This is a genomic window from Streptomyces sp. NPDC096136 (genome assembly GCF_044763325.1).
GTDB lineage: Bacteria > Actinomycetota > Actinomycetes > Streptomycetales > Streptomycetaceae > Streptomyces.
On sequence record NZ_JBIWFZ010000023.1, the window covers coordinates 1 to 55,483 of the forward strand.

General features: G+C 75.3%; 47 protein-coding genes (1 of these 47 cut by a window edge). 19 read left to right on the forward strand and 28 right to left on the reverse strand.

Annotated elements, in window-relative coordinates; genetic code table 11:
- Window positions 1-488 precede the first annotated feature (488 nt).
- Window positions 489-938: a PTS glucose transporter subunit IIA gene (locus tag ACIRBY_RS32495; protein WP_403907473.1), complete on the forward strand. Its 450-nt coding sequence runs from the start codon at window positions 489-491 to the stop codon at window positions 936-938.
- A gap of 77 nt (window positions 939-1,015) precedes the next feature.
- Window positions 1,016-2,686, forward strand: coding sequence for a phosphoenolpyruvate--protein phosphotransferase (ptsP, locus tag ACIRBY_RS32500; RefSeq protein ID WP_403907475.1), 1,671 nt, complete (start codon window positions 1,016-1,018; stop codon window positions 2,684-2,686).
- Window positions 2,687-2,769: 83 nt separating this feature from the next.
- Here ptsP and ACIRBY_RS32505 read toward each other — a convergent pair whose 3' ends face one another.
- On the reverse strand, window positions 2,770-3,702 hold the full coding sequence (locus ACIRBY_RS32505; RefSeq protein WP_403907477.1) for a hypothetical protein: 933 nt from the start codon (window positions 3,700-3,702) through the stop codon (window positions 2,770-2,772).
- 70 nt (window positions 3,703-3,772) lie between these two features.
- Window positions 3,773-5,749: an acetoacetate--CoA ligase gene (locus ACIRBY_RS32510; protein ID WP_403907479.1), complete on the reverse strand. Its 1,977-nt coding sequence runs from the start codon at window positions 5,747-5,749 to the stop codon at window positions 3,773-3,775.
- A gap of 210 nt (window positions 5,750-5,959) precedes the next feature.
- On the opposite strand from ACIRBY_RS32510, the gene ACIRBY_RS32515 reads away from it, so the two are divergent.
- Complete coding sequence (locus ACIRBY_RS32515) at window positions 5,960-8,308, forward strand: TIM-barrel domain-containing protein (protein WP_403907481.1); 2,349 nt, start codon at window positions 5,960-5,962, stop codon at window positions 8,306-8,308.
- Between the two features lie 80 nt (window positions 8,309-8,388).
- Here the strand turns inward: ACIRBY_RS32515 and ACIRBY_RS32520 are convergent, their stop codons facing one another.
- Window positions 8,389-8,898, reverse strand: a complete 510-nt coding sequence (locus tag ACIRBY_RS32520; RefSeq protein WP_403907483.1) for an NUDIX domain-containing protein — start codon at window positions 8,896-8,898, stop codon at window positions 8,389-8,391.
- A gap of 125 nt (window positions 8,899-9,023) precedes the next feature.
- Here ACIRBY_RS32520 and ACIRBY_RS32525 point away from each other — a divergent pair, with 125 nt between their 5' ends.
- Window positions 9,024-9,473 carry a Zn-ribbon domain-containing OB-fold protein gene (locus tag ACIRBY_RS32525; protein ID WP_403907485.1) on the forward strand — a complete coding sequence of 150 codons (450 nt, stop codon included), beginning with the start codon at window positions 9,024-9,026 and terminating at the stop codon, window positions 9,471-9,473.
- Window positions 9,470-10,660: a lipid-transfer protein gene (locus ACIRBY_RS32530; RefSeq protein WP_403907487.1), complete on the forward strand. Its 1,191-nt coding sequence runs from the start codon at window positions 9,470-9,472 to the stop codon at window positions 10,658-10,660. Before ACIRBY_RS32525 ends, ACIRBY_RS32530 begins: the two co-directional genes overlap by 4 nt.
- Before the next feature lie 206 nt (window positions 10,661-10,866).
- On the opposite strand, the gene ACIRBY_RS32535 is transcribed toward ACIRBY_RS32530, so the two are convergent.
- The 4 genes from ACIRBY_RS32535 to ACIRBY_RS32550 are packed head-to-tail and all read right to left on the reverse strand — an operon-like array spanning window position 10,867 to window position 15,325.
- Window positions 10,867-11,493, reverse strand: coding sequence for a GTP-binding protein (locus ACIRBY_RS32535; RefSeq protein WP_403907489.1), 627 nt, complete (start codon window positions 11,491-11,493; stop codon window positions 10,867-10,869).
- A complete protein-coding gene (locus ACIRBY_RS32540) occupies window positions 11,474-11,926 on the reverse strand; it encodes a DUF742 domain-containing protein (RefSeq protein WP_366453503.1) in 453 nt (150 codons plus the stop codon). The genes ACIRBY_RS32535 and ACIRBY_RS32540 overlap by 20 nt, the downstream gene beginning before the upstream one ends.
- A 10-nt stretch (window positions 11,927-11,936) precedes the next feature.
- Window positions 11,937-12,374: a roadblock/LC7 domain-containing protein gene (locus tag ACIRBY_RS32545; protein ID WP_042818290.1), complete on the reverse strand. Its 438-nt coding sequence runs from the start codon at window positions 12,372-12,374 to the stop codon at window positions 11,937-11,939.
- Entirely contained in the window at window positions 12,371-15,325 is a 2,955-nt protein-coding gene (locus ACIRBY_RS32550) for a nitrate- and nitrite sensing domain-containing protein (RefSeq protein WP_403907492.1), read from the reverse strand. The genes ACIRBY_RS32545 and ACIRBY_RS32550 overlap by 4 nt, the downstream gene beginning before the upstream one ends.
- 345 nt (window positions 15,326-15,670) lie before the next feature.
- Here ACIRBY_RS32550 and ACIRBY_RS32555 point away from each other — a divergent pair, with 345 nt between their 5' ends.
- Window positions 15,671-16,048 carry a hypothetical protein gene (locus tag ACIRBY_RS32555; RefSeq protein WP_403907494.1) on the forward strand — a complete coding sequence of 126 codons (378 nt, stop codon included), beginning with the start codon at window positions 15,671-15,673 and terminating at the stop codon, window positions 16,046-16,048.
- A gap of 73 nt (window positions 16,049-16,121) precedes the next feature.
- Here the strand turns inward: ACIRBY_RS32555 and ACIRBY_RS32560 are convergent, their stop codons facing one another.
- From ACIRBY_RS32560 to ACIRBY_RS32570, 3 genes are all read right to left on the reverse strand, one after another.
- Complete coding sequence (locus tag ACIRBY_RS32560; protein ID WP_403907496.1) at window positions 16,122-20,864, reverse strand: hypothetical protein; 4,743 nt, start codon at window positions 20,862-20,864, stop codon at window positions 16,122-16,124.
- 100 nt (window positions 20,865-20,964) lie between these two features.
- Window positions 20,965-21,870 (reverse strand): hypothetical protein, encoded by a 906-nt coding sequence (locus ACIRBY_RS32565; RefSeq protein ID WP_366453507.1) that lies wholly within the window; start codon window positions 21,868-21,870, stop codon window positions 20,965-20,967.
- A gap of 343 nt (window positions 21,871-22,213) precedes the next feature.
- Window positions 22,214-23,764, reverse strand: a complete 1,551-nt coding sequence (locus ACIRBY_RS32570; protein ID WP_403907497.1) for a hypothetical protein — start codon at window positions 23,762-23,764, stop codon at window positions 22,214-22,216.
- 86 nt (window positions 23,765-23,850) lie between these two features.
- On the opposite strand from ACIRBY_RS32570, the gene ACIRBY_RS32575 reads away from it, so the two are divergent.
- From ACIRBY_RS32575 to ACIRBY_RS32585, 3 genes are all read left to right on the forward strand, one after another.
- Window positions 23,851-24,639, forward strand: coding sequence for a LamB/YcsF family protein (locus ACIRBY_RS32575; protein ID WP_403907498.1), 789 nt, complete (start codon window positions 23,851-23,853; stop codon window positions 24,637-24,639).
- A complete protein-coding gene (locus ACIRBY_RS32580) occupies window positions 24,636-25,253 on the forward strand; it encodes an allophanate hydrolase subunit 1 (protein WP_403907500.1) in 618 nt (205 codons plus the stop codon). The genes ACIRBY_RS32575 and ACIRBY_RS32580 overlap by 4 nt, the downstream gene beginning before the upstream one ends.
- 281 nt (window positions 25,254-25,534) lie before the next feature.
- Window positions 25,535-26,392 (forward strand): biotin-dependent carboxyltransferase family protein, encoded by an 858-nt coding sequence (locus tag ACIRBY_RS32585; RefSeq protein WP_403907657.1) that lies wholly within the window; start codon window positions 25,535-25,537, stop codon window positions 26,390-26,392.
- Between the two features lie 430 nt (window positions 26,393-26,822).
- On the opposite strand, the gene ACIRBY_RS32590 is transcribed toward ACIRBY_RS32585, so the two are convergent.
- Together ACIRBY_RS32590 and ACIRBY_RS32595 are read right to left on the reverse strand one after the other, a co-directional pair.
- A complete protein-coding gene (locus ACIRBY_RS32590) occupies window positions 26,823-28,220 on the reverse strand; it encodes a HEAT repeat domain-containing protein (RefSeq protein ID WP_403907502.1) in 1,398 nt (465 codons plus the stop codon).
- A gap of 342 nt (window positions 28,221-28,562) precedes the next feature.
- On the reverse strand, window positions 28,563-28,964 hold the full coding sequence (locus ACIRBY_RS32595; protein ID WP_403907504.1) for an ankyrin repeat domain-containing protein: 402 nt from the start codon (window positions 28,962-28,964) through the stop codon (window positions 28,563-28,565).
- Between the two features lie 364 nt (window positions 28,965-29,328).
- On the opposite strand from ACIRBY_RS32595, the gene ACIRBY_RS32600 reads away from it, so the two are divergent.
- Together ACIRBY_RS32600 and ACIRBY_RS32605 are read left to right on the forward strand one after the other, a co-directional pair.
- On the forward strand, window positions 29,329-29,523 hold the full coding sequence (locus ACIRBY_RS32600; RefSeq protein WP_366453514.1) for a hypothetical protein: 195 nt from the start codon (window positions 29,329-29,331) through the stop codon (window positions 29,521-29,523).
- Window positions 29,524-29,556: 33 nt separating this feature from the next.
- Window positions 29,557-31,188, forward strand: coding sequence for an ATP-binding protein (locus ACIRBY_RS32605; RefSeq protein WP_403907506.1), 1,632 nt, complete (start codon window positions 29,557-29,559; stop codon window positions 31,186-31,188).
- 22 nt (window positions 31,189-31,210) lie between these two features.
- Here ACIRBY_RS32605 and ACIRBY_RS32610 read toward each other — a convergent pair whose 3' ends face one another.
- Window positions 31,211-32,710, reverse strand: a complete 1,500-nt coding sequence (locus ACIRBY_RS32610; RefSeq protein ID WP_403907508.1) for a PLP-dependent aminotransferase family protein — start codon at window positions 32,708-32,710, stop codon at window positions 31,211-31,213.
- A gap of 213 nt (window positions 32,711-32,923) precedes the next feature.
- Here ACIRBY_RS32610 and ACIRBY_RS32615 point away from each other — a divergent pair, with 213 nt between their 5' ends.
- The 3 genes from ACIRBY_RS32615 (at window position 32,924) to ACIRBY_RS32625 (ending at window position 35,820) form a co-directional block, all read left to right on the forward strand.
- Window positions 32,924-33,694, forward strand: coding sequence for a glycerophosphodiester phosphodiesterase family protein (locus ACIRBY_RS32615; protein WP_042819955.1), 771 nt, complete (start codon window positions 32,924-32,926; stop codon window positions 33,692-33,694).
- A 67-nt stretch (window positions 33,695-33,761) separates the two neighbouring features.
- Entirely contained in the window at window positions 33,762-35,144 is a 1,383-nt protein-coding gene (locus ACIRBY_RS32620; protein WP_403907510.1) for an MFS transporter, read from the forward strand.
- A 301-nt stretch (window positions 35,145-35,445) separates the two neighbouring features.
- Window positions 35,446-35,820 carry an RNA polymerase-binding protein RbpA gene (locus ACIRBY_RS32625; protein ID WP_007262928.1) on the forward strand — a complete coding sequence of 125 codons (375 nt, stop codon included), beginning with the start codon at window positions 35,446-35,448 and terminating at the stop codon, window positions 35,818-35,820.
- Window positions 35,821-35,975: 155 nt separating this feature from the next.
- On the opposite strand, the gene fxsA is transcribed toward ACIRBY_RS32625, so the two are convergent.
- The 4 genes from fxsA to ACIRBY_RS32645 form a co-directional block, all read right to left on the reverse strand.
- Window positions 35,976-36,572: an FxsA family membrane protein gene (gene fxsA / locus ACIRBY_RS32630; protein ID WP_403907512.1), complete on the reverse strand. Its 597-nt coding sequence runs from the start codon at window positions 36,570-36,572 to the stop codon at window positions 35,976-35,978.
- A 96-nt stretch (window positions 36,573-36,668) separates the two neighbouring features.
- Window positions 36,669-37,439, reverse strand: a complete 771-nt coding sequence (locus ACIRBY_RS32635) for a polyprenol monophosphomannose synthase (protein WP_403907514.1) — start codon at window positions 37,437-37,439, stop codon at window positions 36,669-36,671.
- Window positions 37,440-37,765: 326 nt separating this feature from the next.
- Window positions 37,766-39,376, reverse strand: coding sequence for an amidohydrolase (locus ACIRBY_RS32640; RefSeq protein ID WP_403907516.1), 1,611 nt, complete (start codon window positions 39,374-39,376; stop codon window positions 37,766-37,768).
- A 71-nt stretch (window positions 39,377-39,447) separates the two neighbouring features.
- On the reverse strand, window positions 39,448-39,888 hold the full coding sequence (locus tag ACIRBY_RS32645) for an Lrp/AsnC family transcriptional regulator (RefSeq protein ID WP_030011705.1): 441 nt from the start codon (window positions 39,886-39,888) through the stop codon (window positions 39,448-39,450).
- A 217-nt stretch (window positions 39,889-40,105) separates the two neighbouring features.
- On the opposite strand from ACIRBY_RS32645, the gene ACIRBY_RS32650 reads away from it, so the two are divergent.
- Window positions 40,106-40,555 (forward strand): hypothetical protein, encoded by a 450-nt coding sequence (locus ACIRBY_RS32650; RefSeq protein ID WP_403907518.1) that lies wholly within the window; start codon window positions 40,106-40,108, stop codon window positions 40,553-40,555.
- 6 nt (window positions 40,556-40,561) lie between these two features.
- Here the strand turns inward: ACIRBY_RS32650 and ACIRBY_RS32655 are convergent, their stop codons facing one another.
- Window positions 40,562-41,650, reverse strand: coding sequence for a phosphotransferase family protein (locus tag ACIRBY_RS32655; RefSeq protein WP_403907520.1), 1,089 nt, complete (start codon window positions 41,648-41,650; stop codon window positions 40,562-40,564).
- Window positions 41,651-41,678: 28 nt separating this feature from the next.
- Window positions 41,679-42,812 carry a hypothetical protein gene (locus tag ACIRBY_RS32660; protein ID WP_403907522.1) on the reverse strand — a complete coding sequence of 378 codons (1,134 nt, stop codon included), beginning with the start codon at window positions 42,810-42,812 and terminating at the stop codon, window positions 41,679-41,681.
- Between the two features lie 225 nt (window positions 42,813-43,037).
- On the opposite strand from ACIRBY_RS32660, the gene ACIRBY_RS32665 reads away from it, so the two are divergent.
- Window positions 43,038-43,331, forward strand: a complete 294-nt coding sequence (locus tag ACIRBY_RS32665) for a hypothetical protein (protein WP_403907524.1) — start codon at window positions 43,038-43,040, stop codon at window positions 43,329-43,331.
- A gap of 217 nt (window positions 43,332-43,548) precedes the next feature.
- Here ACIRBY_RS32665 and ACIRBY_RS32670 read toward each other — a convergent pair whose 3' ends face one another.
- Both ACIRBY_RS32670 and ACIRBY_RS32675 read right to left on the reverse strand, forming a co-directional pair.
- Complete coding sequence (locus ACIRBY_RS32670) at window positions 43,549-44,721, reverse strand: acyl-CoA dehydrogenase family protein (RefSeq protein ID WP_403907526.1); 1,173 nt, start codon at window positions 44,719-44,721, stop codon at window positions 43,549-43,551.
- Window positions 44,722-44,877: 156 nt separating this feature from the next.
- The gene (locus ACIRBY_RS32675; protein ID WP_403907528.1) at window positions 44,878-45,570 is read right to left on the reverse strand and encodes a TetR/AcrR family transcriptional regulator; all 693 of its coding nucleotides are present in this window, start codon (window positions 45,568-45,570) and stop codon (window positions 44,878-44,880) included.
- Between the two features lie 310 nt (window positions 45,571-45,880).
- Here ACIRBY_RS32675 and ACIRBY_RS32680 point away from each other — a divergent pair, with 310 nt between their 5' ends.
- Window positions 45,881-46,363: a DUF6114 domain-containing protein gene (locus tag ACIRBY_RS32680; protein WP_403907530.1), complete on the forward strand. Its 483-nt coding sequence runs from the start codon at window positions 45,881-45,883 to the stop codon at window positions 46,361-46,363.
- 50 nt (window positions 46,364-46,413) lie between these two features.
- Here ACIRBY_RS32680 and ACIRBY_RS32685 read toward each other — a convergent pair whose 3' ends face one another.
- From ACIRBY_RS32685 to ACIRBY_RS32695, 3 genes are all read right to left on the reverse strand, one after another.
- A complete protein-coding gene (locus tag ACIRBY_RS32685) occupies window positions 46,414-46,563 on the reverse strand; it encodes an SCO1431 family membrane protein (protein WP_403907532.1) in 150 nt (49 codons plus the stop codon).
- A 121-nt stretch (window positions 46,564-46,684) separates the two neighbouring features.
- Window positions 46,685-47,122 carry an SPW repeat protein gene (locus tag ACIRBY_RS32690; RefSeq protein WP_403907533.1) on the reverse strand — a complete coding sequence of 146 codons (438 nt, stop codon included), beginning with the start codon at window positions 47,120-47,122 and terminating at the stop codon, window positions 46,685-46,687.
- A gap of 97 nt (window positions 47,123-47,219) precedes the next feature.
- The gene (locus ACIRBY_RS32695; RefSeq protein WP_403907534.1) at window positions 47,220-48,674 is read right to left on the reverse strand and encodes a peptidase C39 family protein; all 1,455 of its coding nucleotides are present in this window, start codon (window positions 48,672-48,674) and stop codon (window positions 47,220-47,222) included.
- Between the two features lie 124 nt (window positions 48,675-48,798).
- On the opposite strand from ACIRBY_RS32695, the gene ACIRBY_RS32700 reads away from it, so the two are divergent.
- Window positions 48,799-49,434: a uridine kinase gene (locus ACIRBY_RS32700; RefSeq protein WP_403907535.1), complete on the forward strand. Its 636-nt coding sequence runs from the start codon at window positions 48,799-48,801 to the stop codon at window positions 49,432-49,434.
- Window positions 49,435-49,809: 375 nt separating this feature from the next.
- Complete coding sequence (locus ACIRBY_RS32705) at window positions 49,810-51,786, forward strand: AAA family ATPase (RefSeq protein ID WP_403907537.1); 1,977 nt, start codon at window positions 49,810-49,812, stop codon at window positions 51,784-51,786.
- 13 nt (window positions 51,787-51,799) lie between these two features.
- Here the strand turns inward: ACIRBY_RS32705 and ACIRBY_RS32710 are convergent, their stop codons facing one another.
- The 4 genes from ACIRBY_RS32710 to ACIRBY_RS32725 form a co-directional block, all read right to left on the reverse strand.
- Complete coding sequence (locus ACIRBY_RS32710) at window positions 51,800-52,372, reverse strand: helix-turn-helix domain-containing protein (RefSeq protein WP_403907539.1); 573 nt, start codon at window positions 52,370-52,372, stop codon at window positions 51,800-51,802.
- A 148-nt stretch (window positions 52,373-52,520) separates the two neighbouring features.
- Window positions 52,521-53,585 (reverse strand): hemolysin family protein, encoded by a 1,065-nt coding sequence (locus tag ACIRBY_RS32715; RefSeq protein WP_403907541.1) that lies wholly within the window; start codon window positions 53,583-53,585, stop codon window positions 52,521-52,523.
- Window positions 53,582-54,985 (reverse strand): hemolysin family protein, encoded by a 1,404-nt coding sequence (locus tag ACIRBY_RS32720; RefSeq protein WP_403907543.1) that lies wholly within the window; start codon window positions 54,983-54,985, stop codon window positions 53,582-53,584. The genes ACIRBY_RS32715 and ACIRBY_RS32720 overlap by 4 nt, the downstream gene beginning before the upstream one ends.
- A 200-nt stretch (window positions 54,986-55,185) precedes the next feature.
- Window positions 55,186-55,483, reverse strand: partial view of a PH domain-containing protein gene (locus tag ACIRBY_RS32725; protein WP_403907545.1) — the 3' portion only. It continues 167 nt past the right edge of the window; the window shows 298 of its 465 coding nt (coding positions 168-465); its start codon lies beyond the right edge, outside the window; the stop codon is at window positions 55,186-55,188.

The following is a 55,483-nucleotide window of genomic DNA, read 5'->3' on the forward strand; positions in this document are numbered from 1 at the left end:
TTCCTCCGGGCTTTCGTTCTTTCCTGCGTTTCCGACTCTATCAGACTCTTTCGTGTCCGACTTCCTCGGTGCTTTCCAGGTTCTTCGCTTTCGCGCTTTCCCTTTCCAGCGGCTCCGACCTTACCAGTGCTTTTCCTTCTCTCCGACCACCCTGCGTCGCGCCGGAATGGCGCGCCGAAAAGGAGTGGAGATCGAGATCGTCACTGCTGAGGAGGGGTCCCGTCCATCGACTGTTCGCAAGATGTTCACGCAACACGTCTCGGCGGGAGTCCCGACAGTACAGGCCCTCCGGAGCGCAGGCAAATCGATTCACGCGTATGGTCTAGTCCACCGGTCTAGTCCACTAGTCTCCGTGTCCAAGGGTCAGTCCGGATCGGGAACGACATCGGGCGAACCCGTACAACCTGTGCAATATCCTTCAGACGAGTACGCCGTTCGCGACATGCAGTGACGGCGACACGAAGAAGCCCCACCCCTGGGAGGCCCCCATGACCAGCGTGACGTCCCCACTCGCCGGACGCGCCATCGGACTCGCGGCAGTGCCCGACCCGGTGTTCTCCGGCGCCATGGTGGGACCGGGCACCGCCATCGATCCCGTGCGCGAGCCCTCTGAGGCGGTGTCCCCCGTCGACGGTGTGGTCGTCTCCCTCCACCCGCACGCGTACGTCGTCGTCGACGCCGAGGGCCACGGGGTGCTGACGCACCTCGGGATCGACACCGTCCAGCTCAACGGCGAGGGCTTCGAGCTGCTCGTCAACAAGGGCGACAGCGTGACCCGTGGCCAGGCCGTCATCCGCTGGAACCCGCAGGCCGTCGAGGAAGCCGGCAAGTCGCCGATCTGTCCCGTCGTGGCCCTGGAGGCCACCGCCGACTCCCTCGGTGACGTGAACGAGGACGGGGACGTCAAGGCCGGCGACGTCCTCTTCAGCTGGCAGTGACGCGTCCGCCTGCTCCCGCGGGCGAGTCGGACATCCACCGCGGCGGCTGCGGCCGCCGCTCAATCGGAGACGGTGAAATGGAGACAACGCTGCGAGGCGTCGGCGTGAGCCACGGTGTGGCGATCGGCGAGGTGCGGCACATGGGTACGGCCGTGCTGGAGCCGCCGGCGAAGCAGATCGCCGCGGACGAGGCGGAGCGCGAACAGGGGCGCGCGCGTCAGGCCGTGGAAGCGGTGTCGGCCGACCTGATGGCGCGCGGCCAGCTGGCGGGCGGCGAGGCCCAGCACGTGCTCGAGGCCCAGGCGATGATCGCCACGGACCCCGAGCTGATGTCGGACGTGGACCGGCGGATCGTCGTCGGCAGCACCGCCGAGCGCGCCGTGTACGACGCCTTCGCGTCCTACCGCGACCTGCTCGCGGGGGCCGGCGAGTACATGGCCGGGCGGGTGGCCGACCTGGACGACGTGCGCAACCGGATCGTGGCGCGCCTGCTGGGCGTGCCGATGCCGGGTGTGCCGGACAGCGACGAGCCGTACGTGCTGATCGCGCGGGACCTGGCGCCCGCGGACACGGCGCTGCTGGACCCGGCGCTGGTGCTCGGCTTCGTGACCGAGGAGGGCGGGCCGACCAGCCACAGCGCGATCCTCGCGCGGGCGCTGGGCGTGCCCGCCATCGTGGCGCTGCCGGGTGCCGGGGAGATCGCCGAGGGGACGGTCATCGCCGTGGACGGCAGCACCGGCGACCTGTTCGTCGAGCCGACCGCCGAGAAGCGGGCCGAGCTGGAGGCCGCGGCGGCCGAGCGGAAGGCGGCGCTGGCCGCCTCCTCCGGTCCGGGTGCCACCTCCGACGGGCACAAGGTGCCGCTGCTGGCCAACGTGGGCGGTCCGGCGGACGTGCCGGCCGCGGTGGAGGCCGGGGCCGAGGGCGTGGGCCTGTTCCGCACCGAGTTCCTGTTCCTGGACGACAGCAGGAAGGCTCCGTCCGAGGAGAAGCAGATCGAGTCGTACCGCAAGGTGCTGGAGGCCTTCCCGGAGGGCCGTGTGGTCGTGCGCGTCCTGGACGCGGGCGCCGACAAGCCGCTGGACTTCCTGACGCCGGCGGACGAGCCGAACCCGGCGCTGGGCGTGCGCGGTCTGCGGACGCTGCTGGACCACCCCGAGGTGCTGCGGACGCAGCTCACGGCGCTGGCGAAGGCGGCGGAGGGGCTGCCGGTCTACCTCGAGGTCATGGCCCCGATGGTGGCGGACCGGATCGACGCCAAGGCGTTCGCGGACGCCTGCCGCGAGGCCGGTCTGCGGGCGAAGTTCGGGGCGATGGTGGAGATCCCCTCCGCCGCGCTGCGGGCGCGCTCGATCCTGCAGGAGGTCGAGTTCCTGTCGCTGGGCACGAACGACCTCGCGCAGTACGCCTTCGCCGCCGACCGCCAGGTGGGCGCGGTGTCGCGGCTCCAGGACCCGTGGCAGCCGGCGCTGCTCGACCTGATCGCCCTGTCGGCCGAGGCCGCCAAGGCGGAGGGCAAGAGCTGCGGTGTCTGCGGTGAGGCCGCGTCGGACCCGCTGCTGGCCTGTGTGCTGACGGGTCTGGGTGTCACCTCCCTGTCGATGGGATCCGCTTCGATCCCGTACGTGCGGGCGACACTCGCCAAGTACACCCTCGCGCAGTGCGAGCGCGCGGCGGCGGCCGCGCGGGCCGCGGACAGCGCCGAGGAGGCGCGGGTGGCCGCGCAGGCGGTGCTGTCGGGCGAGTAGCCGGACGCGTGTCGTGACGTCGAGGGGCCTTCGCCGGCGGCGGGGGCCCCTCGGTCGTACCCGGGGACGGATCGGGTCCGGTCTCAGGCGTGGGGGCCGGGGCCGTCGACCTCGTAGCCGGGGCAGTACTCGACGCCCGGTTCCGGGGGCACGGGTTCGCCGGTGTCGGCGTCCGTGCAGTAGGCGTCGAACACGGCGGCGGCGGAGAGGGCCGCCAGGCGCCCGCGGTCCAGGCGCCAGCCGTGCACCCGGTCCGGGGCGCCTGCGGTGGTGCTGCGCAGGACCAGTCCGCCGGTGCCGCCGAGGGCGAGGCCGGCGGCCAGGACGGTCACGAAGTCGAGCTGGTCGCGGCCCTCCGCGCGGAGCGGGCCGCCGGGTTCGGCGGGCGCCTCGGCGTGCAGGGCGGCGATGAGCTGCTCGGTCTCGGTGGGGACGCTGCACACCAGGTGGTGGTGGCCGGGGCCGGCCCCGTCGACGAGCCGGTGCAGGAGGGCGGAGGCCCGTTCGAAGGAGGCCCGGCCGATGTCCTCGCCGCAGTCCGCGCACTCCCCCGCTCCGGCGAGCAGCGCGCCGGCGTACTCCCAGGTGGACTGCCGGACGGCGGCGTCGACGAGGAGGGGCAGGAGTTCCTCGACGGGCTGGCCCGCGTAGGGCAGGGCGGGGCCGCAGGCGAGTTCGGCGGTGAAGCGCTTACGGGTCGGGGCGCTGTCCGGGTCCAGCCCGTGTTCGGCGCAGTAGTCGGCGTATTCCGCGGGGTCGAAGAGCGCGACGGTGGTGTGGATGCCCTGGGCCGCGAGGGAGCGCAGCAGGGCGTCGACGTGGTGGAGGTAGTCGGCGTATTCGTCGTGGTGGTCGAAGGCGAAGCTGCGGTAGTCCCGCATGGCCGCGAAGTCCCGGGCGTCGGCGAGGAGGCCGACGGTGCTGGGGACCTCGCGGCGCAGCTCACGGCGGAGGCGGGAGGTGGTGTTCCTGCCGCGTGGGGTGTCGTGGTGCGAGGTGTCGGGCGTGGTGTTCATGGCTCCCCCTGAGTGGCGCGCCGGACGGCGCGACGGCTTGCTCACTCACGGTAACCATGACCACTGACAGTCACCTCCGGGTGCGGCCGAGCTCCTCGTAGAAGGCGAGCAGGTCCGGGTTGTCGACCGAGCCGGGGTTGACCGCCTTGGCCATCGGGGTGCCCTGGAGGAGGCGCTTGACGGGGACCTCGATGCGCTTGCCCGTGAGGGTGTGCGGGACGGCCGGGACCTCGATGACCTCGTCGGGGACGTGGCGCGGGGAGAGCTGCTCGCGGATGGTCGCGGCGATCTTCTTGCGCAGGGCCTCGTCGAGGACGGCGCCGGGGGCGAGGTGGACGAAGAGCGGCATCCAGTAGCCGCCGTTCGGCTCCTCCAGGCCGATGACCAGGGATTCCTTGATCTCGGGGAGGCGTTCGACGGCCTCGTAGATGTCGGCGGAGCCCATCCGGACGCCCTGCCGGTTGAGGGTGGAGTCGGAGCGGCCGTGGATGACGACGGAGCCGCGGTCGGTGATCGTGATCCAGTCGCCGTGCCGCCAGGCCCCGGGGAACATCTCGAAGTAGCTGTCGCGGTAGCGGCTGCCGTCGGCGTCGTTCCAGAAGTGGATCGGCATGGAGGGCATGGGGGCCGCGACGACGAGCTCGCCGACCTCGCCGGTGAGGGGCTTGCCGGCCGGGTCCCAGGACTGGAGGTCCGTGCCGAGGCAGGCGGCCTGGAGCTCCCCGATGTGGACCGGGAGGGTGGGGACGGCGCCGGCGAAGCAGCTGCACACGTCGGTGCCGCCGCTGACGGAGGCGATCCACAGGTCCTCGGCGACCTCGTCGTGGAGCCAGCGGAAGCCGTCGGGCGGGAGCGGGGAGCCGGTGGTGGCCACGCACTTGACGGCGGAGAGGTCGAAGTCGCGGGACGGGTGCACCTCGGCCTTCTTGCAGGCCATGACGTAGGCGGCGGAGGTCCCGTAGAGGGTGGCGCCGGTGCGCTCGGCGATCCGCCACTGGGCGCCGGTGTCGGGGAAGCCGGGGCTGCCGTCGTAGAGGACGACGGTGGTCGCGGTGAGGAGGCCGGAGACGAGGAAGTTCCACATCATCCAGCCGGTGGAGGTGTACCAGAAGAACCGGTCCTCGGGCCCCAGGTCGCAGTGCAGGCCGAGCTGCTTGAGGTGTTCGAGCAGGATCCCGCCCTGGGACTGGACGATCGCCTTCGGCGCACCGGTGGTGCCCGAGGAGTACAGGATCCACAGCGGGTGGTCGAAGGGGACGGGCTCGAAGACGGGCTCGGTGTCGCCGGAGGTCAGCTCCGCCCAGGCGCGGGTGCCCTCGGGGGCGGGGGTGCCCAGGAGCGGGATGTGGACGACGGCGCGCAGGGAGGGGAGCCCCGCGCGGAGCTCGGCTACGGTGTCGCGGCGGTCGTGCTCCTTGCCGCCGTAGCGGTAGCCGTCGATGGTGAACAGGACGACGGGTTCGACCTGCTCGAAGCGGTCGAGGACGCTGCGGGCCCCGAAGTCCGGGGCGCAGGAGGTCCAGACGCCGCCGACGGCGGCGGTGGCGAGGAGGGCCACGACCGCTTCGGGGATGTTGGGGAGGTAGCCGCTGACGCGGTCTCCGGGCCGTACGCCGAGGGCGCGCAGCTCGGCGGCGAGGGAGCCGACCTGGCGGCGGAGCTCGGACCAGGTGACCGGGGTGGGCTCGTGGGTCTCGTCGACGTGGAGGAGGGCGGCGTCCTGGGCGCGGGCGGGGTCCTCGGCGGCGCGCAGGGCGTGCTCGGCGTAGTTGAGGGTGGAGCCGGTGAACCAGTGGGCGCCGGGCATGGAGCGGTCGGCGAGGACGCTCTGGTAGGGGGTGGTGAACCGTACGTCGAACCATTCGGCGACGGCCTGCCAGAAGACGTCGAGCTCGTCGACGGACCAGCGCTGCAGGGCCGGGTAGCCGCCCTCGGCGGGGGCTCCGAAGCGCTCCGCGGCCCAGGCCTGGAAGGCGGTGACGCGGGCCGCGGCGATCCTGTCGGGGCTCGGGGACCAGAGGGGTTCCGGCTGGGTGGCAGAGGTCATGGGTCGGCTCCCGGTCAAGTCTGTGGCTCGCGCTTCGTGTGCGTACGGTGCCACCGCTGCGTCGGTGTGCGCGCGGCGGCTCACAGGGACGATGCCATGTGATCGACATCCGCACCAGAGCCGTCCGCGGCGGCCGGGGTGTTCCTTTCCCGGGTGAACGGCAGCTGAACGCCGCCCGCTGGGCGGGGGCCCGGTGGCAGGGTGATCGCCATGGACGGTCGTGAGCTGGTGCGTGCGGTGAAAGAGATCGGTACGGCGCGCGGGCGGCGCGCCTGGCGCGCGGCGCTGCGGCACCGGCGGACGGACGCGGAGGTGCTGGCTCCGCGGGGTGCGGAGCGGGCGCGGGTGCCGGGGCTGCTGGAGGGTACGGAGCCGCGGCCGGGCGGGGGCGTGCTGCGGTTCGCGCGCAGTGAGCTGACGGTGCGGGTGGGTGTGGGCGGCGCGGTGTTCTGGGGCTGGGACGGGGCGGCGCCGGAGCCCTCGTACGCGGTGCTGGGCGGGGGGCCGGAGCCGGATCCGCGGGCGGTGCTGGAGCCGGACACCGGGGGCGGCTGGCGGGTGGTGTCGGAGCGGGTGACGGTGGCGGTGTCGCGGCACGGGGCGGTGGAGGTGCGGACCCCCGGCGGGGCGGTGCTCCGGCGGGAGCTGCCCCCGCGCTGGTGGGATCCGGCGCAGGGGGCGGCCGGGGGCGGTTCGCGGTGGTCGCAGCGGGCGGAGGTGCCGGCGGACGCACGGTTCTTCGGGCTGGGCGGGCGGGCGCGGGGGCCGCGGCTGCGGGACGGGGAGTACCGGCTGTGGAACACCGACCCGAAGGGCGGGTTCGGTCCGGGCACCGATCCGCTGTACATCACGATGCCGGTCCAGATGGTGGTCGCGGACGCGGGGACGCACCTGGCGTTCTACGACAACACCTGGGACGGGCGGCTGGTGCTGCGCGAGGGCGAGGAGGGGGCCGGTTCGGGGGCGGACCGGCCCGGGTCGAGCGAGCTGCGCCTGGAGGGCGGGCCGCCGCGGTGCTGGGTGCTGGTGGGTACGCCCGGACGGGTGGCGCAGGGGTGGGCGGGGCTCACGGGGGCGCCCGCGGTGCCGCCGGAGTGGGCGCTGGGGTACCAGCACGCGCGGTGGGGGTTCGGGAGCGCGGCGGAGGTGCGGCGGGTGGTGGCCGGGTACGCGGAGCGGGGGCTCGCGCTGTCCGCCGTGCACCTGGACATCGACCACTACGACGGGCACCGGGTGTTCACGGTGGACCGGGAGGCGTTCCCCGATCTGCCGGGGCTGGCCCGGGAACTGGGCGCGGCCGGGGTGCGGCTGGTGTCGATCGTGGACCCGGCGGTGAAGGCGGGGGACGCGGTGCACGCCTCGGGGCTGGGGGTGGGGGCGCAGGGGGCGTTCGTGCGGGACGCGCGGGGGCGGGAGGTGCGGGGGGAGGTCTGGCCGGGTGAGTGCGCCTATCCGGACTTCACCGATCCGGCGGCGCGGGAGTGGTGGGGCGGGCTGTACGGGGAGCGGCTCGCGCAGGGTTTCTCGGGGTTCTGGCACGACATGAACGAGCCGGTGTCGTTCGCGCCCTGGGGGGACGCGACGCTGCCCCGGTCGGCGCGGCACGTGCTGGAGGGGGCGGGCGGCGACCACCGGGAGGGGCACAACGTGTACGCGCTGGGCATGGCGCGGGCGGGGTGGGAGGGCCTGGTCCGGCTGCGGCCGGCCGAGCGGCCGTTCCTGTTCTCCCGGTCGGGGTGGGCGGGGATGCAGCGGTACGGGGGCACCTGGTCCGGTGACGTGGAGAGCAGCTGGGAGGGGCTGCGGGCGTCGCTGGCGCTGGTGCTGGGGCTCGGGCTGTGCGGGGTGCCGTACTCCGGGCCGGACGTGGGGGGCTTCGGGGGTTCGCCGTCACCGGAGCTGTACCTGCGGTGGCTGGAGCTGGGGGCGTACCTGCCGCTGTTCCGGACGCATTCGGCGATCTGGGCGGGGCGGCGGGAGCCGTGGGAGTTCGGGCCGGAGGTGGAGCGGGGCGCGGTGCGGGTGCTGGCGGAGCGGGAGCGGCTGCGGCCGTACTTCGTGACGCTGGCGCACCTGGCGCGGCGGACGGGGGCGCCGTACGTGCGGCCGCTGTGGTGGGGGGCGCCGGAGGACCGGCGGCTGCGGGACTGCGAGGACGCGTTCCTGCTGGGGGACGCGCTGCTGGTGGCGCCGGTGCTGGACCGCGGGGCGGACCGGCGGGCGGTGCGGCTGCCGCGGGGGCGCTGGTACGACACGGCGACGGGGGCGGCGCACGAGGGGCCGGCGCAGGTGCTGCTGGACGCCCCGCCGGGGCGCACCCCGGTGCTGGCGCGGGCGGGGTCCGTGCTGCCGGTGCGGCGCGCGGACGGGTCGGTGGGCCTGGAGGCGTGGGCGCCGGCCCGGGGGCGGACCGGCGGCGGGGTGGTGATCCGGGATCCGGGGGCGGGGTTCGAGGCGGGCGAGGTGGAGCGGTACACCGTGCGGTGGGCCGGGGAGGCGGTGGTGGTGGAGGACGAGGCGGGCGGGGTGGTGAGCGGGGTGGAGGTACGGGGGGCGTAGGACCCCGCACCTGTCCTGGCCGGCCGCTGCCGGGGCCGGTTCGGTCCCCCCTCCCCCCGTTGCGGTCGGCCGCCGGCGGGTCAGGCGTAGTGGCCGGCGAACCAGGAGGCGGTGGCGCGGGTGTGGAGGGGGAAGGCCAGGTCCGTCGGGGCGTGGAGGACGTGCCAGCCCGTCGTCTCGTCGGTGGGCACCGACGGCGGGAGGGCGGAGGCGGGGCGGGGCGGGAGGAGGCCGAAGACGAGGAGGTGGCCGTGCGGGGAGCTGAGGACGTCGGCGAGGGTCACCTCGGCGGCAGGGGCCTCGATGCCGGTCTCCTCGCGGAGTTCGCGGACCACCGCGTCGCGCCAGTCCTCGCCGAAGTCGATGAATCCGCCGGGCAGGGCGACCCCGCCCCTGGCGGGTTCGATGGTGCGGGTGATGACCACCAGGCCGGTACCGGAGGAGTCCTCGACGGGGAGCAGGGCGACGGCCACCGGGAGCGGGTTGCGGTAGGCGACGGTGCCGCAGGCGGCACAGGCGCGGGGCCAGTCGGTGGAGTCGAACGGAGCTCCGCAGGCGGAGCAGTGCGAGTCCCTCAGGTGTTCCGGCATGCGGAGATCGTAAGCCAAGGGGTCTGGCGGCGGGGGCGGTTGGGCCTCCGGTCGGGACCGGTGACCCGGGGCCTCCGGCGTGGCAGACTGCTGACGGATCGTCAGATACGGTTTCGGGAGGGGTCTTGACACGCACACGTACACCCGTGGTGAGCGGATGGTTCGCCGATACGCCCGGCGGCTTCCGCCTCCTCGGTACGAAGTGCTCCGCCTGTACGGCGGTGTTCTTCCCGCGCGAGGACGCGTACTGCCGCAATCCGCACTGCCCCGGCGGCGGTGCGCTCGCCGAGGTGCCGCTGTCGCCGCGCGGCCGCGTCTGGTCCTACACCGACGGGCGCTACCGCCCGCCCGCCCCGTACGTGTCCGACCCGGACGCGCCCTGGGAGCCGTACACGCTGGTCGCGGTGGAACTGGAGGCCGAGGGGATGGTCGTGCTCGGGCAGGCCGCGCCCGGGGTGACGGTGGCGGACCTGGCGGTCGGCATGGAGGTGGAGGTGGTGGCCGGGGTGCTGGACGAGGACGCCGGGACCGCCCGCGCGACCTGGCGGTTCAGGCCGGTGGAGGGGGCGCGGTGAGCGGGGACGTGGCCGTGCTGGGAGCCGGTATGCACCCGTGGGGCAAGTGGGGCCGCAGCTTCGTCGAGTACGGGCGGGCCGCCGCGCGGGCGGCGCTCGACGACGCCGGGCTGGAGTGGACCGACGTGCGGTCCGTCGTCGGCGCCGACACCGTGCGCGGCGGGTACCCGGGCTATGTCGCCGGGGCCACCTTCGCGCGGGCGCTCGGCTGGCAGGGCGCCCGGGTGACCAGCGTGTACGCGGCCTGCGCCTCCGGGGCCCAGGCCATCGGGTCGGCCCGGGCGCAGATCCTCGCCGGGCTGGCCGACGTGGTGCTGGTGGTGGGTGCGGACGCCGCGCCGAAGGGGTTCTTCGCCCCGGCCGGCGGCGACCGGCCGGACGATCCGGACTGGCTGCGGTTCCGGCTGCTCGGGGCGACCAACCCGGCGTACTTCGCGCTGTACGCCCGCCGCCGGATGGCCCTGTACGGGGACACCGGCGAGGACTTCGCGCAGGTCAAGGTGAAGAACGCGGCGGCCGGGGCGCTCAACCCGAACGCCCGCTACCGCAAGGCCGTGACGGCCGAGGAGGTGGCGGCGTCGGCGGTGGTCGCCGATCCGCTGCGGCTGCTGGACATCTGCGCGACCTCCGACGGGGGCGCGGCACTGGTGCTCTCCAGCATGGACTTCGCACGGGCGCGCGGGGTGGCCGACCCGGTGCGGATCCGGGCGGTGTCGACGGTGACGCCCACGTATCCGCGGACCGTCCTGGACCTGCCGGACATCGCCACCGATTCGACGGTGGCGGTGCCCGCGGCGGCGGGCTCCTTCCGGGCCTCGATCGCCCGGGCGGCGTACGAGGAGGCGGGCCTGGGGCCGGAGGACCTGTCGCTGGCCGAGGTGTACGACCTGTCGACCGCGCTGGAGCTGGAGTGGTACGAGGACATCGGCCTGTGCGGTGAGGGCGAGGGGGCCAAGCTCGTCCGGGAGGGGGCGACCGCGCTCGGCGGACGGGTGCCGGTCAACGCGAGCGGGGGGCTGGCCTCCTTCGGGGAGGCGGTGCCGGCTCAGGCCATCGCCCAGGTGTGCGAGCTGACCTGGCAGCTGCGGGGGACGGCGGGGGCCCGGCAGGTGCCGGGGGCGCGGGTCGGGATCACCGCGAACCAGGGGCTGTTCGGGCACGGGTCGGCCGTCCTGGCGGTGCGCTGAAAGCTGCGGGGGCGCCTCCACCAGCGGGGCGGGCGGGGCGGGTACAAGTGCTGTCGCCGCGGTGCTTGACGCCCCCGGGCGGCGGGTTCACACTCTCCCCACGGTCCCGCGCCGTCGAGCGCGGGGATCCTCGCAGCCCCCCATGAGAGCCGCGGCCCGTACCCCAGTCGGCGGGGGTACGGGCCGCCTCCACGCGTGCCGTCCGGTCAGGCTCCGGCCGTGAGGCTCGCCCGGCGGGCCCGGGCCAGCGACATCGCGTGTTCGACGACTCCCACCAGCACGTCCTTGACCGACTCGCGGTCCCGGGCGTCGCAGAGCAGCACCGGTACCTCGGGGTCGAGGTCGAGCGCCTCGCGGATGGTCACCACGGGGTGGCGTTCGGCCCCGTCGAAGCAGTTGACCGCGACGAGGAAGGGCAGGCCGCGCCGTTCGAAGTAGTCGATCGCGGCGAAGCAGTCGGCGAGCCGGCGGGTGTCGGCCAGGACGACGGCACCGAGCGAGCCCTGCGAGAGCTCGTCCCACAGGAACCAGAAGCGGTCCTGTCCCGGGGTGCCGAAGAGGTACAGCACCAGGTCGTCGCGGAGGGTGATGCGGCCGAAGTCCATGGCCACGGTCGTGGTGCTCTTCTGCTCCACTCCCCCGGTGTCGTCGATGCCGACGCCCGGTTCGGAGAGCGTCTCCTCCGTCCGCAGCGGACGGATCTCGCTCACCGCGCTGACCAGGGTGGTCTTGCCCACCCCGAAGCCTCCCGCGACCAGGATCTTCAGAGTCAGCGGTTCGACCGGCGAGACGGCATGCATCGCACCGGTGCGGCTAGAGCGCCCGAAGGCCATCGATCACCTCACGCAGAATGGATTCGTCGGGCAGTTCGGCCGGGGGGACCGGCCGGGTCACATGGACCAGTTCGTCGTCGACGAGGTCTCCGATGAGGACCCGGACGACGCCGATGGCGAGGTCCAGGTCCGCGGCGAGCTCGGCGACGGACTGCGGGCGTTCCCGGCACAGCCCGAGGATGTGGGCGTGTTCCGGGGACAGGGTCAGGTCCCAGACCGGATCGTCGGCCGCCGGTTCGGCGGCGACGAGGGCGATCAGGTCGAGGCGGTGCTGGGCGGCGTGGCGGGTCCGGCCGCGGGTCATGGCGTACGGGCGTACGACGGGTCCCGCTTCGTCGTCGAACCAGTGCGGGTGGCCGCTCCCGTGCGCCGCGCCGGGGTCCTGCGCGGGTCGCGGGGAGTTCGGGAGGTGGTCGTGGCCTGGATCGCTCATACGGTCCGACTCACCCTCCGGCTGGCAGCCCGGTGCGCGGGGCGGTCGCCAGGTGGTCGCCGACGCGCTTGACCATGAGGGTCATCTCGTACGCGACCTGGCCGACGTCGGAGTCGGAGTCGGAGAGCACGGCCAGGCAGCTGCCGTCGCCGGCGGCCATCACGAACAGGAAGGCCTCGTCCAGCTCGACGACGGTCTGGCGGACCCGGCCGGATTCGAAGTGCCGGCCGACGCCCTTGGCCAGGCTGTGGAAGCCCGAGGCCACGGCGGCCAGGTGCTCGCTGTCCTCGCGGGTCAGGTCCTTGGAGCTGCCCGTCGGCAGGCCGTCGCCGGAGAGGACCACCGCCTTGCGGATGCTGGCGACCTTGTCGACGAGTTCGTCGAGGAGCCAGTTGAGCGGGCCGGGGCCGCGGCCCCTGCTGTCGTTTCCGTTCTGCGGTGCGGTCATCGACCGTCCCCTTCGTTCTCGTGCGCGGGACCGGTGGCGGCGGGGGTGCCGCCCGCGGTCTCGGACTGCTGCGGTGCCTGCTGCGGTGCCTGCTGCCGGTCTTGCTGTTCTGCGTACTCTCTGCGGCCCGCCGTCCAGCCGCGCTGGAGCGCGGACATGCGGGCGCGCACGTCCTCGGCGTCGCGGTCGGTCGGCGGCGCCTCGGGGGCTTCGGGCTCGGCGGGGGCCTGAGCGTTCTTCAGCTGGGGTGCGAGGTTCGCCTGGCGGACCCGGCGGGGCAGCCCGCCCGGGCCGGCGGCACGGGGCTCCGCGGCGGCGGCCTCCGGCCGGTCCGGGGCCTTCGGGCCGGACGGGCGGGGGTCCACGCGGCGGCCGTGCTCGGCGACCAGGGTCGGGGCGGGGCGCCGGCGGGGCAGCGGGACGGCCCCGGAGCGGGGTCCCTCGGGGCGGACCGCGTCCAGGTGCGCGCGCTCGGCGCGGACCGGGCCCGTGGGGGCCGGGGCGTCCCGTTCGGCGCCCCGGACGCGGTCGGCGGCCCCGCGGCCGCGGGCCCGGCCGACGCCCTCCGGGTCGGCGTCGCGGGCCCGGCCCCAGTCGCGGTGCCGTTCGGCGCTGCTGTCGCCGATCCGGTCGCCCTTCCAGGTGCCGCGCTCGCCGCCGCGCCGGTCGCCGTCGGGGCGGCCCGCGGAGCCCAGGCCCAGCAGGACGCTGCGCGGGGTGCCGCCCGGCGGGGTCTCGTCGTCGAGGCTGGCCATGGGCGGGCGGCCGCCGGACCCGGCGACGCCGGTGATCGTGTCGTCCAGGTCGGCGAGCCCGTCGAGGCCCTCGAGTCCGTCCGGCCCCTCCAGCCCGAGGACGCCCAGCGGGCCCTCCAGCTCGACCGGGCCGTTGAGCACGCCGGCCGGCAGCGGGCGGGCCGACGGGGCGCGGTCGAGGGCGCCGTGCGAGGGGCGGCCGGAGCCCCGCGCGCCCGGGGCCGCCTTGACGCCCTTGACCGCCGCGGCGCCCCTGGCCGCCCGTACGGCGTCGAGGCGGATGCCGCTGCCGTTGGTGTCGGGGGCCTCGGTGAGCAGGTCGGCCGGGAGGAAGACCACCGCGGTGGTGCCCCCGTACGGACTGGGCTGGAGGGCCACCTTGATGCTGTGGCGGCGCGCCAGGCGGCTGACCACGAACAGGCCGAGGCGGTCGGTGTCGGAGAGCTCGAACTCGGGGGTCTCGGCGAGCCGGAGGTTCGCGTCGAGGAGGGCTTCCGGGGTCATGCCGAGGCCGCGGTCGTGGATCTCCAGGGTGAAGCCGTTGGCGACGCGCTCGCCGTGGACCTGGACGGCGGTGTGCGGGGGCGAGAACACCGTGGCGTTCTCCAGGAGTTCGGCGACCAGGTGGGTGACGTCGGCGACGGCCGGGCCCTCGATGCCGATGCGCGGCAGGCGGCGCACCTCGATGCGCTCGTAGTCCTCGACCTCGGCGACGGCGGCCCGGACGACGTCCATCAGCTGGACGGGCTTGCGCCACTGGCGGGAGGGGGCGGCGCCGGAGAGGATCACCAGGCCCTCGGCGTGGCGGCGCATGCGGGTGGTCATGTGGTCGAGGCGGAACAGGTCGGCGAGTTCCTCGGCGTCCTCGGTGCGCCGTTCCATGGTGTCGAGGAGCGTCAGCTGGCGGTGCAGGAGCACCTGGTTGCGGCGGGCCAGGTTGACGAACACCTCGGAGACGCCGCGGCGCAGCTCGGCCTGCTTGACGGCGGCCTCGACGGCGGCGCGCTGGAGGCTGTTGAGGGCCAGGCCGACCTGGCCGACCTCGTCCTTCTCGAACTCCAGGCGGGGCGCCTCGGTCTCGACGTCCACGGTCTCGCCGGCGGCGAGGCGGCGCATCACGCTGGGCAGGCGGACGCCGGACGCCTCGTGGGCGTCCTTGCGCAGCCGGGAGAGGTCGCGGATCAGGTCGCGGCCGATGCGGACGGACAGGACGAGGGACACGGCGAGGGCGATGAAGCCGAGGACGCCGGCGACGGCGGCCTGGACGAGGACGTCCTTCGCGACGGGTTCGACGCGCTTCTGGTAGCGGTCGCCGGCGGCCGTGCCCATGGTGGCGAGGTCGTCGAGGACCTTGCGGGCGGCCTCGTCCCACTGGGCGGCGGTGACGGTGCGCGGGTTCTTGACGGCGCCCGCCGCGATGAACCGTTCCTCCGTGTCGCGCAGGGCCTTGCTCTCGGGGCCGTTCCAGTACCGCTCGAAGAGCTTGCGGTCGTCGGCCGGGAGGATCGCGAGGTTGAACTCGTAGAGCAGGCCGCGGTTGGCGACGAAGGTGGACACGCGGCGGACGTCGTTGGCGGCGACGCTGCCGGCGGCGAGGGTGGAGGCGATGACCGCGTCCTCGCGGGAGAGGGTCTCGCGGGCGCGGGTGATGCCGACCAGGGCGCGGCCCTGCTTGTCCATCTCCACGTTCTCCAGGGCGTGGAGGTTCATGAGGAAGTCGTAGCAGGGGTCGACGAGCCGGCTGTAGAGGTCGAGGGCCTGGGTGGGGTCGAGGCTGTTGGCGTCGACGGAGCGGCGCAGGGCGGCGATGCCGTGGAAGGCGTCGAGGATGGAGCCCAGGCGCTGCCGGGTGGCGGAGCTGAGCTCGTCGAGGACCTCGGGGTCGGTGGCGTTCGCGGTGATCTTGCGGACCATCTCGTCGGTGGCGGTGCGGCTCCTGGTGAGCTCCGCGGTGGCCGCGGCGGCGCGGGGGTCGCCGAGGACGACGAGGGTCTGGCGGCGTTCCTTCTGGATGACGCGGACGACGTCCTCGATGGGGTAGCCGACCTTGTCGATGACGTAGGCGACGTCGAGCAGCTGCACGGCTTCGCGTCCGGTGATCACCGTCGCGAAGCCCCAGAGGGCGGTCAGGGAGACGAGCGGCACCAGGAGCAACGCCACGATCTTCCGGCGGATCGACTTCCCGCGAAAGCGCATGGCCTCCCCAGCCTCCCCCAGCTCAACCCCGTTGCGAGGGGTCGGTGTTCCGTCGTTTAAACGGCGTGAGCCTACTACTGCCGGGGAGCGGCCTCGAAGGCGTGTCCGGACGTTTTCGGCCTGACCCCTGGACGAAGATCACGAGTTGTCCGATACTTCCGGTCAAGTCCGGCCCGATATGTGGCAGATGACACTTGGTGGGGCGTCGGTTCCCGGGTTCGCGTGGATGGCTGGAACTCTGCGGAACTCTACGGTCCGGACCGGTCGGGGCGGGTGGACCGTCCGGGACGCGGGAACCTGCGGTCGGGGCCGGTCGTTGGGCCCGGGTGGTGAGCGGAGCGGACCATGAGGATGTACGACGAGGAGTACGACGCGGTGTCGGAGGCGGCCGGGCGGGGCCTGTGGGTGGAGGAGCCGGCCCGGCGGCGGCGCATGCCGGATCCGGTGCGGGCCTCGGCGGTGCGGGCGGTGCTGGTCGTGGCGGTGACGCTGACGGAGGCGTCCGCGACCTTCTTCCTGGTGCTGACCGGGTCCTGGCTGGCGCTGCCGATGGTCCTCGGGGGGATAGCGGGGACGGTGGTGGCCACGTGGGCCGTGCTGGACGTGTGGATCACGCGGCAGATGTGGAACCAGCGGTACGGGGTGGTGTCGGAGCCGAGCAGTGCCGCTCGGGGCGACGGGACCTGGGCGGCGCCGCCGGCCGGCGGCCGGTGGGCGCGCTGACGGCGCCCGGCCCTCGGACGCCGGCGGGCGGGAGGGCCCGCCGGCGTCGGGGAACCGGGCCGGCGGACAGTCCCTAGGCCGGTGCGGAGCGGCGGAACATGCGGGTCGCCGTGATCTCGCCGTGGATGGCCTCCGGCTCCTGGGTGGGCTGCGGGAGGCCCGGGCGCAGGTGCTCCTCCACGCTGATGTACTTCAGGCCCGCCCGCAGGTCGGCGTCGTTGCGCAGGCGGATGACCAGCGGGAACTCGGCCAGGGCCGTGGTGTCGAAGAGGCCCGTGGTGTACAGGAGCTGGACGCCGAGGGCGTCGGACACGGCCCGCTGGAGCTCCAGCAGGTACGTGGCGTTGGCGCGCCCGATCGGGTTGTCGAGGAACAGCGTGCCCGCGTGGCGGTGCTTGTCGCGGCCGCGGTCGTTGCTGCGCAGGGCCGCCATCGTGCAGTAGAGGGCGATGGCGGCGGTGAGCAGCTGGCCGCCGGAGAAGACGTCGCCCATCTGGCCGACCGGTACGCGTTCGGCGCGCAGGACGGCGTCCGGCTTGAGGATCTCGACCGCGATGCCCTTGGGTTCGAGCGCGGCCTGGACGCCCCTCAGGAGCAGGGACATGCCGTCGCGGCGGCCTTCGCCGAAGGCGGCGTTCTTCTTGACGGCCGTGCGGGTGGCCTCGTCGATGACCTCGCCGAGGCGGTCGGTGAGGGTGGCCTGGTCGGGTTCCTCGAAGCGGATGCGGAGGAACTCCTGGCCCGACCACTCGCCGAGGCCCTCGGGGAGCTGGGAGAGGCGCTGGGCGGAGCGGAGGGTGGCCAGGGCGGACTCCACCAGGCCGCGCAGCCGGTCGACGATGCTGTCGCGGTTGCGCTCCAGCTGGGCGAGCTCGTCGGTCAGGACGCGCAGGCGCGGGGCGAAGGCGGCCGCCCAGGCCGCGGCGTGCTCCGGCAGGGCGGAGGCGGGCAGTTCGCGGATCTGCTGGCGGGCGGGGGTGCGCACCTGCTCGTAGCGGTTGGCGTTGGCGTGGCGGACCAGGACGTCGCTCGCCTCGCGGACGGCCGCCTCGGCGGCGGAGAGGTCGGCGGAGCAGGCGCGCAGCGAGCGGCGGGCGTCGGTGGCGGACTGGCGGGCCTCCTCCAGGGTGCCCCGGTGGGGCGCCGGCTCCTGCTCGTCCTCGGGGTGGGCGTGGTCGCGCAGCAGGTCCCGCAGCAGGGCGGCGGTCTCGTCGAAGCCGCCGGCGCCGTCCTCGGCGGTGCGGTGGGCGCGCAGCAGGTCGGCGTGGGCGGCCCGGGCGGTCTCCACCGCGGCCGAGTGCGCGGCGAGCTGGGCGGTGGCGGTGCGCAGCAGGCCCTGGGCCTGCTCCACGTCGGCCGGGACCAGGTCCTCGGGCAGCTCGGTGTGCGCCTCGCCGTCGGCGGGGGCGTGCCGTTCGGCCTCGCCGCGCAGCCGGCCGAGCTGCTCGCTCGCGGCGGAGGCGCGGGATTCCAGCATCTGTACGAGGGCCTCGGCGCGGGCGGCGGCGGCCTGGCGGGAGGGGCCGTCGGCGCCGTCGGTGCCCTCCAGGAGCTGGGCGGCGCGGGTGCGGACCTTGTTGGTGAGCCGGTCGAGTTCGGCGAGGGCGGCGCTCTCGTCGCTCTCGGCGCGGGCCTGTTCGGCGCGCAGGTCGGCGCCGACGCCGACCTTCTCGTACACCTGGGAGGCGGCCCGGTAGGCCTCGCGGAGGTCGGGCAGGGGCGCGCGCGGGCCCTCGCCCTCGGGGAGCCGGTCGGGGGCTCCGGCGATCTCGGCGCGTTCGGCGCGCAGGGCGCGGGCGGTGCGGCGGGCGTCGTCGGCGGCGCGCTGGGCGGCGCGGCGGTCCTCGTCGGCGGCGCGGGCGCGGTCCAGGCAGACCTCGGCGCGGGCCTCGGACTCGGCGGCCTCGTCGGCGAGCTCGCGGACCTTCGCCTGCCAGCCGGAGCGCTCGCGCAGGCGGTGGGCGAGGCCGGCGAGGGCGTCGGCGGCCCGGCGGGCGCGCTGGGCGGTCTCCTGGCGCTCGTCGCGGACCCGGGCGGCGTCGGCGGCGGCCTCGTCGGCCTCGGCGCGTACGGTACGGGCCTCCGTGAGCTCGGCGTCGGCCTCCTCGGCGAAGGCGCGGGCGGCGGCGGCGTGTTCCGCGAGCTCCGCGAGGCGGCCGGGCGGGCAGCCGGTGCGCCAGGAGGCGAGCCGGGCGGCGAGCTCGCGGTCGCCGGCGAGGCGGGCGGCGAGCTCGCGGATCTCGGTGTCGCGGGCCGTGGCGCGGGCGCGCAGGGCCTGGCGCTCCTCGTCGGCGGCGTGCTCGTCGTGCATGGCCGGGTTCGGCGGTACGAGGAAGACCTGGTCGGAGCCGTCGGCCGGCGGGACGGGCGCCAGCAGGGCGGCGGCGGTGCCGACGGCGACGGTGGAGCGCGGCAGCAGGGCGGCGCCGGACAGCACCTCGCGGGCCCGGCTGTGGGTGTCGGGGTCGGTGATGACGACGCCGTCGACGAGCTCGGGGCGGGCGGCGAGGACGGCGGCGTGGTCGGCCGGGGCCACGGACTGGGCGAGGTAGCGCCAGCCGGGCAGGGCCGGGATGCCGTGTTCGCCGAGGTACTCGACGGTGGCGAGGACGTCGGGGCCGGGCGGGAGCAGGCCGCCGTCGCCGAGGGCGCCGAGGATGCGGGAGTCGTCGGCGGCGGCGGTGCGCAGCTCGAACAGCTGGCGTTCGGCGGAGCCGACGGTGTCGGCCAGGAACTCGGCGAGGGTGTCGGCGTTGCGGTCGAGGTCCTCGGCGGTGAGGGCTCCGGCGGTGGTGCCGGCCTGGGGTGCGCCCGGCGCACCCGCGTGCGCTCCCACGGGGTGTCCGGGGACGGTACCGGACGCGCCGGTGCGGCCGACGGTCCCCTTGGCCGCGCCCTGCACGGCTGCGGCGGAGCCGGGCGCTTCGGCGGGGCCGCCGGTGCGCGGGTGCGGGAGGAAGGTCTCGGGGACCGAGGGGAGGCCCAGGAGCTCGGCGAGGCGCGGGGCGGCGGCCAGGGAGGCGGCGGCGCGCTCCTCGGCGGCGTGGGCGGCCTCGGCCGCGTCGGCGGCGTCGGCGGCGCGGGCCGCGGTGAGTTCGGCGCGGGACTCGGCGCCGGCGGCCTCGCGGGCGGCTTCGGCGGCGGTACGGGCGGCCTCGCGGGACTCGTCCCAGGCGGCCACGGCGGTCTTCTCGGCGTCGCTGGCGGCCAGCGCGGCGCGGGCCGGGTCGGCGTCGGGGGCGGTGTCGTCGAGCCAGCCGGCGCGGACGGCGTCGGCGGTCTCCTGCTCGACCTCGGCGAGGCGGGCCCGCAGGTGTTCGGCCTCGCTGCGGGCGCGCTGGGCGGCGGTGGCGGCGGAGGTGGCGTCGCGGTGGGCGGTCTCGCCGACGGCCTGGAGCTCGGCGGAGCGCTCCTCCTCCTCGTTGGCGGCCCGCTCCCCCTGCTCGGCGGCGGTGTGCAGGGCCCGTACCAGCTCGGCCGCGGCGGTCGCGCGGGCGGCGAGCGCCGGGGCGGCGTCCCGTTCGGCCTCGCGGATGGCGGCGGCGACGCGGGCCGAGCGGTCGGCGGCGGCGCGGTGGCGCAGGACGGTCTCGGCGGCCTGCCAGGCGGAGTGCAGGGTACGGGCTTCGAGGAGCTCGCGGCGCTGGGCGGCGGCGGCCTTGTCGGCGACGGTCAGGGCCAGCGAGGCGTGCCGGTAGGCGAGTTCGGCGGAGACGGCGGCGCTGCGGGTGCGCTGCTCCTCGGCGGCGGTGACGGCGTGGGCGGCGCCGGTGACCTGCTGGGCCAGGTCGGCGGCGCGGCCGCGTTCCTCGGCGGCGCGGGCGGAGAGCCGGCGGGCGAGGGTGCGGGTGCGGCGTTCGGCGCCGGCGTGGACGTCGCGCAGCCGGGCGCGGGTCTCTGCGGCCTCGACGATGCGGGTGAGCAGGTCGACGGAGCCCGCGGTGAAGTCGCGTTCGGCCATCAGCTCGGCGCGGCGGCCGAGCTTGTTGCCGAAGCCGTGGACCAGGTCGGCGAGGCCGTCGGTGTCGCGGGTGTCGGTGACGGCGCGCAGCAGCAGGTCGGTGAAGTCGGAGTCCTTCTTGACCGCGAAGAGGCCGGCGGCCTCGCCCTCGTCGGCGTTCATCTCGCGCTGGTAGCGGAAGAGTTCCGGGTCGAGGCCGAGTTCGGTGAGGTGCTCGTTCCAGCGGTCGTGGATCTCCTCCCAGGACACCTCCAGGTGCGGGTAGGCCTTGCCGGCCTCGGTGATCGCGTCGCGGAAGCCCTTCATGGTGCGGCGGCGGCCCTGGGCGCCGGAGGCGCCCTCGACGGGCGGGCGCACGGAGGTGGCCTCGGCGACGGGGAGGTTGTCCAGGCTCAGGCCCGGGCCGGGGCGGAAGGAGTACCAGGCCTCGGCGAACTTGCGGGGGTCGTTGGAGACCTGGCGGCCGCGCCATTCGCTGACCTTGCCGACGACCACGCACTCGCCGGTCTGGGTGTGCTGCCACTCCAGGGCGACGTGGCCGCAGTCGTCGGCGAGGAGGAACTTGCGCAGCACGCCGGAGCTGGCGCCGCCGAGGGTGTTGCGGTGGCCGGGGAGCATGACCGAGAAGATCAGCTTGAGCAGGACGGACTTGCCGCCGCCGTTCTCCAGGAAGAGCACGCCGGCCGGGGCGGGGCGGCGGGGCGGGCCGGTGGGCTCGTCCTCGAAGAACTCCGCCTGGGCGGGCGCCGGGTGGGGTACCGGCTCGCCGACTCCGCGCAGGTCGAGCACGGTGTCGGCGTAGCGTGCGCCGGCGGGCCCGATGGAGTAGAGGCGGATCCGGGACAGCTCGTACATGGCGGCGGACTCTCGTGGTTTCTCGGTACGTTCGGAAAGCGCGGGGCTCGGACGTGGGCTCGGACGTGGGGGGACGGGCGGGGCGCCGGGGCGGGGGCGCTCAGGCGTGGAACGGGAGGCCGGCGTCGGCGGCGAGTTCCAGGTCGTCGCCCTCGGGCGGCGGCAGGAGGGTGGCGGAGCCGTCGCTGACGGGCACCACGCCGAGTTCGAGGAGTTCGGCCATGGCCGCGCTGCCCGCCATGTCGCGGACCTGGAGCTGGTAGCGCGGGGTGGTGCGGTAGGTGCCGCCGGCGTCGTCGCCGGTGCGCTGGAGGAACCCGGACTCGGTGAGGAAGGCGGCGGCCTTGCCCACGATGCCGGTGGTGGAGCCGGCGAGGCGGCGGGCGTCCTTGGTGGCGCCGGTCGCGCTGCGGCGGGCGTAGACGCGCCAGGCGGCCTCCAGGCCGGGGGCGTCGGAGGCGGGGTCGGTGTTCTCGCCGAGCTCCTCGGCGCGCTCCTCGAGGCGGCGGCAGGTCTGCCGGACGAAGGCGTCGACGCCGTTGACGGTGATCCGGCCGATGTAGCCGTCGTCGGCGAGGTCCTCGGGGCGGGGGAAGGCGAGGGCGGCGACGGCGAGGTGGGCGAGGCCGTGCAGGAAGCGGTCGCCGCCGTCGGCGGCGGTGCGGCGGGCGTAGTCGCCCATGCGGACGGCGAAGACGGAGTCCTCGCCGGCGGCGACGGCCATGCCGGCGCGCGGGGACACCTCCAGGACGACGAGGCCGAGTCCGGTGGCGACGGCGTCGGCGAGCCGGCCGAAGGCGGGGTCCTCGCGGTAGCGGCGCAGCAGCTCGGCGTACTCGGCGTCCCGGGCGGGGAGCAGCTTGGGCTGGAGCCCGAACCCGACGAGGCGGGCCGCGTCGGCGGCGTCGGCGGGCGTCAGCGCGGCGGGTCCCGCCGCGGGCGCGGCCGGGACCGACGCGCCGTCGGGCTCGCTCCACGCGGGGTGCTCGGCGTGGTGGTCGCTCACGGGTGGGTCTCCTCGGCGGTGCGGTGGTGGTTCGGTGTGGTGCGCGCGGCCTGTCGGCCGGGGTGCTGCGGGGCGCTGCGGCGGGCCGGCCCGCGGGGAGGCCGCGGGCCGGCGGCCGCGGCCTGCCGGGCCGGGGTTCGCCCTCCCCCGGCAGCGGGACGGCGGCCCGGGCCGTACACGGCGCCCAGGGGGCACCGCTCCCGTCCGCGCGGTCCGCCCGCCACGGTCCGCCGGCCGCGGCCCGACGGGGCCGACGTCCGGGCGCGCGGGGCCGGGACCGTGCCCGGGGCGGCATCGCCGACCGGAAGGGCGGACGGCTCGTGGCCGGCGGCGCGGGGCCGGGTCATGAGGGCTCCGCGCGGTCGGCCGCCATGCCGGCCGCGTCCAGGAGGGCCGTGCCCACGATCAGGTCGGCGCCGCCGAACTCCGGGTCCTCCAGCGGGGTGCCGTCGTCCACCGCGAACAGCAGGCGCTCCTCCCCCTGGCGGTACGCCGTGCCCACCGCCGGGCTCGCGGCGTGGACGGCGAGCAGGGCCACCAGGTACGGCAGGTCGGGGTCCTCGCGGCGGGCCTGCGCGAGCAGGCCCGACAGGCGGCGGGGGGCGTCGTGGGGGAGGTCCAGGAGGCGGGTAGCGGCCGCGAGCTGCTCCTCGCTGAAGCGGCTGTCGTCCGGGGTCGCGATGAGGTCGGGCTCCGGCATCTCCACGCCGAGGTGCTCCCGCTCCAGCGGCGGGGTCAGCAGGATCTCCACCAGGTCGGCGACCCGTACCGAGACGGGGGTGCGGAAACCGGTGCCGGCCGCGAAGAAGGCGTCGGTGACCCGCGTGGCCCCGGCGACGGGCAGCGGCAGCAGCGGGGCGACCAGCTGCCCGTACAGGTCGATCCCGGAGCGCGCGGCGGGCGCGGCGAAGGCCTGGCGGTCCTGTTCGGCGCGGAAGAGCGGGCCGGCGTCCAGCAGCCGGGACTGGAGCTGGGTGTGCCGGCGGATGCAGTCCTTGACGATGTCGACGAGCTCGGCGGCGCGCCGCTTGTTCTCGGGGTCCTCGGCCTCGTCGCGCGCCTTGCGGATGTTGGTGAGGATGGCGTTCTCGTGCCGGTAGCGGTCGGCGACGTGGTCGAGGGCCTCGGCGATCATGTCCGGGACGGCCTGGAGCCAGTCGACGGCGCGGACGTTGCGCCGGGTGGCGTCGAGCGTGCGGCGCAGGGTCTCGGCGTACTGGACGGTGCGGTAGCGGGCCTGCTCGGCGGCGAGCTGGGCGTCGGCGAGCCGGCCCCGGCTGATCAGGACCTCCAGCTTCACCTCGGCGGCGATCTGCGCGCTGGTGACGTCGGTGTCGAGGGCGCCGACCAGGACGTTGACCGCCTCGTCGGTGGTGCGCAGGTACACCGCGCCGCCGTGGCCGGGGACCTCCTCGATCAGCTTGAAGTCGTAGTCCCGGCGGACGTAGACCCCGTCGGGGCCGAAGGTGCCGTAGATCGCGCGGAAGCCGCGGTCGACGCTGCCGACGTTGATCAGGTTCTCCAGCACCCAGCGGGCGACGCGCTCGTGCTCGGCGGCCGGCCGGTCGGGGGTCTGGGCGGCGACGCGGGGCAGCAGCCGGGCCACTATCTGCTCGTGGTCGGCGCCCGTGTCGAAGTCCATGTTCAGCGTGACCAGGTCGATCGCGGACAGGGCGACCTCCGCCATCGCGTAGACCCCGTACTCGCCGGCCAGGTTGGCCTTGCGTACGTCGAGGTCGTGCAGCGGGGCGGTGCAGGCGAGGGCGCGCAGCCGCCGGGCGAGGCCCTCGTCGGCGGCCGGGCCCGGCGCCGGGGAGGGAAGGGTCTTCGCCGGGGCAGGGAGAGTCACGTCGAAAAGATTAGGCGGTGTCACGGACAACATCCCAAACGGCATGGTTCGGCCGGATCGTCCCCGGCTCCGCGGAAGGCCGCGGAAGGACTCTGCGGCACGCGGCGCGTGCGCTGTTCTACGCTCGCCGCATGGCTTCCATGATCACATCCCCAGCGGCCGCGATCGACCTCAACGCCGACCTCGGCGAGGGCTTCGGGCGGTGGACGCTCACGGACGACGAGGCCCTCCTGTCGGTGGTCACCAGCGCGAACGTGGCCTGCGGCTTCCACGCCGGCGACCCGTCGATCATGCGCCGGGTGTGCGAGCTGGCCGCCGGGCGGGGCGTACGGATCGGCGCGCAGGTCTCCTACCGGGACCTGGCCGGTTTCGGTCGGCGGGCGATGGACGTGCCCGCGGCGGAGCTGGCGGCCGAGGTGGCGTACCAGATCGGGGCGCTGGAGGTGTTCGCGCGGGCGGCCGGGTCGAGGGTGTCGTACGTGAAACCGCACGGCGCGCTGTACAACCGCACGGTGCACGACGCGGACCAGGCGGGGGCGGTGGTCGAGGGGGTCCGGCTGGCCGCCGGGGAGGCGGGGCTGCCGGTGCTGGGGCTGCCCGGGTCGCTGCTGCTCGCCGCGGCCGCGGAGGCGGGGCTGGAGGCCGTACCGGAGGCCTTCGCCGACCGGGCCTACACGCCGCGGGCGGCGCTGGTGCCGCGCGGGGAGCCGGGGGCCGTGCTGCACGACCCGGACGCGGTGGTCGCGCGGGCCGTCCGGATGGCCGCGGAGGGGGAGGTCACGGCCTCCGACGGCTCGCCGGTACGGGTCCGCGCGCGCTCCCTGTGCCTGCACGGGGACACCCCGGGGGCCGCGGGGCTGGCGCTGCGGGTCCGGGAGGCGCTGGGGGCGGCGGGCGTGCGGGTGGAGGCGTTCGCGTGAGGGCCCTGGTGGTGGGCCGGGAGGCGCTGCTGCTGGAGGTGGACTCGGCCGGGGAGGCGGCCGCGCTCCACGCCGAGCTGCTGCGCCGGCGGGGGGCGGGCGAGCTGGGCGCCGTGCGGGAGGTGGTGCCGGCGGCGCGGACGGTGCTGCTGGACGGGGTGCGGGAGCCGGGGGCGCTGGCCGCGCGGATCGCCCGCTGGGAGGTGCCGCCGCTCGCGGAGGCCGAGGGTCCGCTGGTCACCGTGCCGGTGCGGTACGACGGGCCGGACCTGGCGGAGGTGGCCGGCGCGTGGGGCGTCGCCGAGGGGGAGGTGGCCGGGCTGGTCGGGGGGATCGAGTTCCGGGTGGCGTTCTGCGGGTTCGCGCCCGGCTTCGGGTATCTGACGGGGCTGCCCGAGCGGCTGTGGCTGCCCCGGCGGGCCACGCCCCGTACGGCGGTCCCGGCCGGGTCCCTGGCCCTGGCCGGGGAGTACGCGGGGGTCTACCCGCGCTCCTCCCCCGGCGGCTGGCAGCTGGTCGGCTCCACCGACGCGGTGCTGTGGGACCCGGCGCGGGAGCCGGCGGCGCTGTTCGCGCCGGGGGTACGGGTGCGGTTCGAGGAGGCGGGGGCGTGAGCGGGAGCGGCGACCTGAGCGGCGGCGGGACCGGGACCGACGGCCGGAACGGCGACCCGACCGAGAGCGGCGGCCGAAGTGGCGACCCGACCAAGAGCGGCGGCCGGAACGGCGGCCCGACCGGGACCGACGGCCGGAACGGCGGCCCGACCGAGAGCGGCGGCCGGAACGGCGGCCCGACCGGGACCGGCGGCCGGAGCGGGAGCGGACGTGACGGCCTGAGCGGGACCGGCGGCCGGAGTGGCGGCCTGGGCGGGAGGGGCGGCCTCAGCGGGAGCGGGCTGGTGGTGGTGCGGCCGGGGGCGCTGACCACCGTGCAGGACCTGGGGCGGCCCGGGTACGCACACCTGGGCGTGCCCCGGTCGGGCGCCCTGGACACGGCCGCGCACGCCCTGGCCAACCGCCTCGTCGGCAACGCGGCGGGGGCCGCCGCCCTGGAGACCACCCTGGACGGCGTCCGGCTGCGCGCCCTGGCGCCGGTGACGGTGGCCGTGACGGGCGCGCCCTGCGCGGTACGGGTCTCGGGGCGTCCGGCGGCCTGGGGCGCGCCGGTGCGGCTGCCGGCGGGGGCGGAGCTGGACGTGGGCCGGGCGGAGGCCGGGCTGCGGTGCTACGTGGCGGTGCGCGGGGGGATCGCCGCCGCGCCGGTGCTGGGGAGCCGCTCGACGGACCTGCTGTCGGGGCTGGGGCCGCCGGTCCTCGCGGAGGGGGCGGTGCTGGCGGTCGGCGCGGCGGGGCCCTCCGCGGTGTCCGGGGCGGACGCCCTGCGGGTGCCGGGGCCGCCGGTGGGGGAGCTGGTGCTCCCGCTGCGGCTCGGGCCCCGGGCGGACTGGTTCACGGGGGCCTCGCTGGCGGCGCTGCTGTCCTCCGGGTACCGGGTCTCCCCGGCCTCGAACCGGATCGGGCTGCGGACGGAGGCGGGGCCGGTGCTGGCCCGCGCGCGGGAGGGGGAACTGCCGAGCGAGGGCATGGTCCTGGGGGCGGTGCAGGTCCCGCCGGACGGGCTGCCGGTGGTGTTCCTGGCCGACCATCCCGTGACCGGCGGCTACCCGGTGGTCGGCGTGGTGCCGGCGGGCCCGGCGCTCGACGCCGCCGCGCAGGCCCGACCGGGGGTGGCGGTGCGGTTCGTTCCCGCCTGAACCTCCGGGACCGGCGCAGGCCCGTCCGTGGGTGGCGGTGCGGTTCGTTCCCGCCTGAACCTCCGGGACCGGCGCGGGCCCTGTGCGGGTGTGCCGCTGCGCGGCGCGAGGTCCCCATCCCCCACCGCCCTTCCATGCCCCGGGCGCCGGCGGGGCCGGCTCCGCAACGGGGTCCGGGGCTGCGGAGTTCCCCCGGCCACCGCCGGGAGGTGCCCCCGGCGGTGGCCACGCCGGGGTGCGGGAGGCGGGCCGGGCGCGGGCTGCGCGCACGGCCCGCTCGTGCCGGGTGGCGCGGTGCGGTTCCGGGCCCGCCGGCGTGTGAGGCGCGGCGGGGGCCGGGGCGGAGCCCCTGGGGGCGCCTCCCAGCGGTGGGAGGAGCGGCGGAAGGGCGGGGCGGGGCTCCGCGCAGCGGGACCGGGGGCCGGCGGGGCTACACGGCCGACTCGGGGGTGATGCGGCTGCGGACCGCCGACTGGACGTCCTCCTCCTCCGCCGGGTCCGTCGCCAGGCGGCGGAGGCGGGGGGCGACGCGGGCGTCGGCCGTTTCGGCGTGGCGGGCGGCCACCTCGCGGGTGGTCTCCTCGCAGTCCCACAGGCATTCGACGGCGAAGCCCGCCGCGAAGGTGGGGTCCGTGCTGGCGAGGGCGCGGGCGGCACGGCCGCGCAGGTGGGAGGAGGCCGTCTCGCGGTAGACGTGGCGCAGCACCGGGGCCGCGCAGCCGATGGAGAGCCGGCCCGCGCCGTCCACCAGGGTGAAGAGGCGGGCGGAGTCGGGGCCCGAGCCCCGGACGGTCGAACGGAGGGCGCCCAGGACCAGGCCGGCGTCGTCGGCGCCGCCACGGGCGGCCAGGAGGGCCGCGGCGGCCGCTCCGAGGGCGTCGGGGCGGTGGACCCACGAGCGGGCCCGTTCCAGGGCCGCGGGGCCGCACATCCGCTCGTAGGCGGCCACGGCGGGTTCGTCGCCGGCGGCTTCGATGAGGTCCAGGACGGCCGGGTTCTCCGGCTCCGCGAGGACCAGGTGGTGCAGGGCGGTGGCCCGGGCGGCCTCGCCCTGGGCTCCGGCGGCGGCCGCGAGGATCTCGGGGCGGTCCTCGGGCCCGGCCACGGCGGCCAGACAGCGCGCGGCGGGCACGTGCAGCGGGGTGCCGCGGCGCATCCCGTCGGCGGCCCAGTCGAAGACGGCCCGGACGCCCCAGCCGGGCCGGGGGCCGCTGGGGGAGAGCTGGCGCTGCCAGCGGTCGAAGGAGCCCTGCTGGCGGGCCGCGCGCAGGCGTTGCCCGTACTGCGGGAGCTCCTCCCACAGGCGCCACGGCCGGGGCTCGTAGGCGTCGCGGACGGCGGCGGCCAGCCGCGCCTCGCCCTCGGCGTCCGCCGGGAAGCGGGCGAGGACGGGTGCGGCGAGGGAGCGCAGCCCCTCGTCGTCGTCGCGCAGGGCGAGCTCGTCGAGGGCCCAGGCCCAGTTGGCCCCGGAGGCGGCGTAGCGGCGCAGCAGCATGAGCGCGTCGTCGCGGCCGTAGGAGGCAAGGTGCCCGAGGACGGACAGGGCGAGCCCGGTGCGGTGGTCCTCCTCGTCGACGAGGTCGTCGACGCCGAAGAGGTGGGCCTCGATCGCGCCGAGGGGGCCGGCCAGGTCCAGGTACAGGCGTGCGTAGTACAGCGACCGGTTCTCGACCTGCCAGTCCTGCCGCGGGTCACGGGTCACGCACTGGTCGAGGGCCGCGAGGGCCTCGGGCCGGGGCGCCGCGAGGGCGTGCAGCGTGCCGTCGCCGCGGCCCCGCTGGAGGAGGCCGAGCAGGGTGCCGCTCGGCGCTATGACTGGTTCGAACATGGGAATGGCCTCAAATCAAGCTGGGGACGCAACCGGGAATCGGGATTCACAGGGCCGCGTAACAGCATGTGAGGACGTCCGCCGTCATGTTCCGCTCGATGTAGACCATTGCCTTCTCACTCTCGTCGGTGCTTCGCGACCGTGCCGGCCGGTGCGGCAGGGGTGGGTGTGGACACCCGTCGTGTCCAGCCCGCTCCTGCCCGTCCGTCATGTCCGCGAATCGAATCCGACGCCATGATGACCCAGGCGGTTTGTGCGCCGCGACCACATTTAAGGGCGTCGTGACCAAGCCGTGAGGTCGCGGGCCCGTCCCGGCCCGGGCCGGGCGGGGGAATAAGCGGACTACTTGGCTCCGAAGAGTTCCAGCAGGTCGGCCTTGTGGAACATGCGGGCCGTGTCCACCGCGGAGGGGGTTCCGGCCTCGGGGTCGGCCCCGCCGGCGAGCAGGGCGCGGATGACGGCTTCCTCGCCCTTGAAGACGGCGCCGGCGAGCGGGGTCTGGCCGCGGTCGTTGGCGCGGTCGGCCTCGGCCCCGCGGGCCAGCAGGGCGGTGACGGCGTCGGCGTGGCCGTGGTAGGCGGCGAGCATGACGAGGGTGTCGCCGCGGTCGTTGGTGAGGTTGGCGGGAACCCCGGCGTCGAGGTAGGCGGCCAGGGTCTCCGTCTCACCCTGGCGGGCGAGGTCGAAGATCTTGGTGGCCAGTTCGACGACGTCCTCGTCGGGCGTGTCCTGGTGCTCGCTCATCGGTCGTACCGCCTTTCGCTCTTCTCAAGTCGTGCCGGGGCGCCGGCCGCCACCCGCCGCCCGTGGCGTCCGGCAGGAGTCTGCCCAGGCCGGGCGGACAGGGGGGTGCGCGGCGCTGCGTCCGTACGGGTGAATCGCCAGGGTAGCGCCCGTCCCTGGACATGAGGGGGCCAGCCCGAGGCAAGGATGTCGGGGGCCGGGACACCCGACACCCCGGGGCGCCGACGCGCCAGCCGGGAGGGTCCGGTCAAGTGAAAAACCCGAAGGTTCACCCGTATGCACCTTTTGTCGCATTGATACTTCCTGTGAGCCTGGAACAACTGATGGTGACCTTCCCGACCGTTCCGCTACCAGGAGAACTCCCATGGTCCTGTCGATCTCCGGCGTCGTACTGCTCGGCATCATCTGCTTCCTCTTCTTCAAGAAGGACGGGATGAAGCTGATGCACGCCGTCGTCTGCGCGCTCTTCGGCTTCTTCCTCGCCGGCTCCGCCATCGCCCCGAGCATCACCGCCAGCACGGCGAGCCTCGCGAGCCTGCTCGGCGGGATCAAGCTCTAGCCCGCCCCCCGCCCCACCACCCAGGAGACGACCGTGGCCCGGCGCCCACTCCCCCGCATCCTCACCAGTGGCAGCACCTCGCTCGCCCGGGGCCGCGACCTCGCCCGCACGGCGGCCGACAACGCCACGGACGTCCTCCATCCGCTCCTGGTCATCGGGCGCGGACTGCGCGTCCTGGCCTCGACCGGCCGCCGCAAGTGGGCCGCGACCCCGAAGGACAAGCGGGGTCCGGCGCTGTTCCTGGGCGCCGCCTGCGTCCTGGTGGTCGCGCTCGCCCCGTACGGGCCCCTCACGGCGCTGATCGCGCTGATGGCGGCGGCGGGCTGGCACGGGCGCGACCGCACCCCCGTGAAGACCGGTCCCAGCGACGCCGAGGCCGACCGGCTGCGCTCCCTCTACGAGGCCCTCGTGCCCTACTTCTCCGCCCCCGAGGACCCGAACCCGCTGTTCGCCCACGGCGGCGGCTTCGGCGACGCCTTCAGCGACCACGCCTTCGACGCCGAGGGCCGCGTCACCCGGCTCCGCATCCGCTACCCGGCGTACTTCACCGACGGGGAGCCGGCCTCGCGGGCCCGGATCGAGTCCCTGCTGCACGCCAAGTCCGGGCGCGGCCGGGAGTACCACTTCGCCTGGGACGAGGAGGCCAACCGGCTCGACCTGAGCGTCCTGGAGGCCCTGCCCACCGGGATCGCCGCCCAGCCGTTCGTCACCTCACCCGGCGAGAGCGTCCTCGGCTTCACCGACCCCGGAGGGGTCCGGCGCACCCTGCCGGTGCTGGAGGGCGACGAGACCCGCGACCTGCCGCCCGTCATCTGGCGGACCGGCCCCGGCTCCACCGAACCCCACCTGCTGGCCGTGGGCCAGCCCGGCAGCGGCACCACCACCCTGGTCCGCTCGCTCGCCCTCCAGGCCCTGCGGCAGGGCGGCGACGTGATGGTCGTCGAGGGCGGCGGCAGCAACGAGTACGCCTGCCTGGCCGGACGGGCCGGCGTCCTCGCCGTCGAATGCGGCCCGACCGGGGCCCTGGCCACCGTCGAGTGGGCCGCGCACGAGACCGAGCGGCGCCTGATCGCCGCGCACCGGGCCCGCGAGGCCGGACGGCCCGCGCCCGATGACATCCGGCGGCCGCTGTGGATCCTGCTGGACCGCCCCAGCCTGCTCGCCCACCTCGCGACCGCCGAGGGCCGCCCGGACCCCCTCGCCCAGCTCCAGGTGCCCCTGCGGCACGGCCGCGCCGCGCACGTCACGGTGGTGGTCGCCGAGCACTTCGACCACCTGGAGCTGATCGGCGACGCCGTCTGGCAGCACACCCGGGCCCGGGTCGTCCTCGGCCCCGCCCCCGTCCAGCAGCTCACCGACGTCCTCGGGCTGCCCCCGCACACCACCCCGCCCCCGCAGCTCCCGCCCGGCCGCGGCTACGCCCGGCTCGGCACCGGCCCGGTCCACCGGCTCCAGGTGCCCGCCACCCCGGACCCGTACGACGACGCCACGCACCCGGCGCACCGCCACGCCGTCATGGAGCTGCTGCCCGAGCGGCAGCCGGCCGGCGCCGGCGGCGGCGAGGCCCCGCAGGCGCCCGCGGGGCCGCTCAAGGACCACCCCCCGGCGCAGGCCGGGACCCCCGCCGTCGCGGAAGTCCCCGAGGTCCCTGCGGAGGCCCCCTGAACCTCCCGCAGGGGGGAGGGGGCTACGCGACGAACGTGCGCGGCGGTTCCGCCGCACCGCCCTCCCCGGTACCGACCAGGCGGGCCGCCGCAGCCAGGCGCACGGCGGCCTCCTCGGCCACCGGGCCGCCGACCGTGAAGGGCAGCCGGACGTAGCCCTCGAAGGCCCCGTCCACCCCGAACCGGGGGCCCGAGGGGACGCGGACGCCGACCCGCTCCCCCACCTCCGCGAGCCGCGAACCGGACAGCCCGCCGGCCCGGGCCCACAGGGTCAGCCCGCCGGCCGGCACGTCGAACTCCCAGTCCGGCAGCTCCCTGCGCACCGCCGCGACCAGCGCGTCCCGGTTCTCCCGGGCCTGGGTGCGGCGCATCCCGACGGCCTCCTCCCAGCCCCCGGTGCGCATCAGCCAGTTCACGGCGAGCTGTTCCAGCACCGGGGTGCCGAGGTCGGCGTAGGCACGGGCAGCCACCAGGCTGCGGATGACGTCCGGGGCGGCCCGGACCCAGCCGATCCGCATGCCCGCCCAGAAGGCCTTGCTGGCGGAGCCGACGGTGACCACCGTGGAGCCGGCCGGGTCGAAGGAGCAGACGGGGCGCGGCATGGCCGGCTCCGGGTCCAGCCGGAGCTCGGCCATGGTCTCGTCGGCGATCAGGACGGTGCCGGCGGACCGGGCGGCCTCGACCATGGCCCGGCGCTGCTCCTCCGAGGCCAGGGCTCCGGTGGGGTTGTGGAAGTCGGCGACGACGTAGGCCAGGCGCGGGGCCGAGTCGCGCAGGACCTGCCGCCACACGTCCATGTCCCAGCCGCTCAGCCCCGCGCCCATGGCGACGGGCACGAGGCGGGCCCCGGCGGCGCGCATCAGCTGGAGGATGTTGGCGTAGGAAGGGGACTCGACGGCGATCCGCTCGCCCCGGCCGGCGAAGAGGCTGCAGATGGCGTCTATGGCGCCCATGGCCCCGGTGGTGACCATGATCTGCTCGGGCATGGTCGGGATGCCGCGCTCGGTGTAGCGGTCGGCGAGCATCCGGCGCAGCGCGGGCAGGCCGGCGGGGTAGTCGCCGTGCGTGTGCGCGTAGGGCGGGAGTTCCTCCAGGGCGCCCTGGACGGCCTTGGTGAGCCAGGGTTCGGGCGCGGGGAGGGCGGCGCAGCCCAGGTCGATCATGGAGCCGAGGGACTCGGGCGGCAGCGGCTCCAGGCCCCGGGCCGGGAGGGGGTTCCCGGCCGGTACGGAGGTCCAGCTGCCCGCGCCCCGGCGGGACTCCAGGAAGCCCTCGCCGCGCAGGGCCTCGTAGGCGGCCGCGACGGTGGTGCGGCTGAGGGAGAGGGCGACGGCCAGTTCGCGCTCGGCGGGCAGGCGGGCCGCCACGGGCACGCGGCCCTCCAGGACGAGCAGCCGGATGCCGTCGGCGAGCGAGCGGTACGCGGGCGCCTTGCGGGCGCCGGGGACGGCGGGCCGCTCCTGCTGGGAGGTGATCAGGCGGGCGAGCTGCGCGGTGCCGACCGCTGAGGTCCACTGAGCCATGGCGTCCGGTCCACCTTCATGCGATTGGCCCCGGCGGCCGGGGTCCGGGCCGGGATTGGATTGGTTCCGCGGCCTCCAGGGTGTCACGGAGCGGTCCACCCGGGCCAGGCGGGGGCCGGACCGTGCGCCCCGCCCGGCCGGCGGGCGGGCGCGTTCACCGTCCGTCCATCCGGCCTCTCCCGTCCCGGGGGGCACAGCGGGCATACTGCGCCCGTGACTCACGTACGCCTTCGCCACCCCTACCTGGACCACCCGGCCCCGATCCCCTTCGCCCACCGGGGCGGGGCCGCGGACGGCCTGGAGAACACCGCCGCCGCCTTCCGCCGGGCGGCCGAAGCCGGCTACCGGTACTTCGAGACCGATGTGCACGCGACGGCCGACGGGAAGCTGGTGGCCTTCCACGACGCCACCCTGGACCGGGTCACCGACGCGACGGGCCGGATCCGGGAGCTGTCGTGGAGCCGGGTGCGCGAGGCGCGGGTGGCGGGCAGCGAGCCGCTGCCGCTCTTCGAGGAGCTGCTGGAGGAGTTCCCGGACGCCCGCTGGAACGTGGACGTCAAGGACGAGTCGGCCCTGCACCCGCTGGTGAACCTCGTCGCGCGGGCCGGGGTCTGGGACCGGGTGTGCGTGGGCTCCTTCTCGGAGAGCCGGGTGGCCCGGGCCCAGAAGATCGCCGGCCCCCGGCTGGCCACCTCGTACGGGGTCCGGGGCGTGGTCGGGCTGCGGCTGCGCTCGTGGGCGATCCCGGCGGCGCTGCGGGTGGGCGCGGTGGCGGCCCAGGTGCCGGAGACCCAGGCGGGCATCCGGGTGGTGGACCGGCGCTTCGTACGGACCGCGCACGCGCGGGGACTCCAGGTGCACGTGTGGACCGTGAACGAACCGGAACGCATGGAGGCTCTTCTCGACCTGGGTGTCGATGGCATCATGACCGACCGGATCGACATCTTGCGCACGGTGCTGGACCGGCGCGGGGCCTGGGCCTGACGGGCCGCAGGGCCGCCGCGCCCGGTCCGGCGGCCGGCGTCCTACGGGGAAGAACGAGGGGGCGCTCATGACCGAGCGTACGGACAAGGAAGCGGAACCCGGCGCGGAGGACGGCAGAGCCGCCGCGGACGCGGCCGCCGCGCGCAGGCGCGAACAGCACGGCTGGTACTTCTACGACTTCGCCTGCTCGGTCTACTCGACGAGCGTCCTCACGGTGTTCCTCGGGCCGTACCTGACGGCCGTGGCCAAGGCGGCGGCCGACCCCGAGGGCTACGTCCACCCGCTGGGCATACCGGTGCGGGCCGGGTCGTTCTTCGCGTACACCGTGTCGCTGTCGGTGATCCTGGCCGTGCTGGTCATGCCGCTGGCCGGCGCGGCGGCGGACCGGACCGGCCGCAAGAAGCCGCTGCTGGCGGCGGCCGCGTACACCGGGGCCGCGGCGACGACCGGGATGTTCTTCCTGGACGGGGACCGCTACCTGCTGGGCGGGTTCCTGCTGGTCGTCGCGAACGCCTCCCTGGCGGTCTCGATGGTGCTCTACAACGCCTTCCTGCCGCAGATCTCCACCCCGGACGAGCGGGACACCGTCTCCTCGCGGGGCTGGGCCTTCGGCTACACCTCGGGCGCGTTCGTGCTCGTGCTGAACCTGGTGCTCTTCCAGGGCCACGACTCCTTCGGGCTCTCCGAGGGCGCGGCGGTGCGGATCTGCCTGGCCTCGGCCGGCCTGTGGTGGGGGGCCTTCGCGATCGTCCCGCTGCGCCGGCTGCGCGACCGGGCGGCGGTCCGGGAGGCGGGTGCGGCTCCGGCCGTCAGCGGCTGGCGGCAGCTGGTGACCACGCTGAAGGACATGCGGCGCTATCCGCTGACCCTGTCGTTCCTGCTGGCCTACCTGGTCTACAACGACGGGGTCCAGACGGTGATCTCCCAGGCCTCGGTCTACGGCTCGGAGGAGCTGGAGCTGGAGCAGTCCACGCTGATCGTGGCCGTGCTGCTGGTCCAGGTCCTGGCGGTGGTCGGGGCGCTGGCGATGGGGCGGCTGGCGGTCGCCTACGGGGCGAAGCGGACGATCCTCGGCTCGCTGGCCGCGTGGGGCCTGACGCTGGGGGCCGGGTACTTCCTCCCGGCCAGGACCCCGGTGTGGTTCTTCGCACTCGCCGCGATGATCGGGCTGGTGCTCGGCGGGAGCCAGGCGCTGTCGCGCTCGCTGTTCTCGCACCTGGTGCCGGCGGGCAAGGAGGCCGAGTACTTCTCCGCGTACGAGATGAGCGACCGCGGGCTGAGCTGGGTGGGGCCGCTGGTCTTCGGGCTCACGTACCAGCTCACGGGCAGCTACCGGGACGCGATCATCTCGCTGGTGGTCTTCTTCGCACTGGGTTTCGCACTGCTCGCGCGAGTGCCGGTGCGGCGCGCGGTGGAGGCGGCGGGCAATCCTGTTCCGGTGCGCGTCTGAGGCGGGATCCGGACCGGACTCGTGAACGAGTCCCGAACGAATTTCGACGTTATGGCGATCGGCCGGTAGTGTACGCCTTTGGCCTGCCAGGCGGACCGTTACTGCGCGTTCATTGAGTAGAGACGTTGGGTGACATCTGCTGCCAGATGTGACAAAACGGGCACTGGTGGGTACAACAAGGGGCGGCACGACGGGCGACGCATGACCCGGAGCGGGAATCTATACCGCCGACCGGACGTTGACCGGATGACGACGACAGCGACACCTGTCCTGTGGGCGACAAGCCCGGGAGGCACGATTCATGAGTGAGCGAGCTCTCCGCGGTACGCGGCTCGTGGTTACCAGCTACGAGACGGACCGCGGCATCGATCTGGCCCCGCGCCAGGCGGTGGAGTACGCATGCCAGAACGGACATCGATTTGAGATGCCGTTCTCGGTTGAGGCAGAGATTCCGCCGGAGTGGGAGTGCAAGGCGTGCGGCGCCATGGCACTCCTGGTGGACGGGGACGGGCCCGAAGAGAAGAAGGGCAAGCCTGCGCGAACGCACTGGGACATGCTCATGGAGCGACGCACTCGCGAGGAGCTGGAGGAGGTGCTGGCCGAACGGCTGGCCGTTCTCCGTTCCGGCGCCATGAACATCGCCGTGCATCCGCGGGACAGCCGCAAGTCCGCCTGATCCGCGGGCGCTGAGCACAAGCCGAGGGGCCCCGCCACATCAGTGGCGGGGCCCCTCGGCTTGCCTTGTCTTCGCCCTGCCCCGGCCCGCCGTGCCGCGTCCGTGCGGGCCCGGCCTGCGGCGTCCGTGCGGGCCCGGCCTGCGGCCCGCGCGGTCTACGGCGTCAGCGGCGGGCGGTGGCCGGTGTCCGGGCCGGGCCCTCCGGCCGGGGAGCCGTCCTCGCGGATCACCTCGCCCTGGACCACCTTGCCGTCGGGGAAGTGGATCCTGGCCTGCGTGTAGGCGTCGCCGAAGCCGCCCGGGGCGCCGGACGCCATCCTCCGCTCCAGCGTCCGCCCGGCCCGCCGGGACACGAAGGCGCGGACGGGGGGCAGCAGGAGGAGCAGGCCGGCCACGTCGGACAGGAGCCCGGGCAGGATCAGCAGCAGCCCGGCCAGCATGGTCAGGGCGTTGCCGGAGCCCTTCGCGGGCTGCGGGGCCGACGGGGTCCCGCCGGCCATCGCCTGCTCCTGCGCCTGGTGGAAGGTCCGCGTCAGGTTCCTGAAGGCCCGCCGCCCGGCGCGCTTGATGACCACCACGCCCAGCACCAGCCCGCCCGCGAGCAGCACGGCCACGGTGAACCCGCCGGCCGCGCCGGCGACCACGCCGAGCAGCCAGATCTCCAGGATCAGCCAGGCGGCTACCGCCAGCGGGAGGAACGTACGGGCGGGCGAGCGCCGCCGGGGGGCCGTCGTGGTGGTGCCGGTCGTCATACCACCCAGTGTGCCCGGCCCGGGGTAAAAGCGGCCTCAGCCGGAGGTACCGGGCAGCCCCTAGGGGACGCCCGGGGAGGCCGCCCGCTCCCCCGGCTACCGCCGGGAGCCGCCCCCGGTGAGCTTGGCGGCGCGCTCCCGCAGGCCCCACTGGGTGACCCGCCACAGGGCCTCGATCACGATGTCCTTGCTCATCTTGCTGTCGCCGAGCTCGCGCTCCACGAAGGTGATGGGCACCTCCACCACGCGGAAGCCCTTGCGGACCGCCCGGCGGGCCAGGTCGACCTGGAAGCAGTAGCCGGCCGAGGCGACCTCGTCCAGACCGAGCCCCTCCAGGGTCTCGCGGCGGAAGGCGCGGTAGCCGCCGGTGACGTCCCGGATCGGGACGTCCAGCATCAGCCGGGAGTAGGTGGAGCCGCCGCGCGAGAGGAACTCGCGGCTCTTGGGCCAGTTGACGACCCGGCCGCCCGGCACCCACCGGGAGCCCAGGACGAGGTCCGCGCCGGCCAGCGCGGTGAGCAGCCGCGGCAGCTCCTCCGGCTGGTGGGAGCCGTCGGCGTCCATCTCCACCAGGACCCCGTAGCCGTGCTCCAGGCCCCAGGCGAAGCCCGCCAGGTAGGCGGCGCCGAGGCCCTCCTTGCCCTTGCGGTGCAGGACGTGGACGTGGTCGTCCCCGGCCGCCAGCTCGTCGGCGAGCTTGCCGGTGCCGTCGGGGCTGTTGTCGTCCGCGACCAGGACGTGCGCCTCGGGGACCGCCGCGCGGACCCGGCCCGTGATCCGGCCGATGTTCTCCGCCTCGTTGTAGGTCGGAATGATCACCAGCGTGGTGCCGAGCGGCCCGAAGGTCCGCTGTCCGCCGTTGCTCACCGGTTCCCCTTGTGTGTCGTGCGTCGAGTCGGGCCCGTGCGGCCCGTTCTCGTCAGCCCGTCACGGCAGGACGATTTTAGAACAGCGATCGGGGCCCGGCGGCCCTTCGGGCCGGACCGGGGCCCGCTGGCTGCGGGCCGCCGTGACCGTTGTCTACTGGACCGCCGGGCCCGTGCCGGTGCCACCGCCGCCCCGGTGAAACCTTCCCTCGCCCCCGAGGCGCGGGTGCGCTGGGCGGACGGCTCCGTCCGGTCCGGCGTCCTGCCGGTGGACCCGGGCGAACCTATCCGGGCGGGGCCGCCGGGACCGAGCCGATGCCGGGTGGATCACCCCTGTGGCCGTACGAATACCTCCCGGCCGCCCACGACCGTCCGCAGGCACACCGGCAGGTCCGCGCCCGGGCTGAGGTCGGGCAGGCCGGGGGTGCCGGAGCGCGGGTCGGTGGACCAGCGGGCGACCCGGTCGTCGGGGGCCTGGACCACCAGCTCGCCGGTCTGCCAGACGGCGTAGTCGGCGGGCGCGCCGGGCACCAGGATGCCCGCGTCGTCGCGGCCCAGCGCCCGCCAGCCGCCCCGGGTGTGGGCGGCGAAGGCCGCCCGTACGGAGATCCGGTGCTCGGGGGTGCGGTGGAAAGCGGCGGCCCGCACGGTGCCCCAGGGGTCGAGCGGGGTCACCGGCGCGTCGGAGCCGAAGGCCAGCGGGACGCCGGCCTTGAGCATGGCCGCGTACGGGTTGAGGGTGCGGGCGCGCTCCGCGCCGAGCCGGTCCGCGTACATGCCGTCCTCCCCGCCCCAGGCGGCGTCGAAGGCCGGCTGCACGGAGGCGGTCAGGCCCAGCTCCGCGAAGGCCGCGATGGTCTCCGGCGTCATCATCTCGGCGTGCTCCACGCGGTGGCGGGCGGCCCGGATCCGGGCCTGGCCCACCTTCTCGGCGGCGGCGCGGACGCCCTCGACCACGGCGGTGAGGGCGGCGTCGCCGATGGCGTGGAACCCGGCCTGGAGGCCCGCCTCGGTGCAGGCGGCCACGTGCGCGGCGACCGCGGCCGCGTCCAGGTAGCCGGTGCCGGTGTGGGCGGCGTCGGCGTACGGGGCGTGCAGGCAGGCGGTGTGCGAGCCGAGGGCGCCGTCCACGAAGAGGTCGCCGGCGGCGCCGACCGCGCCGAGCTCGCGGGCCAGGCCGAGGTCGCGGTCGGCCCAGTAGCCGTGGACGCGGGGGCCGGGGCGTTCGGCGGCCAGGGCCAGCAGGCCCGTGAAGTCCTCGGCGGAGGAGATGTCGGGGCCGCCGCACTCGTGCAGCGAGCCGATGCCGAGGGAGGCGGCCCGGTCGAGGGCGGCCCGCTGGGCCTCGGCGCGCTGGGCGGGGGTGAGGGCGGCGAGCGCGGCGCGGCGGACGGCGTGGTGGTCGTCCTTGGTGAGGGGTTCGCCGTCGCCGTGCGGGTGGACCTGCGGGACCAGGTCGAGGAGGGCCGTGGTGACGACCGCGGAGTGGACGTCGATGCGGCTCAGGTAGAGCGGGCGGCCCCCGGTGGCCTCGTCGAGCTCGGAGCGGCGCGGGGCCCGGCGCTCGGGCCAGCGGGCGGCGTCCCAGCCGTGGCCGAGGAGCACCCGGTCGGCGGGGCGGCGCGCGGCGTACGCGCGGACGAGGTCGAGGGCCTCGGTGAGGGAGCGGGCGGTGGTGAGGTCGAGGCCCGTGAGGACGAGGCCGGTGGAGGTGGCGTGGACGTGGGCGTCGGTGAAGGCGGGGGTGACGAGCGCCCCGCCGAGGTCGACGACCTCGTCCACTCCCTGCGCGAAGGCGTCGGCGGCGCCCTCGGAGCCGACCCAGGCGATGTGGCCGCGCTCGACGACCATCGCCGTGGCGAAGGGGTCGGCGGGGCTGTGCACCTCGCCTCCGCGCAGGAGGACGGTGCGGGTGGGGGTGGCGGTGCCGTCAGTCATGGTCACCAGTCTCGCCCCTGCGCGGGTGTGCGGTTCGCCCCGGGTGGGGGTGGTTCCACACCCCCGGACGGCTAGACCCGCGGTGGACGGGCCTCGTAGGGGGTGCTGAGGACCACCGTGGTGCGGGTGGAGACGTGGGCCAGGGCCCGGAGGCGGCCCAGCAGGTCCTCCAGCTCCAGCGGGGTGGCCACGCGGACCTTGAGGATGTAGTTCTCGTCGCCCGCGACGCTGTGGCAGGCCTCGATCTCCGGGACGCCCGCCAGCCGGTCCGCGATGTCGTCCGGCGCGCTCGGGTCGAACGGCTTGACCGAGATGAAGGCCGTGAGGGGGAGCCCGACGGCCTCGGGGTCGACCACGGCCGCGTAACCGCGGATGACGCCGCGCTGCTCCAGCCTGCGTACTCGCTGGTGGACCGCCGACGTGGACAGGCCCGTGGCCTTGCCCAGGTCCGTGTAGCTCATCCGCCCGTCCCGCACGAGCAGATCCACGATCTGGCGGTCCAGCTCCTCCATTGCGCTCATAGCCGCTCAACCTAAGGCCCAGGACCGCTCCAGGCACAGCGGTGTCCACGCAGAAGTGGCACCTGCGGCGGGCATGTGACGAAAGCCACAGACATGTACGGGCGTACATCCCGCTCTCGTGGTTACTCGTGCCGCGTGGCGGGAAGTGCTTGGTGTGGCCGTGGCCGAAGAACCTGCCCGCCCGGCCCATCCAAGGGGGAGTACATCCATGCTGAACACCAAGCGCGCCGGTCGCACCGAACCGGAGCCCCTGGAACCGCTCGCCGCCGAGTACGCGGAGGACGACGACTACCTCGAACCCGCCGACGCCGAGGGGTTCGACATCCACCACGCGGTCTGCCCCGACTGCGGGCAGTCGATCGCCCTCGTCGCGGACGAGGAGCACCTCCCGGAGCACGCCCTGTGCCTGACCCCGTGGAACCCGTTCGGGCTCACGGTGTGCGCGGGTACGGGCCGCCCGGTCGCGGACGCGCTGGCGACGGTGGGCCTGCTCCCGTCGGAGCAGGCGGAGCTGGAGGCCGTCGTGCACCTCACGCTGCCCCAGGGCCTCGACTGGCGGACGCAGCCCTTCTCGCACGTCGGCGGTCCGGGCTCGCGTCCCGTACGGCCGGCCGCGGCCCCGCTGCCGCAGAAGCGCGAGCACGCGCAGGCCGCCTGACCTCCGCTACCAGTAGGTTCCCTGCACCATGGCCGCCAGGGCGGCGTGGTGCAGGATCAGGCCGTCCGGATCCGCGGGGACCTCGACCTCCCCGAAGTACGCCTGCCGGTAGGCGATGCGCAGCATCACGATGCCGTGCCGCAGGGCGGCGTAGAGGGTGTGGAACTCCATGTCCCGCGGGGTGTGCCCGGTGAGCTCGGCGTACCGGCGCTCCAGGTCCTCGCGGCGCAGGAAGTCCGGCAGGCCGGGCTGGCCGAAGCCCACGGTCAGGTCCTGGAAGAAGCGGTGCAGGTAGACGGTCCAGCCGAGGTCGACCTCGCGCGGGGCGCAGGCAGCCATCTCCCAGTCGAGGACCGCGGTCGGCCGGAAGCCGTCGTAGACGACGTTGCCGATGCGGGCGTCGCCCCAGTTGAGGACGGGGTCGCCCTCGTCGGCCGGCCAGAGCTCCTCCAGCCGGTCGAAGGCCCGCTCCAGGAGGGGCGAGCGGGCCAGGCCGTCCACCACCCAGGCGTAGTAGGCGCGCTGCGCGTCGACGTGCCGGCGCAGCGGGCTGCCCCCGCCCGCCGGGAGCAGGAACCGGGCCTCCTCGACCGGGAACTGGTCGTGCAGGCGGGCGAGGAGGGAGATGCTGGCCTCCTGGAGCTCGGCGCGCTCCGCGTCGGTCGCGGAGTGCAGCCAGTTCCCCTCGTAGGTGTAGGGCATGACGTCGGGCGGTACGCGCCCCTCGGCGCGGGCCATCACGAAGAAGGGCGAGCCCAGCGGGGCGGGGTCCTCCTCCAGCCAGAGCACGCGCGGTACGGGGAGGTCGGTGTGCTCGGCGACCAGGCCCATCACGCGGTGCTGGCGGGGCATGTCGTAGGCGGGGAAGACGGTGTAGGCGGCCGGGTCGGCGGCGAGGCGCAGCGCGCAGGAGCGGACGGGGGCGTCGGGGTGCTCGACGTCGAAGAGCAGGGTCTCGCTGGACATGCCGTTGGAGCCGGGGACGGAGGTGCCGGTGACCTTCGCGCCGGGGAGCCGGCGGTCGAGCCAGGCCGTGAGGCGGCGGCCGAGTTCCTCGGGGTCGCGGGTGGAGGTGCGGGGGCGTGGTGCCGTCATGGGGAGCTCCTCTCCGGATCGGGGCTGGTCAGGGGGCGACGGAGGCGTAGTCGGCGAAGCCGCTGGGGTCGTGGCGGCCGAAGCTGCCGTGTTCGAAGATCCCGAAGCCGGTCCGGCCCTCCAGGGTGAAGCGGGCCGCGTGGTCGGTGACCCCGAAGGCGGCCATGGGGTGGGCGGCGGGGTCGGAGAGGTCGTAGACGCGGCGGTCGGTCCAGCCGCGGCCCCGCCAGCTGCCGTGCTGCCAGTCGGCGGCGGGAGGGTAGCCGGCCCCCACGGCGAGCGGGGAGGAGGACAGGACCTCCACCCCGAGTTCGAGGGGTTTGCGGGAGGGGTCGGTGAGGTGGACCACGGCCCGCTCGGGGTGCCGGGTGCCGGAGCGGTAGCGGATCTCGGTGTGGGGCCAGCCGAGCTGGACGTCGTGGCGGCCGCTGTCCTCGGGGAAGACCTGGACGGCCTCGTTGAGGGTGCGGTGGCCGTCGGCGTCCTCCTGGGCGACGACCATGAGGAAGCGGTCCTCGAAGCGGACGGGGATCCAGAGCCAGTGGAAGCCCTCGGGCCGGTGCTCCTCGGCGGCCCGGCCGCCGTCCTCGCCCGGTATCGGGCGCACCCCCCAGCTGCGGTCGCGGGTCCCGGTCCACTCCCCCGGGGTCAGGACGAACTCCTCGCCGCGGGCCCGGACCGTGCCGGTGACGCCGCCGGCCTGGACGAACCGCCGGCCCTCCAGCATGAGGCGGTCGCCGCGCCGCTGGACGTGGTGGGGCTCCCAGACGGCGGGGAACCCGGCGGTCCAGGTGACGTCGTACGAGAGCCCGCGCGGGTCCCGGGGGTCGGGGTCGCAGCGCAGGGTGAGCCGCTTCAGCGGCACGTCGACGGTGATCGACAGCGGGCCGACCGAGAGGTTCATCCGGTCGTCGGTGAGGGCGTCGGAGGCGCGGACGGCGAGGAGCTCGTCGCCGAGGCGCAGGGTGGCGTAGGCGTCGATGACCCCGGCGTTGGGGTAGACGCCGAGGCCGAGGATGAGGACGGCGCGGCCGGCGTGGTCGAAGACGTGGAAGATGCAGCGGTCGTAGGCGTTGCGGTCGCCCGTGACCAGGTGCTTCATCGACAGCGGGGCCTGGTGGACGGGGTACTCGTCGAGGGGCACGGGACGGTCGGCGGGCATGGCGAACCTCCTGGGCGCGGGTTCCGGCGCGGTGCCGGGGCGAGCGGATATGACGGTACGTCAGATCGCGCGCTCGCGGCCAGGGTTGTGGCACACCCTGACAGCCCGGCACTCCTGGCCACCGACCCGGCCGGCCCCGGCACGGCCGCGCGCGTGGGAGGGCTCGAACGGATGGGCGCGGGCGGCGGGGGGTTACCCCTGCGCCGGGTGCCGCGTTGGCCGTGCATGACCACCCTCGAGACGCCCTCGCCACGGGCGGGGCGCAGGCGGCGCCCCGCTCCGCAGGGCCCCGAAGAATCGGTTCACCGCCCGGTCGAGCAGGCGGTGCGGCAGGCCGCGTACGAACCGCCCCGGCCGGGCCCGGCGGGGTACCGGGGCCACCCCGACCCGCCGATCTACTCCGCCCTGCTCGCCCGCTGGGCCGCCGACGGCCGGACCCTGCCGGGCCGGCGCGACCCGGACTGGTCCCGGATCGCCTCCTCCCCCATCTGGCCGTCCGGACCTCTCTTCGGGGGCTGAACCGCCGGACGGGCGCCGCATTTCGTGTCGCGGCGGACCGTTTCGCCACGGGACGCCCGGGGCCCGCGGAGCGTGCCGGGGACCTGAGCCGGACAGCGGCGGGCGGGCCGGGCAGCGGCGGGCGGGCCGGGCAGCGGCGGGCGGGCCGGAAGGCCTCGCCGTCGGGCCGCCCCCGCCGGTCCCCGTGCCGGCCCGGGCCGGTACGGGGACCTCCTCGTCAGCGGGTCTCGGGGCCGGCCAGGTGGCGGGCGATGACCATGCGCTGGATCTGGTTCGTGCCCTCCACGATCTGGAGCACCTTGGCCTCGCGCATCAGGCGCTCCACCGGGAAGTCCGCGGTGTAGCCGTAGCCGCCGAGGATCTGCACCGCGTCCGTGGTGACGGCCATCGCCGCGTCGGTGCAGAACAGCTTGGCCATCGCCGCCTGCCGGGAGAACGGCTTGCCGGCGTCGCGCAGCCGCGCGGCCGCGAGGTAGAGCGCCCGGCCCGCCTCGATCTTGGTGGCCATGTCGGCCAGCATGAAGCGCAGCCCCTGGAAGTCGGCGATCGGGTGCCCGAACTGCTTGCGGCCGAGCGCGTAGGAGACGGCCTCGTCGAGGGCGGCCTGGGCGACGCCGATGGCGCAGGCGGCGATGCCGAGGCGGCCCGCGTCGAGGGCGGCCAGCGCGATGGTGAAGCCCTGGCCCTCCTCGCCGATCCGGCGGGCGTCGGGGACGCGCACGCCGTCGAAGTGCAGCTGGGCGGTGGGCGAGCCCTTCATGCCCATCTTCTTCTCGGGGACGGCGGCCGTCAGGCCCTCCGCGTCCCCGGGCACGAGGAAGGCCGTGATGCCCTTGGCGCCGGGGGCGCCGGTGCGGGCGAGGACGGTGTAGAAGTCGGCGACGCCGCCGTGGGTGATCCAGGCCTTGGTGCCGGTGATCACCCAGTCGTCGCCGTCGCGGACGGCCTTGGTGGTGAGCGAGGCGGCGTCCGAGCCGGAGGCCGGCTCGGAGAGGCAGTAGGCGCCCAGGAGCCCGCCGCCGAGCATGTCGGGCAGGTGGGCGGCGCGCTGCTCCTTGGTGCCGTAGCCGGCCAGGCCGTGGCAGGCCAGGGAGTGGACGCTGACGCCGAGGCCGACGGTCAGGCGGGCGGCCGCGAGCTCCTCCAGGACCTGGAGGTAGACCTCGTACGGCTGGTCGCCGCCGCCGAACTCTCCGGCGTACGGCAGGCCCAGCAGCCCGGCCTCGGAGAGCAGGGTGAAGACCTCGCGGGGGAAGCGCCCGGCGTCCTCCTCCTCGGCGGCCTTGGGGCGGACCTCCCGCTGGGCGATCTCGCGTACGAGCGCGAGGAGGTCCCGGGACTCCTCGGTGGGCAGCTGACGGTCCACCGGCTGCGGGGCGCGGTCGGTCATGGCGGCGCTCTCCTCCCTCGTCGGGCACGGCGGCGACGCGTGAGGTGTGGTACGCGCCGCCGGATCTCGGTGCTCTCACAGCCGATGCTGCCCTCCCGGGTCACGGAAGGGCTCGAACAGCGGCTGCGGCGGCTTGAGTATGCCCGATCAGGCGCTTTACGTCACCGGTACAGGATTGCCATGATCATCCGGGGTCCTCGAGGCCTCCTCGGGAGCGACCGGAGGAGCGGGACATTCGGGGACGAGTTCCTCGATCACGGTGAGCGTCGCGCGCAGCTGGCGGACGAGGAGTCCGGCGAGCGCGGACCGGTCGGGCTGCCCTTCCGCGGCGGCGGAGCCGATCCAGTCGAGGGTGGCACCCTCCACCCCGGAGAGCCAGCCGACGAGGGCGAGCCGGGCCAGCGGCGGGACGGTGCGGCGGCCGTAGGCGCCCTCGGTGATCGCGGCCAGGAGCTCCTCGCGGACGGCGTCGCGTATCGCGAGGACCTCGGCGTCGGAGCCGACGCCGCCGGTGACGATGGTCCGGTAGGCGGCGTGGTGGTTCTGGGCGTACTGGAGGTAGCCGTCGACGGTGCGGCGCAGCCGCTCGGCGCCCGGGAGCTCGGGCTCGCCGGTGGCGCGGGCGACGAGCTGGGCGACGGAGTCCTCGACGATGGCGAGGTAGTAGCCGCGTTTGCTCTTGAAGTAGTAGTAGACGAGCCCCTTGGCGACTCCCGCGTGCTGGGCGATGTCGTCCATGGAGAGGGCGTCGTACGAGGTGTCGGCGAACAACTTCCGCCCGATCGATATGAGTTCGGCTCTCCGGACCTGCGATCGGCCGGTCCTGCCACGCTGTTGACTATTATTCAAATCCGGCCCTAGCCTCGAAGCCTCGAACTGTCTGCCACAGGAATTCCCGCAGTGTACGGGAGGGACCGCACGGGCGAGGACGGCAGGAAGCCCGCCGGAGGCCGGGTCGGCTGGAGGAGATCGGCGGCCGTCGCGCGGCCGGCGGTGGCGGCCCTCGGGGCGCTGGCTGTGGTCCGGCGCAGGGCGCGCCAGTTCGGCCTCCAGGCCGGTTCATCGAGGGCGCGGGGGTGCGGTCGCACGCCTGGTCGGCGACCGGCGGCGACTTCCGGCTCAGGGGCCTGCGGCTCGGCGTCATCCTCGGCGGGGACCCGTGCTTCCCCCAGGCGCCGCCCTGCGGACCCCGCCGGGCCCGCGCGCGCGGCTGCGGGTCTGGCGGCGGGAGCGCCCCTTCCGGGGCGGGCTGCTGCCGGTACCGGGCGGGACCGAGCTGCTGCTGGTCCCGCTCTCCCCGCCGAGCGTGCCGGTCGGCCTGGGGCCGGGCGGGATCGCGGCCGTCGGGATCGGGGCCGCGCCGATCGTAGCGGCCGCCGGCCGCCGTACTGCCGGTGGCGCCCTTGGCGGCGCCGGCCGCCGGGGCCCCGCCGGCGCGCGGCGGGGGCCGGGCAGGGGCCGCCGACGGCCGCGCGGACTCCCCCGACCGCGACCACCTCGCTCTTCGCGCCACAGGGCTTCGCCCTGGCGGGCACCACCGAGGTGGCGACGGCCGACGGCCCGCGCCGGGTCCTGGTCCTGCGGACGGCGGCGGCCGCGCTGCGCGACTACCGGCTGCGCACGCGCGACGGCCGCGAGGTGACCGACGGACTGCGGCTGGAGGCGTCCCGACCCCGACCGGGCCGCGGGGGGCTACAGCCAGCCGAGCCGGGTGACGAACATGGCCACGACGACCACCAGCGTCCAGCCGAGGACGTGCTCCAGCCAGGCGGACTCCCGGGGGCCACCGGTGCCGACGAGGCGGCGGGCGCGGGCGGTGAGGGCGGCGGTGTGTGCGGTCATGCCGTCCAATGTGCCAGCGTTCGCGGCTTTCGCGGTATATGGCAAGGGTCACACGGCGCCGGGCCCCGGCGGCCTCCGGGAGGGGAGGCGGGGCCGGGGCCCGGCAGGAGGCGCGGAGCGGTCAGGTGGTCGTGCGGGTCGTGCGCGGGCGCCCGCCGAGGGAGACCATGGCGAGGCCGAGGCACAGGGCGACCGCGCCGGTGATCACGTTGCTGAGGACGCTGCGGGTGGTGTCCATCGCGCCGGCCATCACCCAGGGGGCCACGATGGTCCAGGCCCCGATCACGACCGCGGTCCAGGCCATCGCGTGCGTACGCTCGTAGGCCGACCCCATGCCGCCCATGCAGAGGCAGAAGGCCGCTCCCGCGATGAGGTTGTTGATGGCCAGCGGGCTCAGCGCGCTGAACCCGGCGATCCACGCCGAAGCGGCCAGGTAGAGGCCCGTGATCAGGGCCAGCGCCTCCACGGCCTGCGCGGCCGGGGTGCTCGTCACCCGCTCGAACCGAGTGCGCATCTCGGCAAGGTCCGGGTGGTGTTCGATGCTCGAATGAGTCGTCATGGTGCGCCGCCTCCTGTGAGAAGCCTTATATGCGCTTTATGCCCATATTCAACCGGTTAAGCCCTTCGTGCGGACGGATGTTCGGAGGGATTTCCCCTCACAGGACCCCGACCCGGCGCAGGGCGGCGATCTGCGCCTCCGTCGGCCGGGACGGGGCGTACAGGTAGCAGACCCCGCCGCTGCCGGAGACGGTCTTGCCGTCGGCGTTGCGGCGTTTGGTGCGCAGCCAGACGTTCTCCCACTCCCGGCGCTTGTAGACGCGGCGGACGGAGGCGTTGTCCGCCGAGTTCGGGTCGTTGGCGACGACGTCCCCGGAGGCGGTGAAGCCGATCACGGTCATCAGGTGGCCTGCGGTGCCGTAGCCCGCGCCCGTCAGCTCCTCGCGGCGGAAGGACTGGGAGGTGATGACCGGGACGCCGGCCGCGACCAGGGTCTCCAGGTCGGTGAGGGAGCCGAGCCGGGTCACGACGCCGGCCAGGTCGCGGTAGGTGGCGGCGTAGGCGGCGTTGAAGGGCCAGTTGCCGCATCCCTTGTAGGCGGCGTCATAGGTGGAGCGGGCCGCGTGGCAGACCTGGGGGTCGGCGTACCCGGGGGCGACCCAGGCCAGGGAGGCGGCACTGGGCCTGCGGCCCCAGTACTCGATGACCATCTGGGAGGAGGTGGGGCTGCACCAGGCCTCGCCCCCGTTGTCGTACTCCGGGTACTGGCCGGTGTGGACCTCCTGCGAGTAGCGCGGGACCGTCAGCTCGTGGGCCCTGCCGGAGGGGGCGGAGGCCGGGACGGTGAAGCGGTCCGGGACGTCGGAGGCCATCGCCCCGGCCAGCCACACCGTGGGCCCCCCGCCGGCGCCGGGCTCGCGGTGGAGGGTCAGCCGCAGCTGCCAGTGCGTGATCCGCAGTCCGGCCGCCGCGGCCGGGGCGTCGACGGCCAGGGTGTCGGTCCAGACGGTGGTCCGGCCGTCGGTCTGGCCGTCGACCGAGGTGCGCCGAATGTCGCCGTCCCCGGCCGCCCAGCGGCCCATCACGTACCAGGGGCCCACCGTCCCGTCCGGGTAGGTGGGGCGCAGCTCGGTCTGGATCCAGCTGCCGGCCGGGGTGCGTGCGTTCCACGAGGCGATGGCCTCGGTGGCGGGGACGGCGCAGCGGTGCACCGGGGAGGTCCAGGTGGCGTACTCCCAGGCCGACTTCCGGCCGGTGTGCGGGTCGGTGTACTCGGTGCGGCCGGCCGGGGCCGCGATCTCCAGGCCCGGGCGGGCGCCGTCGACGGCGGTGGTGCCGCGGTGCGTGCCGGCCCGCCAGTGGGCGTGCGCGTACCAGAACCGGTTGTCCACCGCCGCGGCCCCTGCGGCGGCGCCGCCCGCGGCGGGTCCGGCGGCCCCGTCGGGTCCGGCGGCCCCGTCGGGTCCGGCGGCACGGTCCGGCGCCGGCCCGGGGGTGTCCGGGCCAGGCGTGTCCGCGCCGACGGCGGAGGCCCGGCCCGCGGGCAGGGAGGCCGCGGTGGCCGCGGCGAGGACGACGGCCAGCAGGGCCCTGCGTGGCGTGGGTGCGGTCATCGGCGTGGCCCCCAGGGGTCGGTGCGGTGGATCGACTGGTCCACCCTTCCAGTTCCCGGTGGTGGTGCGGCGAAGCGCGGGGCCGTGTCGCGGCCGGGGCGCCCGGGGGACATACGCTGGCCGGGTGGAACCACAGCAGTCACTGGAGTCGCTCGCGCGGGAGCTCGCCGCCCTGCCGCCCTCCCTGGGCCCCGTCCGGCTGATCGGCGTCGACGGGCACGCGGGGTCGGGGAAGAGCACCTTCACGGACCGGCTGGCCGCCGCCCTGGGCGGCGCGCCGGTGCTCCACCTGGATGACGTGGCCACCCACACCGAGCTGTTCGACTGGTGGGAGCGGCTGCGGGCGCAGGTGGTGGAGCCGCTGGCCGCCGGGCGGCCCGCGCACTGGACCCCGTACGACTGGGTCGGGCGCCGTTTCGGACCCGAGCGGGTGCTGGAGCCCGCGCCGGTGCTGCTCGTCGAGGGGGTCGGGGCCGGGCGGCGGGCGCTGCGCCCGCACCTGGCGCGGCTGCTGTGGATGGAGACCCCCCGCGAGACCTCCTGGGGCCGGGGGCGCAGGAGGGACGGGCGCGAACTCTCCGATTTCTGGGACGGATGGGAGCGCGCGGAGCGCGCGCACTTCTCCCACGATCCTTCGCGCCCCTTCGCGGACACCTTGGTGCACCAGAGCGGTACGGGATACGAGTGGACTTCCGGGATTTCTGCGACGCCTGGAACGCCGCCCGCGCTCACCGACCGTGACGGACTCCCCCAGGCCTGAGCCGCCCCGCTCGACAGACCCCCGAGGGCTTCCCCGACCCGCTTGACCCGGGCCCTGATGCGGCCTTACGTTCTGAATGCGCGGTCTGCGAAGGCCGCCGCGGACGCGAAGCCCCCGGTTGTTCCCCCGTGATCGGGGGCTTCGTTCTGCCCGGAGCCGGTCGCGGCGGGGTACGGGATGCACCGCTCCGCCCACCAACCCTCACCCTGAGTCACCGTTCGACTGCGGGGCAGGCGCACGACCCGTGTCCACCGCACCCTGGGTAAGGTGCGTCACCGCAGGTACGATGCAGCCCTGATTCATCGGCCGGGTGGACAACTCGCGTGCTCGGCGCGGGGGTTGCCGCGTGCCACGGGCAGGCTTGTGGGGGACGTGATGGACTTCGGCATGCCGGGCGGCGCACACGCCCCGGCCGAACTCGCCTGGCTGCGCGGGGTCGACGCCTGCACCATGGGTGCCTACCCGCAGGCCGAGGAGGAGTTCCGCACGGCCGTCGGCCTGGACCCGTCGATGGCCGACGCCTGGCTGGGACTGCACGCGCTGCGCGCGGACACCACCAACGCCTTACTGCGCATGTACACCCACCGGGACCGCTTCGGCGAGCAGCGCACCCGGCACCGGCGGACCCTGAACTCCTGGTACTGGCTGGGCTGGTGGGTGCAGCCGGTGCTGGAGAGCCGGCGGGACCTGTTGCTGGCCCACGCCTCGCACTGGCTGGACGGACGACACGTCCCCGAGCTCGACCAGGCCCTGGCGGCGCTGCCCCCGGTGGACACCGATCCGCAGGTGCGCTTCCTGCACGCCTGCCGGGCCTACCTGGTCAAGGACTGGGAGCAGCTCGTGCGGCACACCGAGCCGCTGGTGCACGATCCGCTGCTGGGGATCGAGGCGGGGCTCTTCGGCGGGATGGCCCGGGTCCGGCTGGAGATGTACGGGCAGGCGGAGCCGATGCTGTCGGCGGCGCTGATGCGCTGCCGCAGCGAGCAGCCCCAGCGCAAGGAGCTGCGGTACTGGCTGGCGCGGGCCCGCGAGGGCACCGGGCGCAGCGCGGCGGCGCTGCCCCTGTACCGGGCCGTGCACCGGGTGGACCCGGCGTTCATGGACACGGCGGCGCGGCTGACGGCCATCGAGGACAGCACCGACCCCGACGACATGGCCGGGATGGCGGACGCCGCCGGGTACGCCGGGTACGGCGGCCACCTCTCCGAGGGCCTCGCCGGGCACGGGCTCTTCCCCGTCGGCGGGGACTACGCGGCGGTGGCCTCGCTGGGCGGCGGCGCGGGCGGCGGGCCCGTGCAGGACGTGGCCCCGGACGGGCAGGTGGACGCCGATCCCCCGACGCCCGGGGAGCCCCCGGACCCGCGGTTCGGGCCGCCGGCCGGGACGGGCCGGCTGGAGGGCGTACGGCACAAGGCGACCCTCCCCGCGCAGGGCGCGCCCGCCGGGCTGCCCGCCGGGCCGGCCGATCCGCGGGCCCTGGCCGAGGCCCTCGCCGAGCTGGAGCGGATGGTGGGCCTGGAGCCGGTGAAGCGGCAGGTGAAGGCCCTCTCGGCGCAGCTGCACATGGCCCGGCTGCGGGCGGCGCAGGGGCTTCCGGTGCAGCCTCCGAAGCGGCACTTCGTCTTCTCGGGGCCGTCGGGGACGGGCAAGACCACCGTGGCCCGGATCCTCGGGCGGGTGTTCTACGCGCTGGGGCTGCTGGGCGGCGACCATCTGGTGGAGGCGCAGCGGGCCGACCTCGTCGGCGAGTTCCTCGGCCAGACCGCGGTCAAGGCGAACGACCTGATCGACTCGGCGATCGGCGGGGTGCTGTTCGTGGACGAGGCGTACAGCCTGTCCAACTCCGGCTACAGCAAGGGCGACGCGTACGGGGACGAGGCCCTCCAGGTGCTGCTCAAGCGGGCCGAGGACAACCGGGACCACCTGGTGGTGATCCTGGCGGGCTATCCGGCCGGCATGGACCGGCTGCTGGCCGCCAACCCCGGGCTGTCCTCGCGGTTCACCACCCGGGTGGACTTCCCGAGCTACCGGCCGGCCGAGCTGACCGCGATCGGCGGGGTGCTGGCGGACGGGAACGGGGACTGCTGGGACGAGGAGGCCCTGGAGGAGCTCCGCAGCATCAGCGGGCACGTGGTGGAGCAGGGCTGGATCGACGAGCTCGGCAACGGCCGCTTCCTGCGCACCCTGTACGAGAAGAGCTGCGCCTACCGCGACCTTCGACTGGCGGGCTTCGCCGGCGAGCCCTCGCGGGACGACCTTGCGACGCTGCGGCTGGCGGACCTGATGCAGGCCTACGGGGAGGTCCTGTCGGGGCGGGGACCCCAGGAGCGGCCGGAGTCGCCGCCGCTGTAGCCCGGCCGGGCCGTCAGGGGGCCTGCGGGCCCGCGCGGACGACGGCCTGGTCCCCGCGGGGACCGAACAGGTGCAGGATCTCCACGGCGCCCCCGTCGGCCGGGCCGAACCAGTGGGGCCGGGCGGTGTCGAACTCGGCCACCTCGCCGGGGCTCAGGACGTGCTCCTCGTCGCCGAGGAGCAGGCGCAGCCGACCCGCGAGGACGTAGCACCACTCGTAGCCCTCGTGGGTCACCAGCCTGGGCTCGCGCGGGGTCAGGACCTGCTTGAAGACCTGGATCCGACCCGGGTAGCGGGTCAGCGGGACGATGACCGTGCCGTGCTTGCCGACGGGTTCCAGGTGGACCCTGGGGTCGCCGGTCGCCGGGGCGCCGACCAGCTGGTCGAGGGCGACGCGGTGCGCCCGGGCGAGCGGGAGGAGGAGCTCCAGGGTGGGGCGGCGTTTGCCGGACTCCAGGCGGGAGAGGGTGCTCACCGAGATTCCGGTGGCGTCGGCCAGGGCCTCCAGGGTGAGGCCGCGGTCGCGGCGGAGCGTGCGCAGCCGCGGGCCGATGGCGTCGATGACCTGTTCCGTGTCCGGGTCCACGGGGCCATTGTGCCGGGTCGCGTCCGCCGGGTTCGGGTGACCCCGTTGCGCTCAAACGCCGCGCGGGCTGGATTTCGCGCAGCGAGATTCCAGCCCCGCCGGCGTTTGAGGCGCGGGGGTCTGGGGGCGGCGCCCCCGGGACCCTGCGTCAGCCGGTCAGGGCGCGTTCGCGGTGGCGGCGGGCCGGGACGCGGTGGGCGGGGTCTCGGACCTCGCCGACCAGCATCTCCAGGACGTCCTCCAGGGCGACCAGGCCCAGCACCCGCCCGGCCGGGTCGGCCACCTGCGCCAGATGGGTGGCGTCACGGCGCATGACGGTCAGCGCGTCGTCGAGCGGCAGCGTCGAGCACAGGGTGGTCATCCGGCGCCAGACCCGCTGGGGCACGGCCCGCTCCCGGTCCTCCAGGTCCAGGACGTCCTTGACGTGGAGGTAGCCCATGAAGGCCCCGCTGTCGGAGCGGACCGGGAAGCGCGAGAAGCCGGTGCGCACGGTCAGCTGCTCGATCTGGCGCGGGGTGACGGCCGGGCCGACGGTGACGAGCCGGCCCGGGGCCAGCAGGACGTCGGTGACCGGACGGCTGCCCAGCTCCAGGGCGTCCTCCAGGCGCTCCTGCTCGACCGGTTCGAGGAGTCCGGCCTGCCGGGAGTCCTCGACGAGCCGGCCGAGCTGCGCACTGGTGTAGACGGCCTCGACCTCGTCCTTGGGCTCCACCTTGAAGAGCCGCAGGACGAGCGCGGCGCAGGCGCCCAGGGCGGTGGTGACGGGCCCGCAGACGCGGGCGAAGGCCACCAGGCCGGGGCTGAACCACAGGGCGGTCTTCTCGGGGGCGGCCATGGCGAGGTTCTTGGGGACCATCTCGCCGATGACCAGGTGCAGGAAGACCACGGCGGCCAGCGCGAAGGCGTAGCCCAGCGGGTGGACCAGCCCCTCGGGGACGTGGACGGCCTCGAAGACGGGCTCCAGCAGCCGGGCCACGGTGGGCTCGGCGACCGCGCCGAGGGTGAGCGAGCACAGGGTGATGCCGAACTGGGCGGCGGCCATCATGCGCGGCAGGTTCTCCAGGCCGTACAGCACCTGCCGGGCCCGCTTGGAGTCGGCCGCCAGGGGCTCGATCTGGCTGCGGCGTACGGAGACGAGCGCGAACTCGGCACCGACGAAGAAACCGTTGGCCAGGACCAGGAGCAGCGCGAAGAGCAGTTGCAGGGCGTTCATCGGGCGGCGCCTTCCAGCTGCTGCTCGGTGCGCGGCCGCCCGGCGGGGCGGGCGGGCTGCGGGACCGCCTCGGCGGCGGTCTGCGGCGCGGCCGTCAGGCGGACCAGCCGGACCCGCTCGGCGCGGTTGCGCCGGACCTGACGGACGGACAGCTTCCAGCCGGGCAGCTCGGCCCGGTCCCCGGGGGCGGGGATCCGGCCCAGGAGGTCGGCGACGAGGCCGGCGACGGTCTCGTACGGGCCCTCGGGCACCTCCAGGCCTATGCGGCGCAGGGTGTGCACGCGGCAGCTGCCGTCGGCCTCCCAGGAGGGGCGGCCGTCCTCGGCGGCCACGGCCGCCAGCTCGGGGCTGTCGTCCTGCGCGAGGTCGTGCTCGTCGCGGACCTCGCCGACGAGTTCCTCCACGATGTCCTCCAGGGTGACCACGCCGGCGGTGCCGCCGTACTCGTCGACCACCACGGCCATCGGCTGTTCGCTGCGCAGGCGCTCCAGCAGCGGCTGCACCGGCAGGGAGCCGGGCACCAGCAGCGGGGCGACGCAGATCCGGCCGACGGTCGTGCGGGCGCGCTCGGTCTCGCGCACGGCGAGGGCGTCCTTGAGGTGGACGACCCCGGTGATCTCGTCGATGCGCTCGCGGTAGACCGGGAAGCGGGACAGGCCGGTGGCGCGGGTCAGGTTCAGGACGTCGGCCGCGGTGGCCGAGTCCTGGAGGGCGCTGACCTTCACCCGGGGGGTCATGACGTGCTGGGCGGTGAGCTCGCCCAGCGAGAGGGTCCGTACGAAGAGGTCGGCGGTGTCCTGTTCGAGGGCGCCGGCCTGGGCCGAATGGCGGACCAGGGAGACCAGTTCGCCGGGGGTGCGGGCGGAGGCCATCTCCTCGGCGGGCTCGACGCCGAGCGCCCGCACGAGGCGGTTCGCGACGGAGTTGAGGCCGGCGATGACGGGCCGCAGGGCCCGGGAGAAGGCCTGCTGGGGGCCGGCCACGAACCGCGCCACCTGGAGCGGCTTGGAGACCGCCCAGTTCTTCGGGACGAGCTCGCCGACGACCATCTGGACGGCGGAGGCGAGCAGCATGCCGATGAGGACGGCGGCGCCGGGGACGGCTCCCGCGGGCAGGCCGGTCGCGGCGAGCGGGCCCGACAGCAGCGCGGCGAGGGCCGGCTCGGCGAGCATGCCGACCACGAGGGAGGTGATGGTGATGCCGAGCTGGGTCCCGGAGAGCTGGAAGGACAGCTCCCGCAGGGCTTCGACCACCGTGCGGGCACGGCGGTCACCGTCGGCTGCGGCCCGTTCGGCCTCGGGCTTCTCGACCGTGACGAGGCCGAACTCGGCCGCCACGAAGAAACCGTTGGCGAGGATCAGGGCGAATGCCGCCACGAGCAGGAGTAGCGGGATGGTCATGCCGCCGCCTCCACGGGGAGGGCGGCGCGGGTACTACCGGACGATCCGTCCATTGCTGGAGGGAGTCACTCCTCTGGTCGCAGGTGCCCACGGGCCACGGGGTCCCGGGGCGGGTGGGTGGGCGCAGTGGTGCGCCGCCCCACCAGGGTAGTCATTGAGATCGCCGCCGCAATGGGACGCAGCGACGGGGTCCGCCCGGCTCAGTGGCCGACGGTGCCGGTCCCGCGGGTCTCGGCGAGGGCGCGCAGGGCGCGGGCGTCGCCGATGGCGCGCGCCTTGGCGATGCCGGGCTGGATGCCCAGGGCGGGCAGGCTGGTGCCGTCGTTCAGGTCGAGGAACACCCACGGGTCGCCGGGGCGGAGGTTGACGCGCAGGATCTGCGCCCACTCCAGGCGGCGGGTGGTGGTGAGGTTGACCACGGTGACCCCGGACTCGTCGGCGACCACCTTCGGGCGGCTGAGCAGGACGAGGACGGAGCCCATCAGGACGGCGGTGACG

Coding starts and splice junctions, on each gene's coding strand:
- ACIRBY_RS32495 (WP_403907473.1), top strand. CDS start 489: ATGACCAGCGTGACGTCCCCACTCGCCGGACGCGCCATCGGACTCGCG.
- ptsP (WP_403907475.1), top strand. CDS start 1,016: ATGGAGACAACGCTGCGAGGCGTCGGCGTGAGCCACGGTGTGGCGATC.
- ACIRBY_RS32505 (WP_403907477.1), bottom strand. CDS start 3,702: ATGAACACCACGCCCGACACCTCGCACCACGACACCCCACGCGGCAGG.
- ACIRBY_RS32510 (WP_403907479.1), bottom strand. CDS start 5,749: ATGACCTCTGCCACCCAGCCGGAACCCCTCTGGTCCCCGAGCCCCGAC.
- ACIRBY_RS32515 (WP_403907481.1), top strand. CDS start 5,960: ATGGACGGTCGTGAGCTGGTGCGTGCGGTGAAAGAGATCGGTACGGCG.
- ACIRBY_RS32520 (WP_403907483.1), bottom strand. CDS start 8,898: ATGCCGGAACACCTGAGGGACTCGCACTGCTCCGCCTGCGGAGCTCCG.
- ACIRBY_RS32535 (WP_403907489.1), bottom strand. CDS start 11,493: ATGGCCTTCGGGCGCTCTAGCCGCACCGGTGCGATGCATGCCGTCTCG.
- ACIRBY_RS32540 (WP_366453503.1), bottom strand. CDS start 11,926: ATGAGCGATCCAGGCCACGACCACCTCCCGAACTCCCCGCGACCCGCG.
- ACIRBY_RS32545 (WP_042818290.1), bottom strand. CDS start 12,374: ATGACCGCACCGCAGAACGGAAACGACAGCAGGGGCCGCGGCCCCGGC.
- ACIRBY_RS32550 (WP_403907492.1), bottom strand. CDS start 15,325: ATGCGCTTTCGCGGGAAGTCGATCCGCCGGAAGATCGTGGCGTTGCTC.
- ACIRBY_RS32555 (WP_403907494.1), top strand. CDS start 15,671: ATGAGGATGTACGACGAGGAGTACGACGCGGTGTCGGAGGCGGCCGGG.
- ACIRBY_RS32560 (WP_403907496.1), bottom strand. CDS start 20,864: ATGTACGAGCTGTCCCGGATCCGCCTCTACTCCATCGGGCCCGCCGGC.
- ACIRBY_RS32570 (WP_403907497.1), bottom strand. CDS start 23,764: ATGCCGTTTGGGATGTTGTCCGTGACACCGCCTAATCTTTTCGACGTG.
- ACIRBY_RS32575 (WP_403907498.1), top strand. CDS start 23,851: ATGGCTTCCATGATCACATCCCCAGCGGCCGCGATCGACCTCAACGCC.
- ACIRBY_RS32590 (WP_403907502.1), bottom strand. CDS start 28,220: ATGTTCGAACCAGTCATAGCGCCGAGCGGCACCCTGCTCGGCCTCCTC.
- ACIRBY_RS32595 (WP_403907504.1), bottom strand. CDS start 28,964: ATGAGCGAGCACCAGGACACGCCCGACGAGGACGTCGTCGAACTGGCC.
- ACIRBY_RS32600 (WP_366453514.1), top strand. CDS start 29,329: ATGGTCCTGTCGATCTCCGGCGTCGTACTGCTCGGCATCATCTGCTTC.
- ACIRBY_RS32610 (WP_403907508.1), bottom strand. CDS start 32,710: ATGGCTCAGTGGACCTCAGCGGTCGGCACCGCGCAGCTCGCCCGCCTG.
- ACIRBY_RS32620 (WP_403907510.1), top strand. CDS start 33,762: ATGACCGAGCGTACGGACAAGGAAGCGGAACCCGGCGCGGAGGACGGC.
- ACIRBY_RS32625 (WP_007262928.1), top strand. CDS start 35,446: ATGAGTGAGCGAGCTCTCCGCGGTACGCGGCTCGTGGTTACCAGCTAC.
- fxsA (WP_403907512.1), bottom strand. CDS start 36,572: ATGACGACCGGCACCACCACGACGGCCCCCCGGCGGCGCTCGCCCGCC.
- ACIRBY_RS32640 (WP_403907516.1), bottom strand. CDS start 39,376: ATGACTGACGGCACCGCCACCCCCACCCGCACCGTCCTCCTGCGCGGA.
- ACIRBY_RS32645 (WP_030011705.1), bottom strand. CDS start 39,888: ATGGAGGAGCTGGACCGCCAGATCGTGGATCTGCTCGTGCGGGACGGG.
- ACIRBY_RS32650 (WP_403907518.1), top strand. CDS start 40,106: ATGCTGAACACCAAGCGCGCCGGTCGCACCGAACCGGAGCCCCTGGAA.
- ACIRBY_RS32655 (WP_403907520.1), bottom strand. CDS start 41,650: ATGACGGCACCACGCCCCCGCACCTCCACCCGCGACCCCGAGGAACTC.
- ACIRBY_RS32660 (WP_403907522.1), bottom strand. CDS start 42,812: ATGCCCGCCGACCGTCCCGTGCCCCTCGACGAGTACCCCGTCCACCAG.
- ACIRBY_RS32665 (WP_403907524.1), top strand. CDS start 43,038: ATGACCACCCTCGAGACGCCCTCGCCACGGGCGGGGCGCAGGCGGCGC.
- ACIRBY_RS32670 (WP_403907526.1), bottom strand. CDS start 44,721: ATGACCGACCGCGCCCCGCAGCCGGTGGACCGTCAGCTGCCCACCGAG.
- ACIRBY_RS32685 (WP_403907532.1), bottom strand. CDS start 46,563: ATGACCGCACACACCGCCGCCCTCACCGCCCGCGCCCGCCGCCTCGTC.
- ACIRBY_RS32690 (WP_403907533.1), bottom strand. CDS start 47,122: ATGACGACTCATTCGAGCATCGAACACCACCCGGACCTTGCCGAGATG.
- ACIRBY_RS32695 (WP_403907534.1), bottom strand. CDS start 48,674: ATGACCGCACCCACGCCACGCAGGGCCCTGCTGGCCGTCGTCCTCGCC.
- ACIRBY_RS32705 (WP_403907537.1), top strand. CDS start 49,810: ATGGACTTCGGCATGCCGGGCGGCGCACACGCCCCGGCCGAACTCGCC.
- ACIRBY_RS32715 (WP_403907541.1), bottom strand. CDS start 53,585: ATGAACGCCCTGCAACTGCTCTTCGCGCTGCTCCTGGTCCTGGCCAAC.
- ACIRBY_RS32720 (WP_403907543.1), bottom strand. CDS start 54,985: ATGACCATCCCGCTACTCCTGCTCGTGGCGGCATTCGCCCTGATCCTC.